47 protein-coding genes and 1 pseudogene (1 of these 48 running past the window's edge) are annotated in these 57671 nt (G+C 42.0%); 23 read left to right on the top strand and 25 right to left on the bottom strand.

Features of this window, described 5'->3' with window-relative positions:
- From cbiE to BMW53_RS20665, 6 genes and pseudogenes are all read left to right on the top strand, one after another.
- A protein-coding gene (gene cbiE, locus BMW53_RS14770) for a precorrin-6y C5,15-methyltransferase (decarboxylating) subunit CbiE (protein WP_038554197.1) crosses the window boundary here: on the top strand, positions 1-43 show its 3' end. The gene continues 1139 nt to the left of window position 1, outside the view; the window shows 43 of its 1182 coding nt (coding positions 1140-1182); its start codon lies beyond the left edge, outside the window; it ends in the stop codon at positions 41-43.
- 56 nt (positions 44-99) lie between these two features.
- Positions 100-1872: a precorrin-4 C(11)-methyltransferase gene (cobM, locus tag BMW53_RS14765; RefSeq protein ID WP_038554194.1), complete on the top strand. Its 1773-nt coding sequence runs from the start codon at positions 100-102 to the stop codon at positions 1870-1872.
- Positions 1869-3704 carry a cobalt-precorrin-5B (C(1))-methyltransferase CbiD gene (gene cbiD / locus BMW53_RS14760; RefSeq protein WP_051567490.1) on the top strand — a complete coding sequence of 612 codons (1836 nt, stop codon included), beginning with the start codon at positions 1869-1871 and terminating at the stop codon, positions 3702-3704. The genes cobM and cbiD overlap by 4 nt, the downstream gene beginning before the upstream one ends.
- Before the next feature lie 179 nt (positions 3705-3883).
- On the top strand, positions 3884-4042 hold the full coding sequence (locus BMW53_RS21515; RefSeq protein WP_139178187.1) for a DUF4372 domain-containing protein: 159 nt from the start codon (positions 3884-3886) through the stop codon (positions 4040-4042).
- Positions 4043-4499: 457 nt separating this feature from the next.
- Positions 4500-5996 (top strand): vWA domain-containing protein, encoded by a 1497-nt coding sequence (locus tag BMW53_RS14750; protein ID WP_074780871.1) that lies wholly within the window; start codon positions 4500-4502, stop codon positions 5994-5996.
- Positions 5997-6386: 390 nt separating this feature from the next.
- A pseudogene (locus BMW53_RS20665) lies at positions 6387-7064 on the top strand (type I restriction enzyme endonuclease domain-containing protein); the annotation flags it as partial.
- Between the two features lie 336 nt (positions 7065-7400).
- On the opposite strand, the gene BMW53_RS14740 reads toward BMW53_RS20665, so the two are convergent.
- The 6 genes from BMW53_RS14740 to guaB all read right to left on the bottom strand — a co-directional run bounded on the left by BMW53_RS14740 (position 7401) and on the right by guaB (position 15639).
- Positions 7401-8987: an OstA-like protein gene (locus BMW53_RS14740; RefSeq protein ID WP_051567487.1), complete on the bottom strand. Its 1587-nt coding sequence runs from the start codon at positions 8985-8987 to the stop codon at positions 7401-7403.
- Positions 8987-9949, bottom strand: a complete 963-nt coding sequence (locus tag BMW53_RS14735) for an AAA family ATPase (RefSeq protein ID WP_038554188.1) — start codon at positions 9947-9949, stop codon at positions 8987-8989. The genes BMW53_RS14740 and BMW53_RS14735 overlap by 1 nt, the downstream gene beginning before the upstream one ends.
- Before the next feature lie 20 nt (positions 9950-9969).
- Entirely contained in the window at positions 9970-11343 is a 1374-nt protein-coding gene (locus BMW53_RS14730) for a peptidylprolyl isomerase (protein WP_051567486.1), read from the bottom strand.
- Positions 11324-12187, bottom strand: coding sequence for a hypothetical protein (locus BMW53_RS14725; RefSeq protein ID WP_038554185.1), 864 nt, complete (start codon positions 12185-12187; stop codon positions 11324-11326). The genes BMW53_RS14730 and BMW53_RS14725 overlap by 20 nt, the downstream gene beginning before the upstream one ends.
- A complete protein-coding gene (locus tag BMW53_RS14720; protein WP_051567485.1) occupies positions 12180-14078 on the bottom strand; it encodes a peptidylprolyl isomerase in 1899 nt (632 codons plus the stop codon). Before BMW53_RS14720 ends, BMW53_RS14725 begins: the two co-directional genes overlap by 8 nt.
- A gap of 85 nt (positions 14079-14163) precedes the next feature.
- A complete protein-coding gene (gene guaB, locus BMW53_RS14715) occupies positions 14164-15639 on the bottom strand; it encodes an IMP dehydrogenase (protein WP_038554182.1) in 1476 nt (491 codons plus the stop codon).
- Between the two features lie 318 nt (positions 15640-15957).
- Here guaB and BMW53_RS14710 point away from each other — a divergent pair, with 318 nt between their 5' ends.
- The 5 genes from BMW53_RS14710 to BMW53_RS14690 all read left to right on the top strand — a co-directional run bounded on the left by BMW53_RS14710 (position 15958) and on the right by BMW53_RS14690 (position 22112).
- Positions 15958-17859, top strand: a complete 1902-nt coding sequence (locus BMW53_RS14710; RefSeq protein ID WP_038554179.1) for a RecQ family ATP-dependent DNA helicase — start codon at positions 15958-15960, stop codon at positions 17857-17859.
- Between the two features lie 1057 nt (positions 17860-18916).
- Entirely contained in the window at positions 18917-19522 is a 606-nt protein-coding gene (locus BMW53_RS14705; protein WP_038554177.1) for a DUF5063 domain-containing protein, read from the top strand.
- Positions 19523-20095, top strand: coding sequence for a 3'-5' exonuclease (locus tag BMW53_RS14700; RefSeq protein ID WP_038554175.1), 573 nt, complete (start codon positions 19523-19525; stop codon positions 20093-20095). It abuts the gene before it with no gap.
- A gap of 2 nt (positions 20096-20097) precedes the next feature.
- Positions 20098-21297, top strand: coding sequence for a class I SAM-dependent rRNA methyltransferase (locus BMW53_RS14695; RefSeq protein ID WP_038554172.1), 1200 nt, complete (start codon positions 20098-20100; stop codon positions 21295-21297).
- A 107-nt stretch (positions 21298-21404) separates the two neighbouring features.
- Entirely contained in the window at positions 21405-22112 is a 708-nt protein-coding gene (locus BMW53_RS14690) for a phosphoadenylyl-sulfate reductase (RefSeq protein ID WP_245749053.1), read from the top strand.
- A 297-nt stretch (positions 22113-22409) separates the two neighbouring features.
- On the opposite strand, the gene BMW53_RS14685 is transcribed toward BMW53_RS14690, so the two are convergent.
- The 5 genes from BMW53_RS14685 to BMW53_RS14665 all read right to left on the bottom strand — a co-directional run bounded on the left by BMW53_RS14685 (position 22410) and on the right by BMW53_RS14665 (position 29536).
- Positions 22410-23216, bottom strand: coding sequence for a hypothetical protein (locus BMW53_RS14685; protein WP_139178184.1), 807 nt, complete (start codon positions 23214-23216; stop codon positions 22410-22412).
- Between the two features lie 195 nt (positions 23217-23411).
- Positions 23412-23975 carry an FMN-binding protein gene (locus BMW53_RS14680; protein WP_038554150.1) on the bottom strand — a complete coding sequence of 188 codons (564 nt, stop codon included), beginning with the start codon at positions 23973-23975 and terminating at the stop codon, positions 23412-23414.
- 11 nt (positions 23976-23986) lie between these two features.
- Entirely contained in the window at positions 23987-25189 is a 1203-nt protein-coding gene (locus tag BMW53_RS14675) for a putative porin (protein ID WP_038554147.1), read from the bottom strand.
- Between the two features lie 717 nt (positions 25190-25906).
- Complete coding sequence (locus BMW53_RS14670; protein ID WP_038554144.1) at positions 25907-27529, bottom strand: alpha-L-fucosidase; 1623 nt, start codon at positions 27527-27529, stop codon at positions 25907-25909.
- Positions 27530-28066: 537 nt separating this feature from the next.
- On the bottom strand, positions 28067-29536 hold the full coding sequence (locus BMW53_RS14665) for a potassium/proton antiporter (RefSeq protein WP_038554129.1): 1470 nt from the start codon (positions 29534-29536) through the stop codon (positions 28067-28069).
- A 1037-nt stretch (positions 29537-30573) separates the two neighbouring features.
- Here BMW53_RS14665 and BMW53_RS14660 point away from each other — a divergent pair.
- A complete protein-coding gene (locus tag BMW53_RS14660) occupies positions 30574-31476 on the top strand; it encodes a phospholipase A (protein ID WP_051567484.1) in 903 nt (300 codons plus the stop codon).
- A gap of 359 nt (positions 31477-31835) precedes the next feature.
- Here BMW53_RS14660 and BMW53_RS14655 read toward each other — a convergent pair whose 3' ends face one another.
- The 10 genes from BMW53_RS14655 to BMW53_RS14610 all read right to left on the bottom strand — a co-directional run bounded on the left by BMW53_RS14655 (position 31836) and on the right by BMW53_RS14610 (position 40733).
- Positions 31836-32447 (bottom strand): trimeric intracellular cation channel family protein, encoded by a 612-nt coding sequence (locus BMW53_RS14655; protein WP_038554125.1) that lies wholly within the window; start codon positions 32445-32447, stop codon positions 31836-31838.
- A 22-nt stretch (positions 32448-32469) separates the two neighbouring features.
- Complete coding sequence (locus BMW53_RS14650; protein WP_038554122.1) at positions 32470-33036, bottom strand: pentapeptide repeat-containing protein; 567 nt, start codon at positions 33034-33036, stop codon at positions 32470-32472.
- Between the two features lie 318 nt (positions 33037-33354).
- Complete coding sequence (locus BMW53_RS14645; RefSeq protein ID WP_245749054.1) at positions 33355-34353, bottom strand: glycoside hydrolase family 53 protein; 999 nt, start codon at positions 34351-34353, stop codon at positions 33355-33357.
- Positions 34354-34444: 91 nt separating this feature from the next.
- The gene (locus tag BMW53_RS14640) at positions 34445-34891 is read right to left on the bottom strand and encodes a GreA/GreB family elongation factor (RefSeq protein ID WP_038554119.1); all 447 of its coding nucleotides are present in this window, start codon (positions 34889-34891) and stop codon (positions 34445-34447) included.
- Positions 34892-34949: 58 nt separating this feature from the next.
- On the bottom strand, positions 34950-36080 hold the full coding sequence (locus BMW53_RS14635; RefSeq protein WP_038554116.1) for a sensor histidine kinase: 1131 nt from the start codon (positions 36078-36080) through the stop codon (positions 34950-34952).
- Between the two features lie 198 nt (positions 36081-36278).
- The gene (locus BMW53_RS14630; protein WP_038554113.1) at positions 36279-36851 is read right to left on the bottom strand and encodes an acetate uptake transporter; all 573 of its coding nucleotides are present in this window, start codon (positions 36849-36851) and stop codon (positions 36279-36281) included.
- A gap of 139 nt (positions 36852-36990) precedes the next feature.
- A complete protein-coding gene (locus tag BMW53_RS14625) occupies positions 36991-37773 on the bottom strand; it encodes a polysaccharide deacetylase family protein (protein ID WP_051567482.1) in 783 nt (260 codons plus the stop codon).
- 88 nt (positions 37774-37861) lie between these two features.
- Complete coding sequence (locus BMW53_RS14620) at positions 37862-39274, bottom strand: NAD(P)(+) transhydrogenase (Re/Si-specific) subunit beta (protein WP_245749052.1); 1413 nt, start codon at positions 39272-39274, stop codon at positions 37862-37864.
- Between the two features lie 11 nt (positions 39275-39285).
- Positions 39286-39591 (bottom strand): NAD(P) transhydrogenase subunit alpha part 2, encoded by a 306-nt coding sequence (locus BMW53_RS14615; RefSeq protein ID WP_038554110.1) that lies wholly within the window; start codon positions 39589-39591, stop codon positions 39286-39288.
- Positions 39592-39602: 11 nt separating this feature from the next.
- Positions 39603-40733, bottom strand: coding sequence for a Re/Si-specific NAD(P)(+) transhydrogenase subunit alpha (locus tag BMW53_RS14610; protein ID WP_038554107.1), 1131 nt, complete (start codon positions 40731-40733; stop codon positions 39603-39605).
- A 372-nt stretch (positions 40734-41105) separates the two neighbouring features.
- Between BMW53_RS14610 and BMW53_RS14605 the strand changes: the two genes are divergently transcribed.
- From BMW53_RS14605 to BMW53_RS14585, 5 genes are all read left to right on the top strand, one after another.
- The gene (locus tag BMW53_RS14605) at positions 41106-42074 is read left to right on the top strand and encodes a sensor histidine kinase (protein ID WP_051567481.1); all 969 of its coding nucleotides are present in this window, start codon (positions 41106-41108) and stop codon (positions 42072-42074) included.
- Positions 42075-42078: 4 nt separating this feature from the next.
- Positions 42079-42723: a response regulator transcription factor gene (locus BMW53_RS14600; protein WP_245749051.1), complete on the top strand. Its 645-nt coding sequence runs from the start codon at positions 42079-42081 to the stop codon at positions 42721-42723.
- A gap of 107 nt (positions 42724-42830) precedes the next feature.
- Positions 42831-43637 (top strand): ATP-binding cassette domain-containing protein, encoded by an 807-nt coding sequence (locus BMW53_RS14595; protein WP_038554105.1) that lies wholly within the window; start codon positions 42831-42833, stop codon positions 43635-43637.
- 11 nt (positions 43638-43648) lie between these two features.
- Positions 43649-44350, top strand: a complete 702-nt coding sequence (locus BMW53_RS14590; protein ID WP_038554103.1) for a GTP-binding protein — start codon at positions 43649-43651, stop codon at positions 44348-44350.
- Between the two features lie 10 nt (positions 44351-44360).
- On the top strand, positions 44361-45020 hold the full coding sequence (locus BMW53_RS14585; protein WP_217642958.1) for a (Fe-S)-binding protein: 660 nt from the start codon (positions 44361-44363) through the stop codon (positions 45018-45020).
- 25 nt (positions 45021-45045) lie between these two features.
- Here BMW53_RS14585 and BMW53_RS14580 read toward each other — a convergent pair whose 3' ends face one another.
- Genes BMW53_RS14580 through mnmH form a run of 3 tightly spaced genes read right to left on the bottom strand, consistent with a single transcriptional unit; the run spans position 45046 to position 47369 of the window.
- On the bottom strand, positions 45046-45288 hold the full coding sequence (locus tag BMW53_RS14580; protein WP_038554101.1) for a VF530 family protein: 243 nt from the start codon (positions 45286-45288) through the stop codon (positions 45046-45048).
- A 1-nt stretch (position 45289) separates the two neighbouring features.
- Positions 45290-46336: a selenide, water dikinase SelD gene (gene selD / locus BMW53_RS14575; RefSeq protein WP_038554099.1), complete on the bottom strand. Its 1047-nt coding sequence runs from the start codon at positions 46334-46336 to the stop codon at positions 45290-45292.
- Positions 46293-47369 (bottom strand): tRNA 2-selenouridine(34) synthase MnmH, encoded by a 1077-nt coding sequence (gene mnmH, locus BMW53_RS14570; RefSeq protein ID WP_217642957.1) that lies wholly within the window; start codon positions 47367-47369, stop codon positions 46293-46295. The genes selD and mnmH overlap by 44 nt, the downstream gene beginning before the upstream one ends.
- Before the next feature lie 125 nt (positions 47370-47494).
- Between mnmH and BMW53_RS14565 the strand changes: the two genes are divergently transcribed.
- Positions 47495-48718 carry a transaldolase family protein gene (locus BMW53_RS14565; protein ID WP_038554095.1) on the top strand — a complete coding sequence of 408 codons (1224 nt, stop codon included), beginning with the start codon at positions 47495-47497 and terminating at the stop codon, positions 48716-48718.
- A 52-nt stretch (positions 48719-48770) separates the two neighbouring features.
- Here the strand turns inward: BMW53_RS14565 and BMW53_RS14560 are convergent, their stop codons facing one another.
- Positions 48771-49817, bottom strand: a complete 1047-nt coding sequence (locus BMW53_RS14560) for a M20 family metallo-hydrolase (protein ID WP_038554091.1) — start codon at positions 49815-49817, stop codon at positions 48771-48773.
- 469 nt (positions 49818-50286) lie between these two features.
- On the opposite strand from BMW53_RS14560, the gene BMW53_RS14550 reads away from it, so the two are divergent.
- The 5 genes from BMW53_RS14550 (at position 50287) to BMW53_RS14530 (ending at position 57405) form a co-directional block, all read left to right on the top strand.
- Positions 50287-51525, top strand: coding sequence for a M48 family metallopeptidase (locus tag BMW53_RS14550; RefSeq protein WP_038554085.1), 1239 nt, complete (start codon positions 50287-50289; stop codon positions 51523-51525).
- A 359-nt stretch (positions 51526-51884) separates the two neighbouring features.
- Positions 51885-52232: a DsrE family protein gene (locus tag BMW53_RS14545; RefSeq protein WP_051567479.1), complete on the top strand. Its 348-nt coding sequence runs from the start codon at positions 51885-51887 to the stop codon at positions 52230-52232.
- A gap of 361 nt (positions 52233-52593) precedes the next feature.
- The gene (locus tag BMW53_RS14540) at positions 52594-53841 is read left to right on the top strand and encodes a competence/damage-inducible protein A (RefSeq protein ID WP_038554082.1); all 1248 of its coding nucleotides are present in this window, start codon (positions 52594-52596) and stop codon (positions 53839-53841) included.
- A 104-nt stretch (positions 53842-53945) separates the two neighbouring features.
- Positions 53946-56417 carry an AsmA family protein gene (locus BMW53_RS14535; protein WP_038554079.1) on the top strand — a complete coding sequence of 824 codons (2472 nt, stop codon included), beginning with the start codon at positions 53946-53948 and terminating at the stop codon, positions 56415-56417.
- A gap of 184 nt (positions 56418-56601) precedes the next feature.
- On the top strand, positions 56602-57405 hold the full coding sequence (locus tag BMW53_RS14530; RefSeq protein WP_038554076.1) for an SDR family oxidoreductase: 804 nt from the start codon (positions 56602-56604) through the stop codon (positions 57403-57405).
- The last annotated feature ends 266 nt before the right edge of the window (positions 57406-57671 follow it).

The following is a 57671-nucleotide window of genomic DNA, read 5'->3' as shown; positions in this document are numbered from 1 at the left end:
CGAGCATAATCCGATAAGCATTTTAGCCATAAAAAAACAATAAGAACAAGCAGTATTTTATGCGATGAGTATGCAAATATCTGTAATAAATAAGAAACTATGATTTCAATAATAACACATTCAGAAACAGGAAAGGCACTGGCAGAGAAAATTCTGAGAAAAGAACCGGATGCCAAAATGATTCAAAAGCCAGTTGATTATAACAAACTGTGGCAAACAGGACATGCGCTGGTTTTTATTGGTGCGCTGGGGATTTGTGTCCGCGAAATTGCCCCTTTTCTGAAAAACAAAAAAACCGACCCTGCAGTCATAAATATTGATGCCAATGGCCAATTTGTGCAGCCGGTAGTTTCGGGGCATATTGGAGGCGCAAACGAACTGGCAAAAAAACTGGCCAACCTGCTCGGTGCTACTCCTGTACTTACCACTGTTAGCGACACATCGGAACTTTGGGCGCTGGATGTGTTACCCCGGCAGTTTAACTGGAAAATGGAATGTTCCGGCAATCACACTTCCTTAACGGGCCATTTTGTAAACCGTAAAAAAACAGCATTATTGCTGGAAACCCGCGACAAAGGCACTCTGTTTCTTGAATCCGGTTGTCCGGAATTTGTTGACGTATTTTATTCCAGAAAAGAGTTGAATACTGAAAATTATAACCTGATTCTGGCCATCACGCCGTTTTTACACGATTTTGGTGACAAGGCCATTTTTTATCGTCCGCCAATGGTATGTTTAGGATTGGGCTGTCAACGCGGATTGCCTTACGAAGAATTTCAGCAAACACTGGAAAAAAGTTTGAAAGAGCAAGGCATTTCTTCACTATCGGTGGCTTCGCTGGCTACGGCAGAACTGAAGAAAGACGAAGATGCGTTTCTTCAGTTAAGCCGCGAATGGGGAGTTTTATTGCACAGTATTAGCAGCGAAGTGCTGGCAAAATACAATGTTCCCAACCCTTCGGAAAAAGTGGAAGTTGTTACCGGAAGCGCCGGAGTAGCCGAAGCTGCTGCAATGCACCTCGCTGAAAATGGTTTGTTAATTCAAAAAACAAAATTGCAGGCAGGTAATAAGTTTTTCACCTACGCCGTGGCCATTGACGCCCAAAAAGAACGTAAAGGTTTTGTGGAATTTGTAGGCGCCGGACCGGGCGATCCGGAACTGGTGTCGGTAAAAGGGAAACGCCTTTTACAAACGGCAGATTATATTCTCTATGCGGGAAGCCTTGTTCCACGCGAACTTACAGAATACGCAAAATCAGGATGTGTGGTGGAAAGCTCAGCGGGGATGGATTTGTACACCCAGCTCGAAAGTATGAAACAGTATTACGACAAGGGTTTATCCGTTGTGCGTCTCCACACCGGAGACCCGTGTATTTACGGCGCTATTCAGGAACAAATGGCAATAATGGATAAATGGGGCTGGCATTATCATATTACGCCGGGAATCTCCTCTTTTCAGGCGGCAGCAGCGGCTTTGCGGTCTCAATTCACCATTCCCGAAGAAGTGCAAACCATTATCCTCACCCGTGGCGAAGGGCGCACACCCATGCCCGAAAAAGAACAACTGAATAAACTGGCGCAGTCGCAAAGTACCATGTGTATTTATTTAAGTGCTGCCATTGCCCAAAAAGTTCAGGCAGACTTATTAGCGCATTATCCGCCGGAAACACCGGTTGCAGTCTGTTATAAATTAACCTGGCAGGATGAAAAAATCTATCGCTGTACTTTGGAAACGCTGGCGCAAACCGTAAAAGAAAACAAGCTCACCATGACCACATTAATCGTTGTTGGAAAAGCCATTGACAACCGCTCGGGGGAATCGAAATTATACGACCGGAAGTTTGCACATGCTTTCCGGAAAGGATGCGAATGATTATGATTTTAGTTTTTGGCGGTACCACAGAGGGAAAAAAAACGGCAGAGATTCTCGATTTTATCGAAGAACCGTATTATTATTCAACAAAAAGCAAGGTAGAAACAGCTTTGAAAGGAAAACTCATTTCCGGGGTCATGGAACCGGCGGAGATGATTTCCTTTTGCCGTAAAAATGGAGTTCGACTTCTTATTGATGCCGCGCATCCGTTTGCTGTTCAGCTGCACAAAAATATTTACGAAGCAGCTCAACAACTTGAAATTCCTGTTTTGCGCTACGAACGAGAATATAACGAATCACAGCATCTTCAAAATGTTACTTTTTTTGATTCGTATGAGCAACTTACTGCGGCACTTTTAAAAAGCAATTTCCAACGAATTTTATCCTTAACAGGCGTTCAAACCATTCCGGTATTAAAAAATGTTTGGGAAAGCCGAACCTGTTTCTTTCGGATTTTAAATACAACACTTAGTCGGCAAAAAGCAGCACAATCAACAATTTCAACAGAATGGATTATTCCGATGAACCCATCGGATGATGTTGATGAATTATTACAACTGGCGAAACAGAAAAAAGCCCAGATTTTGTTGAGTAAGGAAAGCGGCGTTTCCGGTTTTATGGCAAGTAAAATTGCAGTTTCCGAACAGTTAAACATTCCTTTGTGGATTGTAAAACGCCCTGTATTGCCCAACTTCAATTTCAGTGTTCATTCGGAAAAACAATTGCTTCAGCAACTTTATATTTTGCGAAAAAGCATTTTAAGGAAAGACGGAGAATTACGTGCTGGTTTTACAAGCGGAACTTGCGTTACAGCAGCAGTTAAAGCCTGTTTTATCGCTTTGGCCGAAGGGGCCTTCCCGAAGTCGACAGAGGTGTCTTTGCCCCACGGAGAACAAACCCGTTTTTGGATTTTCCCCGAGTGGATTTCCGAAAAATCGGCTGCCTGTACGGTAATTAAAAATGGCGGCGACGACCCCGATGTTACACACGGGAAAGAAATTGGATGCGAACTAAAACTGACCCACCAAAATGGTATCCGTTTTTTGCAGGGAAAGGGCATTGGAAAAGTTACCTTGCCCGGATTGCAAGTGGCGGTTGGTGAACCTGCTATTAATCCCGTTCCGCGAAAAATGATAACAGAAGCGCTGGAAACACTGGCCGCAGAATATGAAATGGATACTGGTTTTGAGGTAAAACCATTTGTGCCGGAAGGAGAAGCGTTGGCCAAACAAACTTTTAACCCGCGGGTTGGTGTAGTGGGCGGTATTTCAATTATTGGAACCTCTGGCAAAGTGAAGCCGTATTCCAATGAAGCCTTTTTGTCGACTATTAAATACCAGATGTCTGTGGCATACAATTCCGGATGTGAGGAGGTTGTGCTGACTTCTGGCAAACGCAGCGAAAATCGGCTTCGCTCTGAATTCTCTTATTTGCCCGATACCGCTTTTATCCACTTTGGAAACCTGGTGGGCGACTCTGTAAAACTTGCTGTTCAGCAGGGAATAACGAAAATAAATCTGGCGCTTATGCTTGGAAAAGCTGTAAAATTAGCAGAAGGAAACCTGGATACGCACAGCAAAAATGTACAATTTAATCCTGCTTTTTTGGCTCAAATTGCATCTGAGTGTGGCTATTACGATGATATTGTTTCGCAGATTGGAAAATTACAAATAGCGAATGCTATTTTTCCTATTTTACCTGTGACTGAAAATTTGTTGTTTTATCAGGAAATAGCCAGGAAATGTTATCGGGTTTGCCATGTATTAATGCCTGATTACAATGTGTTTAGATTTGTTCTTTTGCTTGAAGGGACTCATGTTTTTGCGGAATAACCCGGAATCGATTGTGTTTGATTTTTTTACGTTCAATAAAGCTATTTTATAGCTGTTTTTTTCTTCTTTTGTTTTATCAATTAATCTCAATCACATCTGTCCTAAACAAAGCCAATTAGGCTTCCAAAAGGTGGAGCAATTATTTTTGTAGTTCCGAATTATAAAAATACAACTTGGCTATGAAGACAAATTTAACACTCTTTGCTCAGATAATTCAATCGTTGTGTCGTAACTCGTTTAAAACTTTGGTAAAAAATTACCACACAGATAAGCATAACAAGGGTTCTGGGCGACAATGGCAAACCGGCACGTTATCCCATTCGCTTGTCGAATTTTAAGAATAAACCGAAGTTTTATTCCAAAGAAAACGAGCTGGCAGCGAAAGAAAAGGAAACAGTGGAAAGAAAACTAAAGCGCGATAAAACACGAAATAGATATACACAAAATTGGTGTACTTGCCGTGATTTAAATAAATTATACGAAAGAAATCAAAGGGCGCAGCGCACAACAAAACCTAAAATAAGAAGAAAGAACCCGAAGAACAGGAAAAGATTTAACTGAAATTGAAAAGTTGATAATTTGTCCATTCGTCTTTCTTAATGAAGGATAACAGTAGTTCGGGCCGGTTAAAAGCTGCGATTGGCTATTAGTACTGCCAGTTTAATTCGTGTACGACGCAACCCAAACACCAACTAATGCATCATTATATAAAATCGACCAAGATGACATAAGCCAAATTGCAAGAATATTCCTCATTATTTAAAGTAACTGATAAAAAACAAAACTATTCTAAACATGAAAACAAATCTATTCACCGCCGCAGTTGTACTCTTGTTCTTATTTAATGCTTGCACTGAAGATGATGTAAGTGATGTTAAATACAATGAAATGTCCCTGGCTGCTTTTATGGATTCCGGTCAGGATAACTACCCGGACAACTATCCGGACAACTATCGCGAAAATTACAATGACTATGAAGAAAATCCTTTCATAAAAGTTAGCGATCAACCAGTTTCTACATTCTCGGTTGATGCCGATGGTGGTTCGTATGCGAATATGAGACGCTTCTTATATTTAGGCCAAACGCCACCTAAAGCGTCGGTGCGAATTGAAGAGTACCTCAATTATTTTACTTTCGATTATGCCGAGCCTCAAAATGGTGAAAATGTTTCTTTAAATTCTGAGCTGTCTAGCTGCCCCTGGAATACGGAACATTACCTTATGCGATTAGGAATGAAGGGAAAAACCATTCCTGAAAATGAGCTTCCAAATTCGAACTACGTTTTTTTAATCGATGTTTCCGGGTCGATGAATTCGCCTGAAAAATTAGGTATTCTTAAGTCGGGATTTAAAACCATGACAGATAACCTTAAGGATCAGGATAGAATTGCAATTGTAACCTATGCCGGTGAAGCCGGTGTGTTATTGCCTTCGACTTATTGCGATGAAAAAGAAAAAATTAAAGCAGCAATCGATAAACTTGGCGCTGGTGGTTCAACAGCAGGTGCAGCAGGAATAATTACCGCCTATGAGATTGCGGAAGAAAACTTTATTCCGGAAGGAAATAACCGGGTAATTCTTGGTTCGGATGGCGATTTTAATGTTGGCGCTTCGTCAACCGATGAGTTGGTTGAATTGATTGAAGAAAAACGCGAATCGGGTATTTATCTAACTGTTTTGGGGGTTGGAAGCGGAAATTTAAATGATTACATGATGGAGCAAATTGCCAATAAAGGAAATGGGAATTACGAATACATCGATAATGCCAAGCAAATACAAAAGGTATTTACCCATGAATTCGGTAAATTTTTCACTGTAGCTAAAGATTCAAAGATTCAGCTTACATTTAATGAAAATACGGTTGACTCGTACCGCCTTATTGGTTACGAAAACCGAAGCCTGGAGAATGAAGATTTTGAAAACGATTCAACAGATGCAGGTGAAATTGGTTCGTCGCAAACCATTACTGCTTTGTACGAACTTGTACTTGCAAATGCTTCGCCAAATGAAAAATTCGCGCAATTCGATTTTAGATACAAAAAGCCAAACGCAAGTGAAAGCCAGTTGATTATGCACGAAGTTAATGCTACGCCGACCAATATCTCCAATTCTTCAGAAAATATGCAATTTGCAGCAGGTGTAGGCGGATTTGGTTTGATGATGAAACAATCGGAATACCAAGGAGAAGTTTCCAAGCAAATGGTACTCGGATTACTGGGGAACTCGCTTACGTTTGATCCTTTCGGATACAGACAAGAATTTGTTGACTTGGTTTCCGCTTGGCAAGAATAGTTTTGTGTGTTTCCATACATGATGTAGTAAACTAAAGCATAAAAAAAGAGCCATTCAATAATGGCTCTTTCAATGTTAACCCCCAAACACACGGATGATCAGAACGATCACCCGATGTAAATATAATTATTTTTATATTGGAGCAAGGTATAAGGCCATCGATAATATCTATCAAATTGTTTCTTCTGATTTGGTTAAATGATTTCCCGCTTTTTATTCACAATCCCTTCAAAATAAAATCTATTTAACTAAATATACCAATCATGTATTTCTTCCTTCCTACTAAATACATTGTATTAGAATAATATACCATTAACCGAAACTATAAATATTTCTATGGCCAAAAAACAAAACGGAAAGCAAAAGAGTATGTAAGAAAACCTCTGGGATTCGGCCAATAAGTTGAGGGGAACCGTTGAATCAAGCGAGTATAAACACGTGGTTTTAGGACTCATTTTCCTGAAATTTGCCAGCGATAAATTTGAAGAGCGCCGCGCAGAACTGATGAGCGAAGGCAAAGAGAAATTTATTGAGATGGTGGAGTTCTACACCATGAGAAATGTGTTCTTTTTGCCCGAAACATCGCGGTGGACTTACATAATCGAGAACTCGAAACAAGACGATATTGCACAGATGAATGCCCGGGTGAAGAAGCTGAACAGTGAGGCGATATCCAGCGATGGGGTTGAAGAGATCTTCAAACTGGGGCAGGACGGACAAACGGAAGTGGATATTTTTGATGACGATTACCTGGCTAAAATCGATAAAATCAAACTGCCAAATACAAAAATCAAACTGCTGCGACAATTGCTTGCCAAAGCTATCGATGAATTTAAAAAGGTAAACAAGTTGAAAGGCATCGATTTTTCGCATAAAATGCAGTCGTTGGTCGAGCGTTACAATGAGCGAAAAGAGGCTGATGTATTACGCAGCGAAGTTCTGGAAGAGTTCACCGATGAAATTATTGACCTATACCATGCCTTAAAAAAGGAGAAGGAGTCGTTTGCGGAACTGGGAATTGAATTTGCCCCTGCAGTTCTGCGGCTATTAACTTTTCATGTAAGGTAATCCCGGGCAATTTTGCGGCAGGTAATTTTTTGATTCGGGCAGGCCCGTTCAAAACTGCATCTGGAAACTTAAGTTCGAATAATGATCTACGAAATTTTGAGGGAAAGTGATGTTCCGGTGTAACAAATTCTTCGCTGCGCTGCAGAATGACAGCATCCTGCAACTCAGGGATGTCATCTTTATGTATGCTAAAAATAGAGATAACATCCTTGCAGCAAAGCATTCTTTATCAATGATCAAATGTCCAATAATCAATTTCGAATAACCAATATCCAACGATCAAGGATCCTGTTTCCAGTGACCAATGACCAGTGACCAGTGACCAATGACCAGTGACTACTGACCAATGACTTCTTCCACCTCTTCCTCAACAACCTCTTTCTTCTCAGGTCGCCAGAAAATATCGTTTTTCGACAGCGGACGAAGTTTTATTTTCCATTCGAAACCAGGTAACGTTTTTTCGCCTTCATCAAGTTCTAAAATGGGTTTTAGCTGTCCTTCGGGTTGTTTTTGGAATGCAATGGCATCAATCTTTCCTTCTTTAAAACGTATGCTGATATTGCTGCTTTCTGCTCTGTTCAGGCCAATCACAGCTTCCTTATCGCGTGCATAATACAGGGTTTGCCCGTTGCCATCCACATCAATATTGCGTAGTTTGCCGTTTACAATGTAGCCGGTCATGTCCTTTCCTTTAATCTGGTCGTAGCGCCCCGAATCCTGTTTCGAAATGATAAAACTGTTTTTCATCATATGCATTTCGTTGGGGGCGGTAGTGTGCTGAATCATTTCAACATAATCGGCACTAAGCTGGTGCTGTTCGCTCCAGATAACCGGGTTGCTGTGCATTTGAACCAGCGAATCTTTGGTAAAATACATCAGCGAATCGCATAGCCCCTGTATGTCGGTACGGAAAAAGCGTACGCCGTAGTAGGCCATCACAATATTTTCGCCATCAACAGTGTCGGGGATACTTTTTAAGGTGTCGGCATGCAGGAACAGGCTGTCGGCTTCGCTGTACGAAATAAATACGGCCGAATCGGTGGCAATGGCTGTTTCTTTAGCGTCGTTGTAAATTACCTTGTTTCCCTGAATTATGGTACGGTTTTCAAAGTCTTCGATATGTACGTTTCCTTCGGCATAACCATCGCCATTTTCTTTGTTGTAGCTTATTTGTTGGGCGGTTAACAGTTGCGTTTCGTTAAATACGCTTGGTTTATCTTTCAGGTCGGCCTCGCCGGTTTGGGTGTTGTACCAACCATCTTCGGCATAAAGGGTATTCACCGAATCGCGGATGGTAGTTGGCCCCATAAAATAGATCACCTCGGTTTGCGTATTGTAGCGCAGGTCTTCGCTGTTGATCGTATATTTATCGGAGAAGCCAACAACGCTGTCGGTAAAATGTGCTTCGTTGTTGTCGAGGTAATATTTCCCCACATTGCTGGTAAGGGTGTTGGTGCTGTCAACAATTTTTCCGAAACAATCGTAGTAGCCAACGTTCAGGTTCATGTCGTAATCCAGCGTGTCGGTGTAAAGCGTTACCTCGTTATTCACCAGCTTTACATTGTTTATGGCCTGTGCAAAACTGCGGTCGCCATCGTAATAAATTTTTCGTGCATAAAGGTGCAGCGTGTCGCCCTTGTTAATATGTACATTGCCAAAAGCATCTACGCGGTTCGATTGATCGTAGGTATAAGCACTGTCGCAGTACAGCAGAATATCTTCATGACGGATGATTACGTCGTTGATCAGGCGCTGGGCATTGGCAACGTTTTCGCTTTGTTCCAATGTTTCAGCCTGAATGATTTCCACGCGTTTCTTTTCCTGCGAGAATCCTTTTGCGGCAATAAACAAAAGGAAAAGAAAGAAAATTGCAGGGGTAAATTTGCGCAACGAGGCGCTGGTATTAATACGGTAAAAAGACATTAAAGCAATTTGTCGATGATTTCGTCGATTGAAATATTTTCAGCTTCGGCTTTGTAGTTTTTAATAATGCGGTGCCGCAGAATAGAAGGCGCAACGGCTTTTACATCTTCAATATCGGGCGAATATTTACCACGCAAAGCAGCATGTGTTTTAGCGCCCAATACCAGGTACTGCGATGCACGTGGCCCCGCACCCCATTTCAGGTACTGGTTACTGATCTCGGCTGCATTTTCATTCTCCGGACGGGTTTTTGCCGCCAGCGTAACTGCATAACGCAACACATTGTCGTTTACCGGAATTTTACGAATCAGATCCTGGTAGAACAGAATTTCTTTTCCTGAAATAACCGGTTTTAACTGGGTGTTTTGTATGGTAGTTGTATTTTTTACGATGGTAATTTCGTCTTCCAGTTTTGGGTAGTCGAGCCACACCGAAAACATAAAACGGTCGAGCTGTGCCTCGGGCAGGGGATAGGTTCCTTCCTGCTCGATTGGGTTTTGCGTAGCCAGCACAAAAAACGGTTTGTCGAGCTCGAAATGTTGTCCGGCGGCAGTAACCGATTGTTCCTGCATGGCTTCCAACAGTGCCGATTGCGTTTTTGGCGGCGTACGGTTAATCTCGTCGGCCAGAATGATATTGGCAAACAAAGGCCCTTGTATGAATTTAAAGTTACGTTCGTTGTCAAGAATTTCAGTACCGATAATATCCGATGGCATCAAATCGGGCGTAAACTGAATACGGTTGTACTTAAGCCCCAGAATTTTTGCAATGGTAGTTACAAGCAGCGTTTTTGCCAGCCCGGGAACACCGATCAGCAAAACATGACCGCGGCTAAACAGCGAGATCAGTACCTGATCGATAATTGCATCCTGGCCATAGATAACGGTAGTAATTTCCTTTTTCAGGTCTTTAAATTTGGTCTGAAGTGCATCTAAGGCTTCAACGTCGTTTTTTAAATTCATAAACAAAATTTCGTGGGTTATTATTTAATCCAGTTGTCGAAATTAAAGTTACAGTTGGCGTAAGTTCTGTCGATACGGATGTAGGTTTGCGACTGGCGCTCGGCAATCCATTCTTCCAAAACCTGTTCTTTCTTTTTCGCCAGGTACAATTCGGCAAGCGTTTGGTAATCGTCCTGCAGATTGGCCTTATGCGAATCGATTTTTTTTAACAGCTTGATTATTTTATAAACCTGTTGCTGGTTTTTGGTATCAATGGTTTCAAACGGCTCTGAAATCTCGTTGATGTTCATTTTTGTAATGATTTTACTTACATCGGGATCAACCTCTTCAATCGAAAATTTCGACGACATGGTGTTGGCGTTAATGGCAATACCACCATTGTTACGCGTATTTTTGTCGTACGAGAACATTTGCGCTGCCTGATCAAACGCAATTTCATCTTTGCGAATGAGGTTGGCCAAACTGTCGAGGCGTTCGTAAGCTTCTTCTTTTGCGTCAACCGAAACTTTTGGTTTCATTAAAATATGGCGGGTATTTACTTTTCCGCCTTGTTTATCAACTAATTGAATGATGTGGTAGCCAAATGCACTTTTTACTACGTTTGATACTTTATCGTCTTTAAGGTTGAAGGCCGCTGTTGCGTAAGCCGGATCAAGTTGTGCCCGTCCTGAATAACCAATAACGCCACCATCTTTAGCCGAAGGACCTTCGGAGTAAATTACGGCCATTGCGGCAAAGCTCGAACCGTTTTCAATTCGTTTTTTAATCTCGCGCAGTTTGGCTTTCACCCGGTTTTCTTCTTCCAGTTCTATTTTGGGTTCCACAGTAATTTGTGCATACTCGTATTGCGTTGGTATGGTTGGAATTTCATCTTTGCTTAGGTTTCGGTAGTTGTAACGCACTTCCGATGGAGTAACGGTTACATTTTCCACAATCTTCGAGCGCATTTGCTGACTTAGTATCTGCTCGCGAATGGCTTCCTGCATGTCGGCTTTAATACTGGCAATTGATTTTCCGAAATAGGTTTCAACAGCGCTTTCGGTACCAAAGTGTTGCATATACATTTGCAACTGCGCATCCATTTGTTGGTTAACCTGGCTGGGTGTTACCGTAATCAAAGTGTCCAGTTCGGCCTCGGCAACCAGCAGTTTGTTAATCAGAAAATCTTCCAGTATCTCGCATTTCATGTCTCCTTCCGAAGTAATTCCCTGCGCCTGCTGGTTAATGTTCATGGTTTCGATGTCCGATTTCAAAATAACGTTACCACCAACCACGGCTACAATCTGGTCGATAACCTTATCCTGAGCATTTGCTCCGGTAAGTACCGCAAGCATTAGCATCGTTGTTACAAAAATTCTAGTCATCATATTTTCATTAATTCGTTTTCGTGTCATATATTCTGAATTTCTTTTTACGTACACCTTCCGTGTAAATATTTTCTTCAATTTCTTTTAAGAATTTGATCTTACGCTGATTCAGGATCAGATTTTTAATATTGTCCCGCACAAATTCAATCGGAGCCAGATCGTTACTTAGCTTATAATCATGAATGCTGACAATATAGTAATAATTTGAATCATTCATTTCATACAGCTGGTTCCGCTTCAGAAAGGCCTCGGGGTCTTCCACTTGTTGCGGGAAGTTTTTTTCCAGCATTTGGAAGCTGATCCATTCATCGGCCGATATGTTTGCTTTTTTTGCATACTGACTGCAATAGTCGCGCAATTCGTCAATTCCTTCGGGCGAAGTGTCGTCAATCAAGGCTTTTACCATGTTGGGATCGGCCAAATCGCCGGGTATCATCACAAACGTAGCTTTTACAATGCTGTTAGTCAGGTTAAAATTTGCCGGATTATTGTTGTAATATTCTTCAATCTGCTGGTCGGTAACAAGGGTGTCCATCCGTTGTTTTATCAACTCGTTTTTATACTTATAGATAATTAGCGAATTGCGGTATTCTTCAATTTCATTGCGAAGGTCTTTTTGCTCTTCGCTCAGATTTTCATCGGCTTTTTGAATGAGCAGTTCCTGTTTAATCCATTTGTCGATGTAATTCTGGCTCATCGAAATGCTGTCTTCCTTACTAACTCCTTTGGGCAGAATTTCGTTTACCACCGATCGGTAGAGCACTTTTTCTCCAACGCTGGCAAGCGGTTCATCGTTACTTTCCGACGAACACGAAGCAAAGGCAATTGCCAGTGCAACGATAAAACCATATTTAATTTTTCGTTTAAACACCCTCGATGGAATTTAGCAGTTTTTTATTCACTTTAACCTTGTACTTGCGGCGTAGTTCTTTAATCCATTGTTCTTCCAGGTAATCCTGGTAATCGGATATAAAAAGGCCGCGCGCTTCATCCAGTGTTTTTGGCTCCGGTTTAATTTTATCGCCGCGAACAAAAGTAGTGGCACTGTCAAAATTTTCCGGCTCTTTGCCATTCCAAACGTAATAGTCCACTACCGGATCTTGGGCTTCTTCCCAGGCTCCGCTTTCAATGGAAATCAGTTCTTCGCCATCGGTATTTATGTGTGCAAGCACTTCGTCGGCATTCAGGCCGGCACCAAACAGGTTTTCGGCCTCTTCGCGAACCGATACATCCTTACAGGTAATTATATGACCTTTAAAACGATCGCCCCAAAGGTGTTTATCCTTGTTTTTTTGGTAGAATGCTTCCAGCCCCGCGGTGTCTTGCGCGGCATAGTTCCATATTTTTTCCTGCGAAATATTAAACAGCAAAATGCCGTCGTGGTATTCGTTCATCAGGTAGCGGAACTCGGGGTATTTCTCTTCCAGTTTCGCGTCTTCCAGATTGGTAATTTCAGCTGTTACCCAATCGTCGTAAACCGAACGGTAAGCTCCTGTTTTTATATTTTTTCGTGTAATAAACGCTGTCAGTTCTTCTGCTCCAAAGTTTTTGTTGTCGATAGTAAAGAATGTCTCTTCCGGTAAAGCGGTATTGGCAGCAATAGATAGCTCAGCCAATTTGGCTTTGGCAGCTTTGTTTTCCGAGAAGTTGTATTCTTTCTTCAGTTTTTCAACAAATACTTTTTTCCCGGAAGCCAGTCGCGTAGCATCTTTTTTAATTTGACTTTCGATTAATGTGCGGGCTTCTTCGAAAGGAGGAACAGGGCGCGCATTTAATCGTTTTATAATGTGGTAACCATAGGGCGTTTCCACAGGTTCGGAAATATCGCCATCGTTTTTCAGTGCAAATGCCGGATCGGAAAATTCCTTTACAATTCTGCCTGCCGCAAACCGGGGCATTTCTCCGCCACGAACAGCAGAGCGTCGGTCCTGCGATTCACTTTTGGCCAAAGTTGCAAAATCAGCTCCGTCGAGCAGCAGCTGATAAATAGAGTCGATGGCCGTTTTGGCTTTGGCTTTTTCTTCGGGAGAGGCATTCCGTCCCACGTTTTTCATAATGTGGGCAACCTGCAGTTCTCCTTTGTTGGGGCGGGTGTCGTGCACTTTTATCAGGTGGTAACCAAAATCGGTGCGCACCGGCTCCGAAATTTCTCCAACGGGCGTGTTAAAGGCAGCATCTTCAAAAGGAGCTACCATGGTAAAAGCCGTAAAATAATTCAGATGGCCTTTGTTCGTTTGTGCCGACGGATCTTCAGAGTACTCCACAGCAGCATCCTCAAACGGTTTCCCTGCAATAATCTGCTTACGAATGTTGGTGATTTTATCGAGTACCTGTTGTTCTTGTTCTGCCGATGCATTTTTGTCAATACGCAGCAAAATATGGCTGGCATCTACCTCCAGTTGCATGCGGCGGTACAGCTCCTCAACCTGTTGCTCGTTAAAATCAATATCGGTAAGATAAGGCGCAGCAATTTCTTTCCGGTAGCCGGCCAGTTCATTAATAAAGGCCCGGCTGGTGTCCATCTTTAAGTTTTCAGCTTCAACAACTTTCAACTTAAAATTAATGAACAGTTCCAAGTATTCTTTAGGTGTTTTTCTGTCGGCATCAGCATACAGGTTGCTGTTATTCTTCTTGTAAATGAATTCAAATTCTTCTTTGCTAACTTCTTGTCCGTCAATAGTTAGTAGTGCTCTGGCAGGTTGAGCCAAAGCCTGTAACGTAATGACAACAAAAAAAATCAACGAAAAGAAAATTCTGTTCATTTTACACCATTGGTTTATAGTTGAACAACACTGCCTGAGCAAATTGTGATTGTTTTATGCCCTTTCGGGAAAAAGCAGCCCGCGCTTACTGGCGGCTGCTGTAGTTCGGTGCTTCGCGTGTAATGCTTACATCGTGCGGATGGCTTTCCTGAACACCTGCATTTGAAATACGGGTGAATTTAGCCTGTTGAAGCGCTTTAATATTTTGTGCTCCGCAATAGCCCATTCCGGCACGAATACCACCAAGCAATTGATAAAGCACTTCGTATAATGATCCTTTGAAAGGAACACGTGCAGCAATTCCCTCAGGAACCAATTTCTTAATGTCGTCTTCCATATCCTGGAAATAGCGGTCTTTCGAACCTTTTTGCATGGCTTCAACCGATCCCATTCCACGGTAAGCTTTAAATTTTCTTCCCTGGTAAAGAATGGTTTCACCGGGCGATTCTTCAACACCGGCAAATAGTCCACCAGCCATCATCGAGTCGGCTCCCGCAGCCAAACCTTTTACAAAGTCGCCCGAGTAGCGTAATCCGCCATCGCCAATTACAGGAACGCCTGAGCCTTGAATAGCTTTTGAAACATTGTAAATAGCCGATAGCTGTGGTACACCCACGCCTGCAATAACACGTGTGGTACAAATCGATCCAGGGCCAATTCCAACTTTTACCGCATCGGCATCGGCGCTAACCAGTAATTTTGCCGCGTCGGCAGTAGCAATGTTTCCGGCAACCACATCTTTCTCCGGATATTTTGATTTTATACGTTTCAGCATTTCAACAACACCTTTGGTATGGCCGTGGGCAGTATCCAAAACCAATGCGTCAACCTGTGCTTTCACCAGTGCATCTACACGATCCATGGTGTCGCCCGCAATACCAACACCGGCAGCTACACGCAAACGGCCTTTTTCGTCTTTACAGGCCAGCGGTTTGTCTTTTGCTTTGGTAATATCTTTATAGGTAACCAGCCCAATCAATTTATTTTCTTTATCAACAACCGGAAGTTTTTCAATTTTATGGCGTTGAAGAATTTCTGCAGCTTTATGTAAATCAGTTGATTCTAGCGTAGAAACCAGGTTTTCGCTGGTCATTACTTCCGAAATCGGACGGCTCATGTTCAACTCGAAACGAAGGTCGCGGTTGGTAACAATACCTACCAGGTGCCCGTGACCATCAACAACCGGAATACCACCAATTTTATACTTGGCCATAAAATCCAGTGCATCCTTTACTTTTTTCTCTGGTGTAATGGTAATCGGGTCGTAGATCATACCATTTTCGGCACGTTTTACAGTTGTTACCTGGTGCGCTTGCTCCTCAATACCCATATTTTTGTGAATCACACCAATACCACCTTCGCGGGCAATGGCAATCGCCATTTTACTTTCGGTAACTGTATCCATTGCTGCCGAAAGAATCGGAGTATTGATGATAATGTTACGGGTGAATTTCGAAGAAAGATCAACTTCGCGTGGTAACAATTCTGAATATGAGGGAATTAAAAGAACATCGTCGAAGGTTAGCCCTTCAAACTGTATTTTGTCTTCTAGAAACGACATGCCTAACTATTTTAATGTTTTTATTAAAGCGCAAAACTACAAAAAAATAGTGGACCAGAACTGATTTATTTACGCAGTGCTTACTTTTGAAGACTAAAAATTGTTAAAGGTTAAACTGATTTATTAACCCGAAAAATTCATAAAATTTTTCACACGAAGTGTTGACGATTGAAAATCTGCACGATACGTTCTCTGTTTAGAGGTTGTTTTATGATTTTCAATGTCAAGGCTAACCCTGACAAATAATTGTATATCAATTATTTCGTCAGCCTTGTAAATAATTAGTTTATTTTTTTGAATTAATTAGGTTAATTTGTAATGATGGAAGACTTCAGGCAGATACTTACCCGCTATTGGGGTTACCCCGAATTCCGGCCGCTGCAGCTCGAAATAATTGAGTCTGTTGCAGCGGGGAAGGATACCCTTGGTTTAATGCCAACCGGTGGCGGAAAATCCATAACTTTCCAGGTTTATTCGCTGGCACACGAGGGCATTTGTGTGGTGGTAACACCCTTGATTGCTTTAATGAAAGATCAGGTGGAAAACCTGAGCCGAAAAGGGATAAAAGCACTGGCGGTGCACAGCGGTATGTCGGCGCGCGAAATAAAACTTACGCTCGATAACGCCGTGTGGGGCAATTACAAGTTTTTATATGTATCGCCCGAACGCCTGAATTCAGAGCGTTTTGTAGAGCGCCTGGAGCAAATGAAAGTGAACCTGTTAACGGTTGACGAAGCACACTGTATTTCGCAGTGGGGCTACGATTTTCGCCCCAGTTACCTCAGCATTATTAAAGTGCGGGAGCTGCTGCCCAAAGTAAAAATACTGGCCTTAACAGCAACTGCAACGCCTAAGGTGGCCGACGATATTCAGGACAAGCTGGGTTTCAAAGAGAAGAATTTGTTAAAAATGTCTTTTCACCGCGAAAACCTGAGTTACTTGGTGCGTCATGTTGAGAATAAAACCGGTTATCTGCTCAATACACTGAAAAAAAGTAAAGGCTCGGGAGTGGTGTATGTGCGCAGCCGCAAAGCCACTCGTGAGATTGCTGAAGAACTAAGGCAAAACGGAATCTCAGCCAGTTATTACCATGCCGGTTTGGGAAATTTTGTGCGTAGTGCACGGCAAGACGACTGGCTGAGTGGAAGAACACGTGTAATTGTGGCTACCAATGCTTTTGGAATGGGAATCGATAAAGCCAACGTTCGCTTTGTAATTCACATTGATGCGCCCGATTCGCTGGAGGCTTATTACCAGGAGGCGGGCAGGGCAGGGCGCGACGGTAAGAAATCGGCAGCAGTACTATTATATAATAATGCCGATACCACCAAGCTGAAAAAACATATCTCAACTTCGTTTCCTGAAATTGATAATATTAAGCGTATTTACGATTCGTTGTGTAACTATTTCCAGATTGCCGTGGGGTACGGAAAAGGACAGGTGCGAGAATTCAGCTTACAGGGATTTGCACAGGCCTACAAATTTCAGCAGGCGATGGTTTACAATAGCCTAAAGATTTTGCAACGCCAGGAATACCTTGAATTTACCGAGCAGGTTGACAGTCCTTCGCGCGTTTATTTTCCGATTTCGCGCGATGAATTGTACAAATTTCAGGTGGCCAATGCCAAACTCGACGATTTTATAAAACTGCTTTTGCGCTCGTACACCGGTTTGTTTACGGGTTATGTATCGGTTGATGAAGAGTTGTTGTCGAAACGTTCGGGGCTTAATCGCGACCAGGTGTACAATTACCTGAAACACCTTCGCCAGTCGAAAGTGATTGATTACGTACCGAAAAGTCAAACGCCGTTTATTTACTTCACCAAAGAGCGTGTGCATATCGACCGCATAAAGATTTCGAAAGAAAACTACGATCTGCGTAAAAAAGACTACACCGAAAAAATTGAGTCGGTAATTCATTATGCCACCGATTCGGCCACATGTAGAAGCCAGATTCTTTTAAGCTATTTTGGTGAAACCGATACAGCAGCTTGTGGCACCTGCGATATTTGTAAAGCAAAAGAAGCACTGGCGCTAAGCGATTACGAATTTGGCACCGTTAGTAAACGTGTGCAAAAATTGCTTGCTGATCCATGTACTTACGAAAATCTCTTGTTCAAATTAAAAGGCGACCAACAAAAAATGCGCGAAATAGTAAAGTGGCTACTCGATAACAAAAAAATTATCTACCGCGTTGACGGGCTGCTGGAATGGAAGTAGCTGAAGTTTTAAGGCAAAAGTGAAAAGTGAAAAGGCAAAAGTTGTCATTCGCCGTTAGTCATTGGTCATTAGTCACTAGCGAGTTTTTTATTTCATGAGTTTTTATTAAAGCATTAAAGCATTAAAGCATTCACGCATTTCTTCCTTCAGTCCTTCAGTCCTTCGCAAGGCAAAAGTAAAAAGTGAAAAGGCAAAAGTTGTCATTCGCCATTAGTCATTTGCCATTAGTCACTGGTCATTGGTCACTAGCGAGTTTTTACTTCATGAGTTTTTATTAAAGCATTAAAGCATTAAAGCATTAAAGCATTCACGCATTTCTTCCTTCAGTCCTTCAGTCCTTCGCAAGGCAAAAGTAAAAAGTGAAAAGGCAAAAGTTGTCATTCGCCATTAGTCATTTGCCATTAGTCACTGGTCATTAGTCACTAGCGAGTTTTTACTTCATGAGTTTTTATTAAAGCATTTACGCATTAAAGCATTAAGGCATTTCTTCCTTCAGTCCTTCAGTCCTTCGCAAGGCAAAAGTAGAAGGTAAAAAGGAAAAAGTTGTCATTCGCCATTAGTCATTTGCCATTAGTCACTGGTCATTAGTCACTAGCGAGTTTTTACTACATGAGTTTTTATTAAAGCATTTACGCATTAAAGCATTTCTTGCTTCAGTCCTTCAATCCTTCGCAAGGCACAAGTAAAAAGTGAAAAGGCAAAAGTTGTCATTGGTCATTAGTCATTAGTCATTGGTCACTAGCGAGTTTTTACTTCACGAGTTTTTATTAAAGCATTAAAGCATTTTATCCTTCAATCCTTCGCAAAGCAAAAGTTGCAGTATCCAGTCTCAGTTCTCTATTGACTGATTCGCTTTCAATCTACTTCAATCTTGAAATCAATCTACATCAATCTTAAAATCAATCTACATCAATCATCTCAAAGAAAGCACTGTCCGCAATAATACTATCACGCCAACTTAAGCCTTTAATCTTTCCACTTCCATCATTCCACTCCTGTCTTAAAAATCTTTACTACTTTTGCAGCAGTTTAAATTATTGGGAAATCAGGTGTGAGTATGGATCAGGTCGTATATTCAAAAAATGTAGTTGAATTTGTAACAGTGGCTAACGAGTACTGTTCTACCATCGAGAATGTTTCGCATCTCACTGCAGAAGAAAATCTTGCAAAGCTGCAAAAGTTGCTGCCATTGCTCTATTTAAAGGCTTCGGTTGTTGAGAAGATTGAAATGGTAATGGACGAGGAACTGGAGAAATTTGTAAACGAACTCGACTACAATATGTTGCATCAGAAATGGTTGCAGTTGTTGGGCGAGAACGATGGTTTTTACGAGGTTTTCGATCCCAATATTCAGTTTGGAGAAGAAACCGTTCGTGCAAGTGTTTCCGAAAACCTGATGGATATTTACCAGGATTTAAAGGATTGTATCACCAATTACAGCATTGGTAACGAAGAAGTAATGAACGATGCAATTTCGGATTGTATTTACCATTTCGAGGAGTTTTGGGGGCAGCAGCTGGTAAATGTGATGCGTGCCGTGCACATGCTGGTTTACAGCGATGCCGATTTTTCAACTGATAGTAGTAATGACGAAGTGGTTCCCGGGAAAGGAAATCCTGAATGGCTGGATAAATTTTGGGGAACCGATCAAGACGAAGAGTAAATGTTTAAAGAAAAAATATCAAACGAAGAGTTGACGGAGCTGCCTTTAAAACGTTTTGAAGGCCAGATTATTTTAGTCGATTCATTGCAAATGGTAAAACATGCCATGGAAGAGCTCAACGGAGCAAGCATAATTGGCTTTGATACCGAGACAAAACCGTCGTTTAAAAAAGGCGTGGTAAACAAGGTGGCTTTGCTGCAATTGTCAACCAAAAATAAGGCTTTTTTATTCCGGATTAATCGCATTGGTTTGCCACGCGAGATTGTGGAATTACTGGCCAACGAAAAGGTAATAAAACCGGGTGTTGCCATCCGCGACGATATTAAAGGCCTGCAGGAATTTGTACCCTTTAACCCGGGTGGTTTTGTTGAGTTGCAGGATGAGGCCAAGGAAATGGGCATTCAGAATTTTAGCCTGAAAAAACTTACAGCAATTGCCTGTGGTTTTCGCATTTCGAAAGGACAGCAGCTGACCAACTGGGAAGCCAGCGAATTAACCGAAGCACAACAAAATTATGCAGCTACCGATGCGTGGGCTGCACTGGAAATTTTCGAAAACTTTTCAAAAAATTAGAGATGGCAAAAGAGTTTGTCAAAGTTGTATTAAAGTCGGGTAAAGACCAGTCATTGCTGCGTTTTCACCCGTGGGTATTCTCCGGAGCCATAAAAGAAATGTACGGTAAACCGGCTGAGGGCGACATGGTAAAAGTATATTCGAACCAGGATCGGTTTTTGGCAATGGGCCACTACCAGATCGGATCGATTGCCATTCGTATTGTGTCGTTTGAAGAGGTGGAACCGGATTACAATTTCTGGAAAAGCAAAATAGAAAGTGCGTGGAACCTGCGTAAAAAGATGGGGTTTGAAAATAACCCTGAAACAAATGTTTTTCGTTTGATTCACGCTGAAGGCGACGGAATGCCGGGCCTGATTGTTGATTTTTACAACGGTACAGCGGTAATGCAAACGCACTCCATTGGAATGCACCTTATACGCGAAGAGTTGGTGAAAGCTTTGCAGGAAGTGATGGGCGACCATCTGAAAGCCGTTTACAATAAAAGCGAAAAAACATTGCCGTTTAAAGCCCAGGTAAAATCGGAAGACGGTTATTTGTTTGGCGGCCCCGATGCTTCGGGCGCACACGAAGTGCTGGAACATGGCCTTCGTTTTAAGGTAGATTGGGAGAATGGTCAGAAAACGGGGTTCTTTGTCGATCAGCGCGAAAACCGTAAGCTGGTGCAGGAATTTTCGAAAGACCGTGATGTGCTGAACATGTTCTGTTACACCGGAGGTTTTTCGTTTTATGCCATGCAGGGAGGTGCCAAATCGGTGCACTCGGTTGATGCGTCGGCAACGGCCATTGAATTGACCGATGAGAATGTGGAGTTGAATTTTCCTGGAGACCAGCGCCATAAATCAACAGCGATTGATGGTTTTGAGTACCTGAAAGACATTAAAGATAAATACGACCTGATTATTCTTGATCCGCCGGCATTTGCCAAGCACCGCAAAGCACTGACGCAGGCTTTAAAAGGTTATAAACGAATTAATACACGTGCTTTCGAGCAAATTCGTAAAGGCGGAATTTTGTTTACCTTCTCCTGCTCGCAGGTGGTGTCGAAAGAGAAATTCAGGGAAGCCGTTTTTTCAGCAGCAGCCATATCCGGACGAAAAGTTCGTATCCTTCACCAAATGAGCCAGCCGGTTGATCATCCGGTTGATATTTACCACCCCGAGAGTGAATATTTGAAGGGATTGGTTTTGTATGTGGAGTAGGAGAGAACAAGATAAAAGGCAAACGTAAAAAGGCAAAAGGACTCAGAAGCGAATGAGTTATTGAGCAAATGAGGAAGAACTTTGTGGTAAAATATAATTACATGAAAATGCAAGAACTAACAAACAAGTATAACACACAACTGGAAGAAAAAACGATTGTAGAGAAATTACAATTTCTGGTTGAACAGCACCTGGGGAAAGTGGTTTTTACCACTAGCTTTGGATACGAAGATCAGGTGATTACCGATATTATCTTTAAGAACGACCTGCCCATAAACGTGGTTACTTTAGATACCGGCCGTTTGTTTCCGGAGACGTATAAAGTGTACCGCAGTACGCTCGAAAAATACAACAAGCCGATTAAAGCGTATTTCCCGCCAACCGAAGAAGTGGAAAAACTACTCGACGAAAAAGGACCTTTCAGCTTTTACGAGTCGCTGGAAAACCGCAAAGAGTGTTGTTGCATACGCAAGGTTATTCCATTAAAGCGTGCCTTGAAAGGAAACGAGATTTGGATTACCGGCTTACGTGCTTCGCAATCGGAAAATCGCAGCGACATGAAATTTTTTGAGTACGACGCCGGAAACGATATCGTAAAATTCAATCCGCTAATGGAGTGGAGCCTGGAAGAAACCATCGACTGGGTGAAAAAATATAACGTACCCTACAATGTACTGCACGATAAAGGATTTGTGAGCATTGGCTGTCAGCCTTGTACTCGCGCCATTCAGCCGGGCGAAGATTTCCGTGCCGGACGTTGGTGGTGGGAGCAGGGCTCAGGAAAAGAGTGCGGGCTGCATTCCGTAAAAAAATAGATCTTAAATCTATTCATATATAGGGCACGGAAAACTCCGTGCCTTTTTTATTGTCCTTATTTACGGTGATTGCACAGTGCTCGTCCTCCTTTTGAAAGGAGGTGCCCCGATTTTTCGATCGGGACGGAGGATTAGATTAGTTCGCTACCCCTGTAACGATTTGTAATGTACCAGGACAAAAGCAGCGGACAGGAAAGAATCGTGCCGGGACAAAATAGGTCATTGACCGCTGCAGGTTTAAACATCCAAAGAATGTCATTGGCAAGGAGGAACGACTGAAGCAATCTGTTCTATCATCTATAAAGCAACCTTAAACCACGAAGAAACTGCCGGGGATGAGCCGGTGGCTGTTGCCCGTTGCGACATCCCTTTCATCTGTCTACCACGACCACCGCCGCCGCCTGACATTCCTCCCATTCTGCCACCTGAGCCTTTTTCTCGTCCCGAGCTGCTCAAACCTGACATAGAACCGCTTCCGCGCATTGGAGATGATGTGGAATTACCGGTTTCCAAACCGGCAGAGAATGTTTGGTCATCGGCAACCGGAATCTCTTTTAATGGCATCTGCAATTCTAAAACCAGCTCATTGTACTCGTTTGTGGTAAAATTAACCTCGATGGAATACAGGTGTGGACTGGGGTAAAAAGTAAATTCTTTGCCGTTGGCATTCCATGTCACTTTTTTTAGCGCGTTGTTTATGGCTGCTGCCACATTTCCCTGTATTGCCAGATCAGGAGTTTGTATAGCCTGGAAGCTTTGTCGATTCATTTGATCGATTGAACGTTCAATTTTTAGTGCATATTTTTTTCCTTTTTTTCCTTGCGGATCGAAATACAGGTTCAGTCCGCTGCGCATAATTCGCTGATAACTGGTTCTGTCGCTCAATGTTGCTGTAAAAAAGAAGTTGGTATCGTTAACCGCCACACCATAACGAATACTATTCTTTTTATCAAAATGTGTGGTTGGAATGGCTGAAAACTCAGGAGATGGTTTCCCTGAAAAATCCTGACTTTGATATACCGGAAGTTTAGCGCATGACAACGAAAATAAGGTAAGTAAAATGTAGCCAATCATCTTTCCTGATTGCTTGTTAAGTAGATTCATGAATTGCAATTTTTGTTTAATAAAAACTCTGTTTTCAGAATTAGACACAGACCTGAATCTAAACTTGCGAACGTACTGCAATTGATTTGATTTTTTCAATAGAGGTACATCATGCCCTTAAATAAAAAAGTCCCGATTGATAGTGGCATCTGTCAACCGGGACTTAAAAAGTATGTAATGTATAACTTTTGCGTACTATAGCTGAAGCTTTTTCAGTAGTGCCGTTTTGTTTTCCACATCAGCGGTGATGGCATATACCGAGATGGTGGCACCTGAAATGGCATCGATGTTTTTATCTACTTTTAACGAATCGGAGCCGTTAAACCCAATGAACTGTTTTAACCAGCCCTTGGCGGTAATTTCGTAGCCGTGCGTGGCCTGGTAGTTATATACTTTTACTGCCTGCACAGTTTTATGCTCGTCGAATAAAATATAATAATCAAAGTATTCCGAATCGAGTGTTGGCGGTAAAGCGTTCGTTACCGAGCATCCTCCGGCGCGGCAGCTGTTTACCCGCCCGATGTAAATGTAACGGTAAGCATTTTCGTTGTTTTCAGTTATCCGGAAGTATTTGCCGTTTATTTCGTTGCAAGCCTGGGGGGTAATTTTCATCTCCTGAACTCCCGACAGCGTTTCGATACCCGATTTTTGCAGGGTTTTTTTCAGCGCTTTTGGCTGAAAATCCACCTCGTTTTGGGCAAAGGCCCAACAGGCACTAAATAATAAGGCAATCAATACTATTCCTGATCTGAATTTCATTTTTCTATAGTTTAAAACATTACACCAATTCCTGCACTAAACGTTTTTGCGTAAGTATTGGTAGCGGCATTTTTTACAAACTGTATATCGGTTTTTACAACGGCTCCTTTTGTTAATGCCAGCGTAAGTCCTGTGGTAATAGCTGTTTTCTCGTAAGCTGCGTTTTTAGCAATAGTGTTTTCTACCGAACTGTGGGTATTTAAAAACTCGTAACGTACAAACGGTGTAAGTTGCAATTCGGTGTCAACCGTACGGAAAACATTGTAAGCAGCTTCGGCGTAATACCCGATCATAGCGCTTCCAACATCATTCAGGCTACCGTCTTTGGCAGTAAAAGTATTGTACTCATCGGTGTTTGATAAGCCGGCATAGTATAACTGACCACGCAACTGAAGTCCTTTTACCGAATAACGGGCATCCAGTCCGAACATTGAAATACCAACTACCGACGAATCAGCCATTGCAACAGCGGCATCATCATCCTTGTCAATTCCGTTGTATAATTTGCTTTGTGTTTTTCCGAGGTAAGTCGATAAGCCCAGGTTCAAGCCCCTGATTCCGAAATACTCGATCTTTCCCGCAAAATTTGGTGCACTTACATACGATTCTGCTCCTTTTTGGCGGCCGCTGCGCATTCCTTTTGCGCCACTTAGTTTGGCCGAACCATCGTAACCGTTAAAGCCGTTCATTACGTAAGCCTGGTATTTTAACGATGCCGGCAACATTGTTCCGGTAACACCAAAACCAATTTCGCGCCAGGTAGTTGGTGTAATGGTATTGTCGACCAGCGGGCGTTCAACACCATTAAAAGTTGTAGGCTCGTGGTACTCGTTAATAATTCCCATTGGTACCAGCATCAATCCGCCTCTGAAATTAATGGCGTTGTTCAGTTTGTACTGCAAAAAAGCCTGCTCTACATAAACCTCTTTAACGTGTTCGTATTCAATTTCGGTAATAAACTGTGTTTTTTCGTTGAAGTTATACCCCAGCAACATTACAACACGGTGCACGTCTAGTTTGCCGTTGTTATAGGTGTCGCCCGATAAAGGTTGGTTATAATGTACTTCGCCGTAACCGCCAATCAGCAGTTTGCTGTCTTGAATTAAAAGATTATCGGCTGAATTCGTGTATTGGTTGGGATTGTTTTCATCTTCTTGTGCGAAAGCCAAAAGGCCTGCGCTTACAATTAAAAATGATAGCAATAGTTTCTTCATGATTCCTGGATAAAATTGTTAAATGTTTATGCTGCAAGGCTAGTTGGAAGCCCCAAGGTGTGAAATCCCAAAAAGTGGTGATTTTTTGAATGGGTAACTATTATTAGTGGTGATGATTGATGGCTATATCACCTGAAATTGGGATTGTGGGGAGGAATGACTGAAGCAAGCCGAATGAAAGGATTATTGATTAAGGATTAAGCTGCGAGCCACTAGCCGCCAGCTATTAGTTAATAGCATGATGAAGCAATGTTTTTAAAGATGCGCAAGTGGATTTTTTGCACCGTCCTTTAGGGCGGTGTTTTGGAAGGAAACAGCTTGTAGGCTTTAGCCTTTAATGAAAATATTAATGACTAAAGCCGCGGTGCAAGAAATTGTTTCAATTTCATCGCCCTAACGCGACGATGCTTTGAAGTATCGGGGTGTTGCCCCTAAAAAGAACAGGACCAAAGGTCCGTCACGTATAAGCGTTGTCCGGGAGGGCAACGATTGATTACGAACCGAATAAAAGGATTAAGGATTAAGGATTAAGGATGAATGGAGTTACAAGTTTTAAGCTTCCAGCTGCGCGTTACTAGATACGCGTTGCTGGTCACTGGTCATTGGTCACTGGTCATTGGTTGTGGCAACATTTATTGTTGGGACAAGGGCAGCGGGCAATAATGATTTGTGTGGAGAGGACAAACTATTCTCCGCTGCCCGGGATAAAACCGAAAACTACTGGATTTTAAAGGCTAGAGGAGCCACTAAGTCCAGATTTTCAGGAAGCGTAATGTGTAATCCGTCTTCATTAAAATGGTACGAAACTATTGTACCTCCCAGCAGCTCAACGGTGTCGAATGTTTGGTTAAAATACGCGCTTTCGGTTGACAACGATTTTATCAATACCTTTTGTTCGCTCTCGGGTAATTCCATAACTACAGCATAAAGTACATCTCCTTTTTTGGTAAAGCGCACATCGTTGGAGGTGTATGGCCCACCTTTTCCTTCGTTAAAACCCTGTGCATTTATCGGATTGGCATTTTCGGCTTTTGGCCCTTCGCCATAAATGCTCCAGGGGCGTGTTCCGAAAATACATTCGTTGTTAATATCCATCCAGCTGGCAATGTCTTCCACAATTTTTAGCTCTTTTTCATCGATGGAACCGTCGCCGCGAACAGGAATATTCAGCAAAAGATTACCATTCTTACTCACAATATCGATTAACATTTGCATTACAGTTTTTGCCGATTTGTAGTCGCTTCGGTTATATACGCCGCGGTCGTAGTGCCACCCTCCAATGCATGTGCACGATTGCCATGGTTTTTCCTGAATAGTATCGGGGGCACCGCGCTCAACATCCCAAACCATACATTCTTTTTGTTCATCGGTAAGTATTTTGCCAAAAAGAACAGCCTCCAGTTTGCCGTTGTGTTGTTTCATGTTGGAGTTGTAATAATGTGCGGCTATTTCCAGACCAACGTTGCTTACGGGCCATAAAGGCAGCGCCGTGTCGTCGAAATAAATTAAATCGGGATTAAACTGGTTAATCATATCAACAGTGCGGTTATAAAAATTCAAACAATATTCGCTAGACGGGGGAGTGGCGCCATTTTCCCAACCCCATTGTTTATGAATGCTTCCTATATTTTCGCTCTCCTGGCTTAAGGCGTGGTTTTGCGCATATAAATTTTGCGGATCGAGGCCTTCCCACCATTTGCCTTTGCCATCGGCTTTTGTTAGTTTTCCATCGTACGGAATACCTGCAAATTCGCCTTCTTTATCGGCCTGCTGAGCTGTTTCGTACCAGCGCCAGGCGTGCGCCGAATGGATGCTTACGCCAAAGGGCAGGTCATTATTTTTTGCCGCCCTGGCCCAACCGGCAAGTATATCTTTTTGCGGACCAACTGCAACTGAATTCCACTCCTGGTATTTACTGTTCCACATATCAAGATTGTCGTGATGGTTGCCCATTGCAAAAAAGTATTTGGCACCGGCTCTTTTATACAAGGCAACTAATTTTTCAGGATCCCACTTTTCTGCTTTCCATTCATTTATTACGTCTTTAAATCCAAATTCAGATGGATGGCCATATTTGTTTAAATGGTAGTTGTATTGCCAATGTCCTTCGGAATACATGTGCCGCGCATACCAGTCGCCGGCTTCGGGTTGACACTGAGGCCCCCAGTGCGCCCATATCCCAAATTTGGCATCGCTAAACCATTCGGGTGTTTCGTACTGTTTTAACGATTCCCAGCTGGGGCTAAACATGCCGGTCTGCATTTTTTCTTTTGCATTTTCCTTACAAGATATCGTTGAAATAATGCATATCAGAAGTGTAATAATTCCTTTTGTTTTCATGTCCGGTTTAATTTGAAATAGTTTGTTTTTATCACTTAAGTTTTATTGAATACGGTTATTTTTTTGCTTGTAGCTAAAGGTTTGCAAGTTAATTACACTTTTATCGCGAATAGCATTAATTCCGGTATTTCTTAGTAAGATGCTTAATATTGGCCATATACCCAATGGAGTGAAAGGATTATTGATTAAGGATGAAAGATAAATGAATCAGCAGGTTATAAGGCAATAGTTTTTATCCTGTGGAATGTGAGAGAAGCATGCTGTATAACCAACCACACCAAAAACGATTAAGTATAGTTAAAAATGCTACCCCAGAAGTTTTGATACTCTTTTATTTCGCTGGAAAACGAATTAGAAATAACTGATTGAATAGAGATTAATTTGTTAAACCCGGATTATGCGTTAGAACTTAGTAATGAAGGTTGAAGGAGCAAAACACAAGAACTTTTGGAGATGAGGCGAAGCACCGCTATGGTGCATTGAGAAAAGTTAGGAAAGCGACCTGTGTTGAAGCTGTTTCAAAATGTAATAGATTTTCTAATTCATATTTCGGGTTAAGCAGGCATTCACTTTTTCAATTCCTTCCTGGCTATCAGATAGAATAAGTAAAATATCATTAGGTTCAATTATGGTAGAACCGCTTGGTGTTAAATACTTGTCTTTTCTTTTAATCATCGCAATTATAGCTTCTTTCGGGAAGCTTATGTCCACAATCTTTTTGTTTACTGCATTATAATCGGGCAAAACAGTAATTTCTTTCATTGCCGTTTTAGTAATGTCCGAAATAAATTTGTCGGTTTCAGAAAGAGGTTTTTCTTCTTGGGGTAATGAAACACGCAGCCATTTTGCTAGAACAGATAACGTTGTGCCCTGAATTAAAACCGATGTAACAGAAATAAAGAATACGATATTAAAAATCATGTCTGCTTTTTCTATTCCGGCCAATAATGGATAGGTGGCAAATACAATTGGAACAGCACCACGTAGGCCAACCCAGGAAATATAAAAACGCCTGCTTAACTTCATCTTGAAAAACATCAGGCTGATAAAAACACTAATAGGACGCGCAACAAGAATTAAAAAAACAGAAATAAGCAGGCCAATACCAATATACGGAATCACACGCGTTGGAAAAACCAGCAACCCTAAGGTCAGGAACAATACGATTTGCATAAGCCAGGCCAGGCCGTCGTACATTTTCAGGATGGTTTTCTTATGTATCAGGTCTTGATTTCCTAAATAAACCGCACAAATATATATAGCAAGAAAACCATTGCCGCCGATAAAGTCGGTTACCGAAAATGTAACAAACATCAGCGCAATCACCAAAACGGGATACAGGCCTTCATAAACCAGTTTTATTTTATTTATAATTATCTTACTTAGAAACCCAAAAACAAAACCTGCAATACCGCCGAAAATCATTTGTTGCAGAAAAAGCGGAATAAGTGTAACAACACTTTGGTCTTGGTGAATTACCAAAGTTAGAAAGGCAAGTGTTAGCACATAAGCCATTGGGTCGTTACTTCCGCTTTCCAATTCTAAAGTTGGTCGGAGGTTTGTTTTTAAAGCAAGACTTTTTGAACGTAAAATGGAGAAAACTGCTGCTGCATCGGTTGATGAAACAATCGAGCCCAGCAACATACTTTCAGGGAGCGTGAAATCTGTAATCAACCATACAAAAGCGCCAAGCGATAATGCTGTTAGTAAAACGCCAAGAGTTGACAAAACAATACCTTCCCGGAGTACTGGTTTTACTGATTTCCAATTCGTATCAAGCCCGCCCGAAAACAAAATAAAATTAAGAGACACAATACCTATAAATTGGGCTACCTGAGGATTGTCAAAATTAATACCACCAATGCCATCAGAGCCTGCCAGCATCCCGATAACTAAAAACAGTAAAAGTGTTGGTATGCCAAATCGGTATGAGGTTTTGCCTGCAATAATGCTTATCAAAAGTAGAAGTGAACCAACTAATAGTATATTTTCAATTGTTAAATTCATTTATGTTTTTCTGATAAAAGTCCCCCCCAAATATACATTATCTTACTTGGAAAAATTTACCTGTTTTATCTGTATCGGTGTCTTTTTTTCATGAAACCTGTTAGTAGCCACTAGCCTCTAGTTACTAGCCGCGAGTTCTCATTTAAGCATTATCGCATTAAAGCATTTATGCATTTCTTCTTTCAGTCCTTCGTAAGGCAAAAGTAAAAAGTAAAAAGGCAAAAGTTGCTGCGAGTTGCGAGTTCTCATTAAAGCATTATCGCATTAAAGCATTTATGCATTTCTTCCTTCAATCCTTCGCAAGGCAAAAGTAAAAAGTAAAAAGTAAAAAGGCAAAAGTTGCTGCGAGTTGCGAGTTCTCATTTAAGCATTATTGCATTAAAGCATTTATGCATTCAGTCCCTCAATCCTTCAGTCCCTCAGTCCTTTTTTTTAAGCACTAACCACAAAGTTTCACAAAGGATGCACAAAGTTTCACAAAGTCGATCAACTATTAAAGCATTAAAGCATTTCCACATTAAAGCATTCGCAGCTCAATCCTTCAATCCTTCAGTCCCTCAGTCCTTCTGTCCTTCGTAAGGCAAAAGTAAAAAGTAAAAAGGCAAAAGTAGCTGCGAGTTACGAGTTCTCATTTAAGCATTACCGCATTAAAGTATTTATGCATTTCTTCTTTCAGTCCTTCGTAAGGCAAAAGTGAAAAGTAAAAGGGCAAAAGTTGCTGCGAGTTGCGAGTTCTCATTAAAGCATTATCGCATTAAAGCATTTATGCATTTCTTTCCTCTATCCCTCAATCCTTCAGTCCTTTTTTAAAAGCACTAACCACAAAGTTTCACAAAGGATGCACAAAGTTTCACAAAGTCGATCAACTATTAAAGCATTAAAGCATTTCCGCATTAAAGCATTCGCAGCTCAATCCTTCAACCCTTCAGTCCCTCAATCTCTCAGTCCTTCAACTGTTAAAAGATGTTAGCCAAACAGGTCTTACATAATGTAAGGCATTGGGTTATTGCCTATCTTCGTAGCGTAAAAGCCGAATAATGAAAATTACACTAACAATGTTGCTAATGGGCCTGATGTTTGCAGGCTACAACACTTTTGCGCAGGAACTTTTTGGGCAGGAGAAAAACACGTTGGCCGATCACTGGGATATTGGTGATAGTGAAAACGACGATAAAGATTTGTTTGTAATACGTACCTATAAACCGGTTTATGTATTGGTAGCCAAAGTGTCGGACAATGTAAACCGCATGCCCCACAGCGCTAATCCCGAAAGGAATATCGATGAATCCATTCCGCTGAATAAAACGGAGCAAATGTTTCAGCTGAGCCTGAAAACAAAGGTGTTTAACGATGTATTTGGCGATAAAGTTGGCGGCGATATTTGGGCCGCGTATACGCAGGTATCGTTCTGGCAGGTGTTTAACACCGACTTGTCGCGCCCTTTTCGCGAAACAAATTACGAGCCGGAAGTGATGTTTGTCCTTCCTGTTCGTTATCGCCTTTTTGGGTTGGATGGTGTTTTTCTGGTGGGGTATAATCATCAAAGCAATGGCCGTGCAAATCCGCTGTCGCGCAGCTGGAACCGTATTGTGGCACAAGTGGCGCTTGAGGGAAAAAATGCATCGGTGGTATTTAAACCGTGGTGGCGTTTGCCCGAATCGGATGAAAAGGATGATAACCCGGGAATTGAAAATTACCTGGGGCGCAGCGAGCTACTATTTGCGTGGGGAAAAGGAATTCATACGGTTAATTGTACCGCTCGTCATAGTTTACGTTTTGGTGATAATAACCGCGGCAGCCTTCGCCTGGCTTATTCCATAAAAATTATCGATAACCTTCGATTTCGGGCGCAGGTATTTTCGGGCTATGGCGAAAGTATGATCGATTATAACCACCGGCAAACAGTTGTTGGGTTTGGGCTGTCGCTGGTGGAGTGGTAGGGGAGTTCAAGGTTCAAGGCAAAAGGTAAAGGTAGAAAGTCAAAAGTTTTGATTTTCAAGCTACTAGCCGCTAGCTTCAAGCTTCAAGTTCAATTTTGCAATTTATCAGTTTTACAATTTCAAGCAATACAATCACTGAATTTAAGCATTTCTTCCCTTAATCCTGCAGTCCATCAGTCTTTCAATCCCTCAGGCCTTCGCAAGGCAAAAGTATAAAGTAAAAAGTAGCCACTAGCTTCTGGTTACTAGCTGCGAATTTAAATTTAAGCATTTTAGCATTAAAGCATTCACGCATTTCTTCCCTCAATCCCTCAATCTCTCAATCCTTCAGTCCTTCAGTCCTTCAGTCCATCACCCCATCAATCCGTATGCGTCAACCGGGGCAGTGCAATATTAAATCGAATGGCCAGTATCCGAATAGCGATAATGGACGATACGGTTGCTGTTTCGCAAATCACTTCTGAAACGCCCAGTCGGCTTAGCACGAGGTACACCAGCGCTCCGGCAATACAGGCGGTAGCATAAATCTCGCGGTGAAAGATCAGTGGCACTTCGTTACACAAAATATCGCGGATAACGCCTCCCACCACTGCCGTCGACAGGCCCATCAACACGGCCATAGCCGGATCGATATTAAAAAGCAAAGCCTTTTTTAGTCCCAGCAAGGTAAAGGTGGCAATTCCAATGGTATCGAAAAGAAAAAGGGTGCGCTTTAGTCTCATTACATGGCGGCGGAAAATGATGGTTACCACAACGGCCGCAATAATCATCCAGAAATAATTGTTGGTTCGCATCCATGCCACTGGGGTATCGCCCAGCATAAGGTCGCGCATAGTACCACCGCCAATGGCTGTAACAAAGCCGGTTACGGTTGCTCCAAAAAAGTCGAGGCGTTTGTCGGCCGCAGTCAGTGTGCCGCTAATTGCAAAAACAAATGTTCCGATGTAGTCAAACCAAAGTAAAAGATCCATACTGCAAAACAACAAAAAAAAATTAATCCACCTTAATGTTATACTTACTTAACAGTCCGGGAAGCATGTCGAGCGAGAAGTGAGCTCCGGCCAGCTGGTTTTGTTCCGGATTGAGAACCAGGTTGATCGAATTGCGCAGATCGGCCTTTTGCAGGTTGGAACGGCTAAAAATAGCTCCGGCCAAATCGCATTCCGAGAATATGGCTTTGCTAAGATCGGTTTCGCTAAAATCAACCTCGTGCATGGTGCAGCGGTTAAAATGTGTGCCTTTTATTTTTAACTGGTAAAACGAGGCGTAATTCAGCATGCATCCGTTAAAACTGAATTCAAGCAAAAAAGGATTGCATTCGTCGAACTGCAGCCCGATGAGTTTGCAGTTTTTGAAGCTCACATTTTTAAAGGCAACATTGGTAATTTTTGTGTTGCTGAAATCGCAGTTTTCAAACGAGCAGTCTTCGAAACTGTAACTACTAAGGTTGGCCGATGAAAAAATGCAATCGTTAAAATTACAGTTTTCGTAGTCGGCTTGTTCCAATCCTTTTTCGGAGAAATCCTGGTTTTTAAAAACTTTGTCGGTAATGTATGTCATTTGTATTTTTTAAGGCAAAAGTAGAAATTGAAAGGCAAAAGTAGTCATTGGTCATTGGTCATTGGTCATTCGCCATTAGTCATGCCGCGAGTTTTTATTAAAGTATTTTTGCATTGATGCATTGTAACATTCAAAAAACTTAACCACAAAGTTTCACAAAGAAAGCACAAAGCTACACAAAGTTCTTCCTCAATCCCTCAGTCCCTCAATAGACTAAAGGCAAAAGTATAAAAAGCCTCTAGCTGCGAGTTACAAGTCGCGAGTTTTTATTAAAGCATTTACGCATTAAATCATTCACGCATTTCTTCCTTCCGTCCTTCAATACCTTGTAAATCGGTCAAAAACTTCAATTACCGGTTGCACATTTCCATCGGCATCAAAAAAAGTACGGTAGCCAAAACCTTTGTTTTCCACGGCCGGTTCCCACCAAAAAACACCAACACCCAAACCATTCGGTACATTTAGTACCACGCGGTTAACTTCCTCCAAAAACTGACGTTGTCCTTCGGGCGACTCCACAAATGGTGCCGGTTTACCGATGTACTCGGCCGGGGCAAAGTTGTAGGCGGCTTCCACCACAATAATTTCTTTTTGGTAGGCACGTGCCATAAAATTTAGTGTTTCGCGCAAATCGAGAATGGAGCCGTGCCACCACGGGTAATACGATTGTCCCATTACATCAAAATCCACTCCGTACGAAAGAAGCTTATCGAACCAGTATTTGGTGAATTGCTTATCGCCGCCTTTGTCGATATGAATCATGATCTGCGGGCATGGATTGTTGCCGCAGCTGGCATAAAACCCATTAATTCCGGCTTGTATCAGTTCGGCCAGATTATCCCAGTTGTCGGGCAGTTTGCCATCGGGCCAAAGCATTCCGTTACTTATCTCGTTGCCCACCTGCACCATGTCGGGGAAAACTCCGGCTTCGCGAAAAGCGATCATGGTTTGTCGCGTGTATTCGTAAACCGAGTCAACCAGTGTTTCGTGCGAAAGTCCTTCCCATGCTTTGGGAATGAATTGCTTTGCAGGATCGGCCCAGGTATCGGAATAATGGTAGTCGAGCAGAAATTTAAAACCATGCTCTTTGGCCATTTTTGCCGTAGCAATGGTGTATTCCAAATTATTTGGTAATTGTGTTGGCGTGTGGAACAGCCGCAAACGTATCCAGTTGTATCCGTGGTTTTTGAATATTTCGATGCCTTTTTTCACTTCTCCGTTTTCCTTGAACTTAAAACCATTGTCTTCGGCTTGTTTTAAAAACGAGAGGTCGGCACCAACGGCATATTCCTGTGCATTTGTTGAAACGTTGAACAGTACAAATAATAAAAGAACAGTTAGAGTGCTTAATCTCGTTGGAGCCAGTTTTGATGATTGTATCGTTAAATATTTTTTCAGAAACTTAAAGTTAATTGATTTCTATAATTTCAATGGTTTTACCCATAAAACTAATCTTGTCGCCAACGCATTTATTGTGCAGCGCTTTTCCAATGGGCGAAGCCAGGGATATACAAAAACAGCTTTTGCCATCCACTTCAATTTTACCAAGGGCTGTTGCTATGAAATACAGGTTTTTGCCATCGGAAACGAGACTGCCAAATTCTACTTTGCCGAACCTCTTTTTAAGGTCGATGTTCTCCAGTTCGGTTTTTAGTCTTTCGGCTTTATGCAACTGAACACGGTTTTTCTCCACTTCCTGTTGCATTAAGGTGCGGCCGGTTTCGTATTTGTCGCCCACGCTGCTTTTGGTTTCGTTATCGCGCGACTCTTTAGCCAATGCAATAGCCATTTTTGCCGATTCGATCCGTTCATCGATCAGCGCCATAATTTTTGTATAAAGCTTATCTTTGGTCATTTTGTTTAAAACAACCAAAGATAAAAAGCTTAACTGTTATGTTATGCGTTGGATATAACTATTTAGGAAGTTGAATAAAAAAAGTTGTTCCACTTTCTTCGGAACTGGTAAAACCAACTTTGCCATTCAGGTATTTTTCACCCAAAAGTTTCATGCTGTAGGTACCAAGTCCGCGGCCTTTTCCCTTGGTGGAGAAAAAACGTTTGAACAGCTGAACTTTTGCTATGTCGGCTACAATGCTGTTGTTGTGTACCGATAGTTTCACGATAGTTTCACTTTCCTTGCAGTCCAGTGTTATTGTATCGTGCGGCACATTCATTTCAATGGCATTCTTAATCATATTACCCAGAATACGTCGTAGTAATACAAGATCGGATGTAAATGTGCAGTTGGTTGAATCCATGCTTATTTGAATAGGTTTGCCGTTATTCAATTCGTGTTTTGCATAGGTTCGCTGCAGGTCTGAAAGGAGGTTGTTACTGTTCACTTCACGAAGTTGCAATTGAAGTTCGCCTCTTTCTGCTGCCCCTAATTCACGCTGTGCCTGTATCTCTTCAATAAGGTTTTGCGAAGCGTATTCAATTGTTTGAGCGATGTCTTGTATTTGTTCAGGATCATCAACTTCTTTAAGAATAGCAGATAGTCCGGAAATAGCTCCTGCGCTGTTTAATATATCGTGAATAAAAACCCGTTCCAGCGATTTTCTTCTTTTATCGGCGCTTATATCGGTTACCGAAAATATTGTCAGTTTTTCTCCGTCGAGATCTAAAGGATTAGCTGTCACTTCAAGGTCCAGGGCATCATTTTCGAGTGTGAGTATCTGACATTCTTTTGTTGAACGTTTCCCTTTTTGCGCTTCCAGAATTGCATTTACAGCTCCGCATGATTTGCAGGCATTGCTGGTTCCGCATCCGGCAGCCGAATTGAATGCATTGGCGCAATTGAACGTTTCTCCCGGGCGTTTCCCTATAAGAGGATCATGATTAAGCTGTTTGCAAAAATCCTTGTAACTTTTGTTGGCATAAACTACCTGGCGGTGCTTGTTTAATATGATCACCATTTGTGAGATCGACTCCACAAAATTCACCAGTTGTTTATTTTCAAGGATTGTTTTGAATTGGCTTTCAAGCTGCCCGTTTGTATAACGCGTTGACGGAGCATAACTTGTTAGGGTTTGTTCTTCAAGCATGAGTACGTCCTTTCGATAAATGGTTTGTACAACAAATGTAATTAATGTGTTGAATAAATGAAAGTTTATTGCTGATTATTAGATAAATATTATAAATTATTTAGAAAATAATGACCGTAAGGTGTACATGATATGAAAAAAATAAAGGGCTGTATCGGTTACCGATCAGCCCTTTTCTATCGTATTGATACTAAGAAACTAGTTTGCTTTTTTTGCCCATGCAGTACCAAGTGGCAGAACTGTTTTTCCGGCAAGGTCGTTAATAATAATGGCGGCCATCATATACCAGGCCGACAAAGCGCAGAAAATAAGCTCGTAACCGGCAACAATATTCATTTTAGGGTTTCCAAAATGACCAATAACTAAAAGAATAAAACCCAATTCGAGCAAAATAAAAGTAATAGCCATTGCTTTGTGTACATAAAACGATGCTGCAAGCATAATACAGGTGTACAAAGCCCAGGCAACCAGGTACCAACCCACATCGGTGTGCGAGGCGGAGTAAATATTGAAATGGTTTAGTAGCCAGATAATTGCCAGCCCGATCCAAAACGAACCGTAAGCAACAAAGGCACTGAAACCAAAATTGTTGCCCACTTTTTGTTCCATAAATCCGGCAATCATTTGTGCCAGCCCGCCAAAAACAAGGCCCATGGCCAGTACGGGGCCAATGCCTAATAAGCCGATGTTGTGAATCTGAAGTAAAAGGGTAGTTAATCCGAAACCGGCCAGACCAACAACTGCCGGATTTCCAATTTTTTGAGTACTCATTTTGTAATGTTTAAATAGTTGAAATTTTGAGCCCGCGAAAATAGCACTAAACGTGTATCCTAAACTCTGGGTTAATGGAATGAAGCACTGTTTAATAATTTAATGACCTTGCGATTTTGAAGGTGAAAGGGGACTGTATTTAATCGCTGATAAAAAATGTTTCAAGGTCTGAAATTCGCAATGATCGGATGTTATGCTTTCTGCAAAGCTTAAAAGTTTCTTCCAGGTAGTCGGGGCTAATGGAATAGTTTGTCAGGCTCCTGTCAATGCGGTGCGCATGAAGAATGAGTACTTCATTCTTTTCTTTAGCACGAAGTAATCCGGTTTCGAAATTTTGCAAAGAAATATTGTAGTTGGTATCAATTCCCATTGAACTGGTTATCCGGTAGTTGTTTTTTGTAGCGAAAATGTCGTCGTAATAATCAATGGTTGTGTCTTTTATATTGTAAGTGGCTTTTCGCAGGTAGCCAAACTGATCCAATAGCAGCGTATCAATTTCAGGTAACGATTTCCCAAACGGATGGGCAAACGACCTGATTTCGAATCCGTAATCTGCAAGAATTTTTATAGCGGGTATTATCTCGGAGTTAATCAGTACATCCGGCGAATCTTTAAAGTCAACCACATTTCGGTGATTCAGTCCGTGGCAAGCAATTTCGTGCCCGTCAGCTTCCAGTTGTTTCAACCTGGCTACCTGGTCGGTGCTTAGGTTTTGCGGGCGGTTTATAAAGAAAGTAGCTTTTATATTGTACTGATTGAAAAGATCGCGCTGCTTGTACCATTCATCAATGTATTGGTCGTCGAACGAATATACGACCGCACCTTGTTGTTTTGATTTTTGGCAGGCCAACAATGCTGAGCATCCAATTAAAACAAGAACCAACTTTTGAAGTACTCTTCCTACTACACTTTTACGCTTCATCTTTTCCTTTTATCCGATATAAAGAAAACAAAAAATGCCACCTCTTCAAAAAAAAGAGGTGGCATTCATTTTTATATAACTGTAGTTATTACATGCTCTTAATTTCGTTAACCAGGCTGGTAATCGATTTTTTAGCATCGCCAAACAACATGCGTGTTTTGTCGTTAAAGAACAGGAAGTTTTCGATACCTGCGTAACCTTTACCCATACCACGTTTCATGATAATAATGTTTTTGGCAAGGTGTGCATCGATGATTGGCATTCCATAAATGGGGCTTCCCGGATCGTCGTAAGCTGCAGGGTTTACAACGTCGTTGGCACCAACCACAATTGCTACGTCAACATTTGGCATATCCGGATTAATGTCATCCATTTCTACCAATTGCTCGTAAGGTACATCGGCTTCTGCCAACAGAACATTCATGTGCCCTGGCATACGACCGGCAACCGGGTGAATGGCATATTTTACTTCAACGCCCTTGCTCTCCAGCAACGAATCCAGTTCGTGAGCAATGTGCTGTGCCTGTGCAACAGCCAGTCCATAACCAGGAATTATAACCACTTTTTGCGAGTAACTCAACAAAACAGCTGCGTCGCTCAGGGTAATTTCCTTAATACTTCCCTGAACATCAGCATGGCTTGCACCACCGCCACCAAATGCTCCAATTATCACGTTGATCAAAGATCGATTCATTGCTTTACACATTTGCAGCGTAAGAATGGTTCCGGCTGCACCTACCAAAATACCACCAAGAATCATGGCCTCATTCTGATAGATAAAACCGGCCATAGCAGCTGCAATACCCGTTAACGAGTTCAGTAGCGAAATTACAACAGGCATATCGGCGCCACCAATTGGCATAACAAAACTTACTCCGTATATAAGGCTTAATACCAGTAGTCCGTAAACAAGGTAAGAAACGGTTATCTGATCGAATCCGCCAAATAGTACCAGCAGAATGATGACAACAATCAGCAACATAAAGAACAGGTTCAGGTAGGTCATAAATTTGGCAAAAATATCACCCACTTTCCCATCCAGTTTACCATAGGCAACCATACTACCACTAAAGGCAATACTACCTACAACCAAGCCAAGTAAAGTGACCAAAAGTGCCTGACCCGGATTTTTTGTAAACTCGATTAAAGCCACAGCTGCTGATGCCGCACCACCGGTAGCATTAAAAAAGGATACCATTTGTGGCATGGCCGTCATTTTTACTTTTCGGGCCATTACGGTTCCAACTACTGCACCGGCGGCAATAATCAGGATTACTGCTGCTGCATTGGCCAAAGATATTCCTTCGCCGGCAGCATCTTTATTTAGTAGCAGGGTTGTGATCATTGGAAGAATCATACCCGAGGCAGCCCAGAAGTTTCCTTTACGAGCGGTGGCAGGATTACTCTCCAGTTTCAGACCGATGACGAACATAATGGCTGAAAGAAGATAACTGTATTCCAGAACAACTTGTCCCGGCATTAATGTATTGAGTATAATCATAGCGTTCATCGTTATTTTTTCTTCTTTTTAAACATTTCGAGCATGCGGTCGGTAACAACAAATCCTCCGGCCACGTTAAGCGTAGCCATAAACAGGGCAATTGCACCCAGTATCCACTCGAAAGTAGATGACGCGTGCCCAACAAGGATAATTCCTCCGATAATAATTACACCGCTAATTGCGTTGGCTCCCGACATAAGGGGAGTGTGCAATACCGACGGCACGTTTGAAATTACCTCGAATCCAAGAAATATCGATAACACTATAATGAATATCGCATCTTTATTTTCGGTTAAAAAAGTTAATATACTTTCCATAATTCATTCATTTATTTGGTTTCGATAACTGATTTAACTCGTTCGTTGTAAATCTCTTTTGCATGGGTAATGCAGGTTCCTTTTACAATATCGTCTTCAAAATTCAGGTTGAGCTCGCCTTCTTCTCCAATCATTAATTTCATGAAGTTCAATACGTTTTTGCCGAACATACGACTGGCATCAACCGGTTTTTGTGCCGGGTAATTTGATTGGCCGATTATTGAAACGCCTTTGTATTCAACAACCTCGTCGTTTTTGGTAAGTTCGCAGTTTCCGCCTGTTGAAGCAGCCAGGTCGATAATTACCGAACCGGGTTTCATGGCATCAACAGCTTCTTTCGGAATCAAGAGCGGTGCTTTGCGCCCCGGAATCTGCGCGGTACAAATTACCACATTCGATTTGGCCGCCACCTCATTGATTCTATCCTGTTGTTTCTTTTTATATTCTTCGGTTTGTTCCACGGCATATCCGCCGGCAGCTTTGTCTTCTGTTGCTCCTTCCACTTCAACAAATTTACCACCAAGGCTCATTACCTCTTCTTTTACCGCCGAACGCACATCGAAAACCTGTACCTGAGCACCCAGTTTGCGCGAGGTTGCAATGGCCTGTAATCCTGCAACTCCGGCCCCCAGAATAAGCACATTTGCCGGACGAATTGTACCGGCAGCTGTCATAAACATCGGGAAGAAAGTGGGCAGTTTTGCCGCAGCCTCCAACACCGCCATATAGCCCGAAACCGTTGCCATCGACGATAAAATGTCCATGGCTTGCGCACGTGTGGTACGCGGAATCAAATCGAGACTAAACGTTGTGATCCCTTTGTTGAGGAAAGTTTTTACCAGCGCCGTATCCCAAAGCGGGTTAAAAGCGCTAATCCAAACCTGAGAATCTTTAATTCGCTCAGTATCTCCTTCAGCGGGTGGCTGAATTTGCAGCAGAACTTCGGCTTTGGCAAACACATCGTTGCGCGAAACTGTTTTTGCTCCAACAGCTTCGTAGTCGGCGTCGGATGCAAATGCTTTTTCGCCGGCTCCCTGCTCAACCAATACCTCAACTTTCAAATCGGTAAAAGTTTGCACAGTTTCCGGAAGTAAAGCGACACGTGTTTCTTTACCGTGTTCCTTTAATAATCCAAGAATCATAAATTTTTATTTAGATAGTTATTCTGTAAATCTATAAAAATTAATTCACCGTGTTCGTACACGGAAAAGTTTATTGTTATGATTTATAACAGTTTTTTGGCTTGTGCTGTTCACATAACTTACTTATTTATTGTGCTGTTTGCCCGATACTACTTTGGATATGGAATACTTTAAGGCCATTTAATTGCCATTTAGGAATATTGAGTGAAAATAAGAATTAGCAGCTAAAACATGCCGGCTGCCGTACAAATTTCTTTTGCCTTTAAAACGGGGAAGGAACAGTACTGAATGTTTTCTACAAATTCTTATTGCAGTTGAGTTAAAAATTGAAAATTGTGTTGGCTTAAATTGGAATAAAAATAATTTTGTAAGATGGTTGTTCAGATTGCCTTAATATTAGCCGTTGTTGTACAGTTTATTGCTTTTGGTATTACAATCAGTTTAATTACCAAAACACGGTTTAATATTGCCTGGATTAGTATTTCTGTTGGATTTTTATTAATGGCACTGCGGCGGGTGATGGAGTTAATTGCAACATTTTCGTCGCAAGCCGAACAGAGTACTTCGCATGTAAGCAGTTGGATAGCCGTGGTAATTTCGATAGCAATGTTGTTGGCTGCAGTTTATATTCGTAAAATATTTTTACTACTTGATCATTTACAGAAGTTACGCGAGAAAAACGAAACTCGCCTTCTTTCGGCAGTTATTTCAACCGAAGAGAAAGAACGAAAACATTTTGCCAAGGAGCTGCACGATGGATTAGGGCCTGTTCTTTCAGCTGCAAAAATGGCTCTGTCGGCCATGGATAAAAAGGAGCTGGGTAAATTTAACAGTCAGATTGTTACCAAAACAGAACACTCGATTAATAATGCGATTGTTACCACCCGCGAAATTTCAAATCATTTAAATCCGCAGGTGCTTGAAAGGTATGGTATTGAAAAGGCCATAAATACTTTTTTAAAAAATATTATTTCGAAAGACTCGCCCGAATTTGTTTTGAAATCAAACATGGGAGAACTTCGTTTTAATCATCATTTTGAAGTGATTATATACCGGATTGCCTGCGAGCTAATTAATAACACCTTGAAATATGCAAATGCTAAAAAAGCGGTGCTAACCATTGCTGCAACAGCTGATGTTGTTCATTTTCAATACGAAGATGATGGAATAGGATTCGATCAGGAAAATACGGAATGGAAGGGCATGGGTTTAACAAATATCAAGTCAAGGGTTAAATCGTTGAACGGTACAATCGACATTAACAGTCAACCTCTTCATGGAGTAGCTGTTGACATTAAATTTCCGCAAGATAAAACGCAAATTCTTACAACTCAACCTTAAAACAATGAGCAAAGGCCTGAAAATATTTATTGTAGATGATCATTCGCTTTTTAGAGAAGGATTGCGGTTTTTACTTTCAACCTGGAGTAGGGTAGAAGAAATTTATGAGGCCCAAAACGGATTGGAATTATTAAAAGTAGTTGAAAATATACAGCCGGATATTGTTTTAATGGATATTGAAATGCCCGAGCTAAACGGAATTGATGCGACCCTGGAATTACAAAAACTGTTGCCCGAAGTAAAAGTTATAGCCCTTTCGATGTATGCCAACGATGATTTTTACACCGATATGATTCATGCCGGTGCCAAGGGGTTTTTATTAAAAGACTCGAAATTTGAAGATGTGCAACAGGCGATTAACGAAGTTTACGAAGGCCGGAATTATTTCTCGCCCGCGATTCTTACTTCCATAATTAATACGATTAGCGAGAAAAACTCAACGGGGCAGCAGAAAGAGATTTCGAAACGCGAAAGCGAGGTTTTATATAATATCTGCAAAGGCTTGTCGAATCAGGAAATAAGTGATTTGTTGAATATTAGTAAACGGACAGTTGACAAACACCGCGAAAATATTTTATTAAAAACACAATCGAAAAACACGGCTGAATTAGTAATTTTTGCCGTAAGAAATGGCTTTTTTAAAGTTTAAATTTTCTCGCACTACGTATAAAAGCGTATAGTAAAAATACGATTATTAACTGTTTTTTTCACCGTATCTGTTTCCGACTTTTGTTGGTGTAAAATTCGAACAGATATATGGAAATCATTGAAAGTATTACTATTAAAGGAGGCATTGATAAAAAGGGAATGCCTGAATTGTTGCAGGAAATTACCGTAACACGCGGCGAAATAATTGGAATTGTTGGACCAACCGGAAGTGGGAAAAGCCAGCTTATTTCAGATATCGAGCAAATTGCGCAGAAAGATACAAGTACCCAACGAAAAATACTGATTAATGAAAAGGTGCCCGGTGAAGCCGAGAGAAATGATCCGCGGAAGAAAATGGTGGCACAGCTCTCGCAAAACATGAATTTTTTTGCCGATATGGCGGTTTTCGATTTTCTAAGTCTTCATGCCAGGTGCCGCAACAAAACCGGGGTCGATATCGATGAAATTATTTTTCTGGCCAACCAGTTAACCGGAGAACCCATTCACAAAACCGATAATCTTACCATTTTAAGTGGCGGACAAACCCGTGCTTTAATGGTTGCCGATGTGGCGGTAATAAGTTCTTCGCCAATTGTTTTAATCGATGAGATTGAAAATGCCGGTATTAAAAAACACAGAGCATTGGAATTATTATCAGGCCAGGGCAAAATTATTTTGGTGGTAACACACGATCCGGTGTTAGCACTTAGTTCCGATAAACGAATTATAATGCAGTGTGGAGGAATGCGGGATTTAATTGAAAGTACAAGTCAGGAAAAACTTGTAGCTCAACAATTAAACCGGATCGATCACGAAATTCTGGCTTTGCGCGAAAAAGTTCGTCAGGGAAAAATGATTGAATACATTGAAACAGAACTATTAGGCAGCTGTTTCAATTCGGCCTGTTACCTATAGAAATCGAAAAAATGAAACTTACTATATTTGCAGGAACTCCGGGAGCCGGAAAAACTGCAGTGCTGCTTCATATGCTGAAAACCCTTATTCGGCAGGGAGTTCGCCCATCAATTGTAAAAATAGATTGTTTATATACCGACGACCATGAACGGTTTTCGCAATGTAATATTCCGGTTTTACTTGGTTTATCGAAAGATATGTGCCCCGATCATTTTTCGATTTATAATACCGAAGAAATGATAAGTTTTGCAGAAAAAAATAATTCCGATTATTTGATTGTTGAAACCGCCGGATTGTGTCATCGTTGTGCGCCTTACACCGAAAACTGCGTTGGAGTTTGTGTTACCGACGCCACTTCCGGCCCTAACAACCCAATGAAAACCGGTCCGTTTTTAAGCTGTGCCGATATTGTGGTGGTAACCAAAGGAGATATGATATCGCAAGCCGAGCGCGAAATTTTCAGAGAGCGGGTGCTGGAAAGTAATCCACAATGCAAAATTGTTGACGCCAACGGACTAAGCGGACAAGGTTGTGCAGAGCTGGCACAATTGATTGGCGATAACAAAAAGGAAGTTACCCGGCACGAGCAATTACGGCATAATGCCCCATTTTCGGTTTGTACACTTTGTGCAGGCGAAAAACGTGTGAATCGGAATTTTCACCGCGGATTATTGCGAAATATGAATGGATTTCAGGAATATGTTGGCGAATAAAAAGCAAAGCATGGAAGCACAAATTATTAAATACTTACCGGGCTACAATTGTGGAAACTGCACCTACCGAAACTGCGATGAGTTTGCACAGGCACTAGTAAAAAATGAAACTAAGCTTTCTGCTTGTACAGTGCTGCACCAGGAAAAATTCAGGAAAAATAAAGTCGAACTAAACCTTTTGCTGAATAGTAGGGACGAGGAATTTTGTAAAGAACATAAAATAAAGGGTGTTATTGATGAATATGAAGCCGATATGGTACTCGATCCGCTGGATGGAGAAAACTCCTGTCGCGAGGTGTTGCTTCATTTTTCGACCGAAGTGCTAAACGTGGGCGATATTATTGAGTACCGTCCTCTCGGATGCCCGGTGGTTCATTATGCAAAAATTCTGGAAAAGGAAAATAGTTTATTAACGGTTCATATTATTGGTCCTTGTAAGCGGATCGATGATAATTTAAGCTATAGGAGTCTGGGGCCATGTATGGTTATTGCTTTCGAAGGAAAAGTGGCCGGTACAAATGTGGCCGTTGGGCAAACGGTACGTTTTTTACCCAATCATTGTATGATGCAAAAAATACATTCCGGAGTAATTGTAAACCTCGAAGCCAACAAAATCCGAATTGAATGTATTGATTTAAAGGTATGGGCTCCGCCGGTAGTGGCCGTTTAAACTTATAATTTAAAGGGTACTCTGCTTATTTTTCTACCGTTTCAACATAAAGCTGTTCCACCTTTTCGCGTGCCCAGGGAGTTTTGCGTAAAAATTTCAGGCTCGATTTTAAGCTGGGATTATTCCGGAACGAATTGATGCGGATGATATCTCCTAACTCCTCCCATCCGTAGTAGCTTACCAGGTACACTAAAATGGCCTCAAGAGTTTTCCCATGCAACGGATTGTTGGGTTGCTTTTGAGGCGTTTTATTTGAATTTTTTTCCATATTAAACTACCGTTATAAGTTTATCCTGTTTTTCAGTTAATTGGCCGAATGGAGTAGCCCGGATATTGAATTTTGCCAAACACGCTTCCACTTCCGAAAGTGCTTCCGGCTCAACAGCCAGTAACAAACCACCGCTGGTTTGCGGATCGCAAAGAATGTTTTTAAAGTTCTCCTCTTTCATCGAAACGTTATGTCCGTAGCTTTCCCAGTTGCGCAATGTTCCGCCCGGAATGCAGTTTTGTTCCAGGTAAGGTTGAAGCATTGGCAGCGTTGGTATTTTATCGTGTTCAATGTGAGCCGAAAGCTTGCTGCCTTCGCACATTTCGGTAAGGTGGCCCAGCAAACCGAAACCGGTAACGTCGGTCATGGCTTTTACGCCATCGATTTTTGCCAGTTCAAAACCGGGTGTATTTAACCGGCACATCAACTCGGGAGCCGTTTGTTCGTGCTCGCTGGCCAAAACACCTTTTTTCTGCGCGGTGGTTAAAATACCCACTCCCAGCGGTTTTGTAAGAAGTAACTTACAACCTTTGGTCGCAGTGTCGTTTTGTTTGATGTTTTTTAAATCCACCTGTCCGGTAACAGCAAGGCCAAAAATTGGTTCCGGGCTGTCGATACTGTGTCCGCCGGCTAAACTTATTCCAACTTCTTTACAAACCTGACGGCCACCTTCAACAACTTCTCGGGCAATTTCGGGCGCCAGTTTATTTATCGGCCAACCCAGAATCGCAATGGCCAATATTGGTTTTCCGCCCATGGCAAAAACATCGCTGATGGCGTTGGTGGCAGAGATACGGCCAAAAGTAAACGGATCGTCAACAATGGGCATAAAAAAGTCGGTGGTACTGATAATGGCAGTGCCGTTTCCTAAATCCAGAACGGCGGCATCGTCGCGACTATCGTTGCCTACCAAAAGATTGGGCTGAAGTCCCATATCAAGTTTCGTTTCAAGAATGGTACTTAAAACTTTGGGCGATATTTTGCAACCGCAACCGGCTCCGTGGCTATACTGTGTGAGCTTTATATTTTTTATTTCTGATGGATTCATAACATTCAATAATTGCTTTACTAATAATTTTTGGAGAAATGGAGTCCCACATCAGGGTAAAAACCTCCTGGTGATCCCTGTTGCGTAGGCCTCTCAGGTAATATTTATCGTAATACAAAAGGCAGATTGTGGCCACATCGTAGAGTTCGTTTCTTTCAAGGTGTTCCAGCGCATTTTTAGTATTTAATCCTCCCAGTCGTTTTTTTATGCGAAGAATGGAGTCTTTCAGCATGGCTTTATCAGCAGCCGAATAATCACGAACTAAAAACTGTGCTCTTTCTTCCAGCGCAATATCAAGAAAAATCACCGGATGACTGCGCATGTTTTCAAAAAAGTTCATGGGAATATTTACTTGGCCAATGCGGTGACTTTCGTCTTCAATCCAAATGGTTTTGCTGTAATCCAGGTCTTTCCATTCCCAAAACAGGTTGTTTTCAAACTGCTCTATCGTTGGCTGACTGCCGTTTCCCAATCGCCCGAAAGCCGATCCTTTGTGATTGGCCAGTCCTTCCAAATCGATAATTTGTTCACCCTGTTCTTTCAGCGCATATAAAATATGTGTTTTTCCGCTGCCGGTATAACCGCCCAGAATACAAATATTCGCTTCTGTTTTAAACGATTCTAAAGCATGGTTACGGAAGGCTTTGTAACCGCCGGTAATTACATAAACTTTCGAAAATCCATTGTCGGAAAGGTGTTGGGCAAACGATCTCGAGCGCATTCCGCCACGCCAGCAATGCACGGCAATTACACCATTCGGGGCCAGCTTTTGCGATTCCGAAATAAACCAATTTAACTTTGGAGTTACGTACTTATAACCCAGTTCAATGGCTTGCTCTTTTGATTGCTGAACATAAACCGTTCCCACAGCAGCCCGCTCATCGTTCGAAAACAACGGAATGCTAAAAGCTCCCGGTATGTGTCCTTTTTCGTACTCGCCCGGCGAGCGAACATCAACAAGCGGAACCGTGGTGTTTAGCTGTAAATATTCTGAAATACTGATCTCCTGTAACATGCTGACAAAGTTATTCATTCGGGCAATATTTCATAAATACAACGCACATAATGTTTAAAAGTAGTTGGTAAGTATTGATTTGGCGGGTATAACCCTAAAATCAAATTAACGTAATGATGGTATAATTACAAAGCTAAACCATTATGGATGAAAGGTTAAAGGAAAAGATCAAACAATTTGTTTTACAAGAGGTAAATGAAACTAAAGTAAGTGCCGTTTCTGATTCTTTTTGGCAGGGATTAAAAAACACGGGTACAGAACTTTGGCTCGACACCGGCGATATGGAGGAGGCCGAAAAAAACTGGTCGGCCGAAATGACGGCTTTAACTACCAACAACACGCTGGTAAACAAGGAAATTCAAAAAGGAATTTACGACGAATTTATTGAGCAGGCCGTTGAAATTGTGAAAGACCTGCCAATAGAAGAGCAAATTGTTGAGATCGCGTTTATTCTAAATGCCAGGCACGGTATTCGGCTGGCCAAAAAGTTTAGTGGCTTTGTAAGTGTTGAACTTCACACCAATACCGCTTACGATTTCGATTCCATTGTTGATTATGCATTACGCTACTTCTCCATTTGCCCCGATCAGTTTATTATAAAAGTACCTTATACGGCAACCGGATTGCTGGGAGCGCGAAAACTGCGCGAACTGGGCGTGAAGATTAGTTTTACGCTTGAGTTTTCGGCCCGGCAAAATGCAATGGTGGCTGCCATTACAAAACCCAATTACTGCAATGTGTTTCTGGGGCGAATTGGTGCTTACATAAAAGATAACGAACTGGGAAGCGGCAGCGGAGCAGGCGAGCGAACCGTGATTTCCGCACAGCATATTGTTTCTGAATTGACCAAAAATAATGAAACACCTACCCAGTTAATTGCCGCAAGTTTGCGCCATTACTCGCAGTTGGATGCGCTGGCCGGAACCGATGTGTTTACCATGCCCACAAAAGTGGCTGCCGATGGAAAAATAAATATGGACGGCAACTTTCAATCAAAACTAAACGAAGTTTATCCGGTGGATTTGACTGATGAGGCGGCCAACTATTTCCCCGAAAAATTGTGGGAGGTAAGTGAAAAAGAACTGCAACTGGCAAAAAGTCTGGATGCCCAACTTCCTAAAAATGAAAATGAGCTGATCGACCGGGTGCATGAAGCAGGTTGTGGCGATATGTTTCCGTACCTCAGCGAAAAAGATTATAAACTGATTTACGATGATGGAAAAATACCCAATCATCAGCGATGGGCACAACGCATTGCCAGCGGCGAACTGGCTATCGATACTTTGTTAAACCTGGCCGGACTGGCAAGTTTTACAGCCGATCAGGCTGCGCTTGACGATCGTATCAGAAAAATAATAGGTGGCTGATTAGTGCTTGCTAGAAAACTCAGCCATTTCTTTGTCTTCTTGCAAAGACTAATTACAGCTTTAGTTCTTCCAGTAGCTCGATGTAGCGTTCAATTCCTGCAATAATTTCGCTTTTGTGAATGTATTCGTCTGCGGTGTGCGAACGTGCCGAATCGCCCGGTCCCATTTTTACAGATAGGAAAGGAATAATGGCCTGATCGGAGGTGGTTGGCGAGCCGTAAATATTTATGCCTTTTTCCTTAACCAATTTTGCAAACGGATGATGTGCCGAAATGCCCGATGAGTTTAATCGAACGCTACGTGGCTTAACTTTCGAATCAATCAATTGGTTGATAATTTCGGCGGCTTGTTTGTTGGTGTAGTGTTCGTTGGTGCGCACATCAACCACAAAATGGCAAATATCGGGAACAACGTTGTGTTGTGTTCCGGCCTCTATTTGGGTAACCGAAAGTTTTACTTTTCCGAGTACTTCCGAAACCTTATCGAACTCGAAATTACGCAGCTTTTCAATGTCATCCATTGCTTTGTATAAGGCATTTTCGCCTTCCTCGCGGGCCGCATGCCCTGATTTTCCATGGGCGTAACAGTCCAGCACCAATAAGCCTTTTTCTGCAATGGCGAGTTCCATTTGGGTGGGTTCGCCAATTATGGCAAAAGTTATGGGGCTAATCTCAGGCAGAACGATCTCCATTCCGCGCCGGCCCGAAATTTCCTCTTCGGCAGTTGCCGCATAAACAAGGTTGTAGGGCAGGTCTTCGCGTTCGTAAAAATGAATAAAAGTTGCCAGAAGCGAAACCAGTGGGCCACCGGCGTCGTTGCTTCCCAGTCCGTACAATACATCGCCTTCTTCAATGGGCGAAAACGGATCTTTAGTGTAGCCTTTTGCCGGACGAACCGTATCGATATGCGAGTCGAGTAAAATGGTTGGCTTTTCGTCCGAGTAATATTTATTGAAGGCCCAGGTGTTGTTCTCTTTTGTTTTAAACGGAATACCTTCTTTTTCCAAAAAAGCACGCATAACGGCGGCCGCATTTTCCTCCTCTTTACTAAACGACTGCGTAGCGATCAGCGTTTTTAACAGCTCGATGTATTTCTCCATAGTTTACCTATTGTAACGCTGCAAAAATGGGAAAAAAAACATAAAGTTGCTCAATATCTGCACAACAGTTATTTAAATAAGTGCTGCCCCATTTCAGGTATTTCTGAAATTTAGGAATTTTGTGGAGCGCCTTGTGTAACTTGTTGAAATATAGCGCCCTGTTGGGTTTTGGGCCTCCCTGTAGGTTGTTCACCCTCCCTGTCGGGTTTTTGGCCTTCCCTGTTGAACAGGACGGGAAAAAAGAGTACAGGACGAGCAAAAAAGTTAACAGGGCGGGTAAAAATGTAACAGGGACACTAAAAAAACAACAGGGACGCCTAAAAGTGTAACAGGGCGCCTAAAAAGTTAACAGGATTAGAGATAAGGGCGCAGGAGGGGCTATTTAAGAGAAATAGGTAAGGCCGAGCCTGTTTCGGAAACTCTTAATCTTCTGTTATATTTGTGCCTCACAAATTGAAACAAAGCAGCTATGCACGAAATACTTTTCTGGATCATTATCGGAATTCTTGTTGTTGATTTTATTTTCGAGAAATACCTGTCGTACCTGAATACCACGACCATGAGCGACACCATTCCCGAAGAGGTAAAGGGAATTTACGACGAAGAGAAATACAAAAAGCAGCAGGCTTATCAGCGCGAAAATCATCGCTTCGGAATATTAACCAGCAGTTTTAGTATGGTAATTACACTGGCTATGTTTTTGTTGTATGGCTTTGCCCTGGTTGATGGCTGGGCGTGGAGTTTTACCGGAAATGCAATTCTGGCAGCGCTTATTTTCTTTGGAATTATAATGTTCGCGTCCGATATTATAGGCACTCCTTTTGAAATTTACGACACTTTTAAAATCGAGGAGAAATACGGTTTTAACAAAACCACACCAAAAATATTTGTTCTTGATAAGGTAAAAGGATGGTTGGTAAGTGCTGTTATAGGAGGTGGTTTACTGGCACTGGTAATTTTTATTTATCAGCTCACCGGAAATATGTTTTGGGTGTATGCCTGGCTTGTAGTTTCGGCATTTTCCATTTTTATGGCCATGTTTTATTCGAACCTCATTGTGCCGCTGTTTAACAAACAAACGCCGCTTGAAGAAGGCGAGTTGCGCGATGCCATCAGTGCTTTTGCGCATAAAGTGGGATTTAAACTGGATAATATTTTTGTGATCGACGGATCGAAACGCTCGACAAAAGCCAATGCTTATTTTACCGGTTTGGGCGCTAAAAAACGAATCGTGCTTTACGATACCTTGATTAACGATTTGGAAACTGAAGAGCTGGTAGCGGTTTTGGCCCACGAAATTGGCCACAATAAAAAGAAACACGTGGTGCAGGGGCTGTTGATCGGATTGGTACAAACGGCCATTGTTTTGTTTGTTTTTGGTTTGCTCATCGACAGCCCGGTTTTAAGTGCAGCTTTGGGAGTTGAAGAGCCAAATTTTCACATCGGCATGGTGGCTTTTGGGGTGTTGTATTCGCCTATTTCGTTTTTTACCGGCATTTTTATGAATATGCTTTCGCGGAAAAACGAGTATCAGGCCGACCGTTTTGCTGCCGAGAATTATAAGCCGGAAGCGCTGGCATCGGCATTAAAGAAGCTGTCGATCAATAACCTGAGTAATTTAACACCACATAAAACCTTTGTGTTTTTTCATTATTCACACCCAACTTTATTGCAGCGCCTGGCGTTTCTAAAATCGTTCGAGAAGTAGGACGAAAATTCTCGCAAAGGCGCTAAGACGCGAAGATAAAGGTTCATGTTTCTCTCGGAGATTGCCTCGAAAATTTATTAAAGCATTATAGCATTGCAGCATTAAAGCATTTCCGCATTAAAGCATTTGAAAACTTAACCACCAAGTTTCACCAAGGAGCCACGGAGTTGCGCAAAGTTCCTGCCTATTAAAGCATTGCAGCATTTGCGCATTGTAGCATTTACGCATTAAAGCATTTCCGCATTCAAGATTGAACCTCCAAGTTTCACAAAGCAGAAAAGTAGAAGTTTGCAATAAAGCCAATTTATTTCATTGGAATAATTTTTCATTTACTTTTGTGCAAACAAAACAAAATTCAAATGAATTCTTTCAAAAATACACTCATTCAAATCACGCAGAACGGAATGGGATCAGGCAATGAAGAACTGGGACAGCTACTGGCAAAAAACTACCTGACATTGCTTTGCGAAGAAACAGAAGTTCCTCAAGTGATTACCTTTTACAATGAAGGTGTAAAACTTATCTGCTCCGGTTCTGAAGCACTTGAGCCTTTAAAGCTGCTCGCGGAAAAAGGCGTAAAACTGGTGGCTTGCAAAACTTGTCTAAACCATTTTCAATTGCTTGAAAAAGTTGAAGTAGGTATAACAGCAACAATGGTTGACATTATGCATTTTCAGAAAGTGGCGGAAAAGGTGGTGAACCTTTAGGTTAGTGCTGAATATTTTAACGCAGTAACACGTTACAAGCAGAAACTTTGCGAAGCTTTGTGCCTCCTTTGTGTAACTTAGTGTTTAACTCTTCAGTATCGATAAATCGTTAAATTGCACTCGCGGCTTGTAACCCGAAGCAATATGCTTTTTTACTTTTACTCCCGGCGCTTCGATCGGGATTTGGCTGTCGCCGATTTTCAATTCGTCTGGTAAGACCGTCCTCAACCTTTTACTTTTGCCTTTTTACTTTTTACTTTTACTTTTTACCTTTCCACATTGTCCTTTTGCCTTTTATAATGTTAAATTTGTTTGTCGGAAAACAGCACACAACTTTTGGCTGTACATTTAAACTAAAAGAATGAAAGCAGAAATTATTACCATAGGAGATGAAATACTGATAGGACAAATTGTGGATACCAACTCGGCCTGGATGGGCGAGCAGTTTAACCTGAACGGTATTGAAATTTACCAGATTACTTCGGTTCACGACGATCACGATCATATTATGCGTGCCATAAAAAATGCAGAAGCGCATGCCGACCTGGTGGTGATTACCGGTGGCCTTGGCCCAACAAAAGACGACATAACCAAACACACACTTTGCGAGTATTTCAATACCAAACTGGTTTTTCATGAGCCAACGCTCAATGCTATAACCGAGCGCTTTAAACACCGGGGCGTTGACATGAATAAACTGAACCGCGATCAGGCAATGTTACCTGAATCGTGCACTATTTTACCTAATAAAATGGGAACAGCTCCGGGCATGTGGTTTGAGAAAAACGACACCATTTTTGTGTCGATGCCGGGCGTGCCTTTTGAAATGAAATACCTGGTAGAGTTTGAGCTGCTGCCACGCCTTCGCCAAACCAAACGAACAAAGGCAATTTTTCATAAAACCGTATTAACGCAAGGCGTTCCGGAGTCGATGCTGGCCGAACGAATTGCGGCCTGGGAAGAAGCTTTACCTGCGCACATTAAACTGGCGTATTTACCCAATCCAATGGCCGTGAGGCTGCGGCTTTCCGCAATTGGAGATCGTGTTCAGGTGTTGAAAAGCGAGGTGGAGAGTGAAATTGAAAAGCTACAAAAGATAATTCCGGAGGCCATTTTTGGTTACGATACCGAAACCATGTCGGAAGTAATTGGTAGGGAATTGGTGAAGCAAAACAAAAAACTGGCTGTTGCCGAAAGTTGCACCGGCGGTTATATTTCGCATCTTATCACTTCTGTTTCCGGAAGTTCGGCCTACTACAACGGTTCGGTAACCTCGTACTCCAACGAAATAAAGGAAAAGTTGCTGGGCGTTAGCCGCGAAAATCTGGAAAAATACGGTGCGGTAAGCGAACAGGTGGCACGCGAAATGGTAGAAGGTGTAAAGCGTGTGATGAAAGCAGACTATGCGGTAGCAACCACCGGAATTGCAGGTCCTACAGGAGGAACAGAAGAAAAGCCGGTGGGAACAGTCTGGATTGCTGTTTCGGGGCCGGAGAAAACGCTAGTGAAAAAGTACACTTTTATTGGCGATCAGCGCGACCGGAATATTGTGCGCTCGGGACAAACGGCGCTGCAATTGCTGCGGCGAATGGTGCTTGGCGAGCTATAATTTTCTGCTTCGGTCTTCCGCCTTCAATCTTCACGCTTTTTTAACAACTTCTAACGTTTTGAAACGTTCTAAAGATGTATTTTTGAATCAGAAAACAGAAAAATATGAAACGAATTATTGTAATTATACTCATTGTAATTGTAGTGCTTTTGGGAGCAATTTTGGCCATTCCGGTGTTCTTCAAACAGAACATTTTAAATACTGCAAAAACCACACTCAATAAACAAATGAATGCAGAGGTGGAGTTTGCCGACCTGAAACTTTCGCTTATCAAAAATTTCCCCAAAGTTACGGTAGAGCTTCAGGAGGTGATGATTAAAGGTAAAGGAGAGTTTGCGCAAGACACATTGCTGAATGTACCGCGTTTTGCGGCAACCATGAATTTATCGTCGCTATTTAGCTCCAACCGCAGCATTGAGGAGGTGATTCTTGAAAAACCGTTACTGAACCTGGTGGTTGCTGAATCAGGAAACGTGAACTGGGATGTTGCTCCGGCATCTGCTTCGGCAGAAAAGGAAAATGCAACAGTGGCTGATGGCGAAGAGTTTCAATTGGCGCTGGAAAATATTGACGTGAACGATGCGCGTCTGGTTTACAACGATAAGTTGGCAAAAATGCGTGCTGATCTGGAAGACATCAACCTGGATATTTCGGGCGAAATGTTTGGCAATACCACGCAGCTGAACATTGGGGGAGTGGTTCGCAATCTTACTTATTCGATGGAGGGGGTTAACTATGTTTCGAATACTTCGCTGGATTTGAAAACTTTGCTTGATGTTGATTTTGAATCGATGCTGTTTACCATTGCGGAAAGTGAGTTGCTGGTAAACCGGCTGCCACTTGAATTGAGCGGCGATTTCAGCGTGCCCAACGACACTACTTTTCTGAATCTTCAGTTAAAAACAAAAGCTTCGGATTTCGAGAATTTTTTGGCGTTGGTTCCGAAAGACTATGAGGAATATTTAAAAGACATTACCACCACCGGCTCGGCAACGATTTCAGGAGGTGTTTCAGGATATTACATCGATGAGGATTACCCGAAGATCGACCTGCAGGTAAAAGTTGATAATGGCAATTTTGAGTATGCCGAAATGCCGGAGGAAATCAAAAACATGAGTGCCGAAATGCTGATCGGGAAACCTCAGGGCGATCTTGATTTGCTGAAAATAAACATCAATAAAGCACACGCCGAAATTCGTAATAACCCGGTTGATCTGACTTTGAAGATTTCGAATCTCGTTAGCGATCCCTTATTCGATGGGGCATTTGTAGGCAAAGTAAATCTCGATCATTTAAAAGATGCGCTGCCAATGGACAGCGTAAATATTTCGGGAATTATTGATGCGAATTTGTTTGCACAAGGTCGTTACTCGGATGTTGAAACCGAAGCTTACGATAAGATTAAATCGGATGGTGTTGTGCTGTTAAGCAACTTTGTTTACGCCTCGCCCGACCTCACCCAGCAAGTGGTAATTCCATCGGGACGGCTGGATTTTTCGCCGCAGCATATTAACCTTGGAAATTTCATGCTTAAAGTTGGTGAAAGTGATTTCCGTTTATCGGGAAAAGTGAGCAATTACCTGAATTATGTGCTGAAAGATGGCGAGCTAAAAGGTAACATGCAGCTCAATTCAAACTATGTTAACTTAAACGAGTTGCTTCGTTTGCAGGTAATGGAAGAGGATGCTCCTGCTGAAACAGACGACGAAGCCGTACTGGCTTTTGATGTGCCCGAAAATATCGATATCACCTTCCGTTCAACTATTAACCGTGCCGTTTTTAACCGCATTCCGATTACTGCTATAAAGGGTGAAGTTCGGGCAGTAGATAAAAAACTGATTCTCGACGGATTGGACATGAATATGCTGGATGGAAAAATGATGCTGAACGGATCGTATGAAAATACCGCTCAAAATCAGCCTTTATTTGACTTTGGATTTGATATTGCCGGATTTGATATTCCTACCATGTACCATACAGTTGCGGGATTCCGGAATCTGATTCCCGGAGCGGGGAACAGCACCGGAAAACTCAGTACAAGCCTGGGTCTGAAAGGCCGGTTGAGCCCACAGTTAAAATTAATTGCTGCAACAACCAACGGAAAAGGATCATTCAGCACCAATAATGTAGAAATTAAAGATTCGCCCTTGTTTAACCAACTGAGCGGCATTCTGAAAAAAGAAAAACTAGGGAATGTAACCATCGGTGATTTTACCGCCAATTTAACTGTTGAAAACGGCAGTTTGTTGCTGCGTCCGTTTACTACAAAAGTAATTGGGCAGGAAACAAAAATTCAAGGAAGTTTGAATGCCGAAAGTTTACTCGATATGCGACTGGATTTTAATGTTCAGCGCGAAATGTTTGGCCCTGATATTCAGAAAATACTGGCTGTATTACCCGGAAACGAAAAAATTACCATGTTGCCGGCCGGTGTTGTGCTGAAAGGACCTGTTGGCGATGCAAAGGTAAACCTCGATTTAAGCGCCACACAAAAAGCCGTTACCGATGCCACAAAAGACGATCTGAAAAATTCGCTGAACAAGTTGGGAGACGGACTTAAGAAATTATTCAAATAAAGGGTTACTGTTGATTTTGATGAGGCTGATCGCAGGCTGTATTTATCGTAATACATTTTTTATTTATATTTACAAAGGTTGTTGTATAATAGTAAAACATCAGGCATTTAGAAACATAAAAATGCATACTTTTGCAGCACAAATTAACTGGGATACCAGACAGCATTATCAATTAAGATATTAAATGAGAGACAAAGTAGTTGTAATTACCGGAGCTTCGTCAGGAATAGGAAAAGCATTGGCCGAAAAGTATGCCGCAGAAGGGTTTAACCTGGTGTTGGCGGCACGTAGAATTGAGCGTTTAGAGGCGCTGAAAGAAAAACTATCGAATGTGGAAGTACTTCCGGTAAAAACCGATGTCTCGAACGAAGAGGACTGTAAACATTTGATTGATATGGCCATTGAGCACTTCGGGAAAATCAATATTCTAATTAATAATGCCGGAATTTCGATGCGGGCTGTTTTGGAAGACGTTGAAACGGAAGTATTACGAAAAGTAATGGACGTGAACTACTGGGGCACCGTTTATTGCACCAAATATGCGCTACCGTATTTGCTGGAGCAGAAAGGTTCTGTTGTTGGTGTAATCTCAACAGGTGGTTATATTGGTTTGCCCGGTCGTACCGGTTATTCCTCATCTAAATTTGCTGTTCGGGGATTCCTGGATACACTGCGTGTTGAAAACCTGCGGGCCGGACTGCACGTTTTGGTTGTGGCACCCGGGTTCACAGCTTCCGATATTCGTGAAAGTGCACTGGTTGCCGATGGAAGCCAGCAGGGAAAAACACCACGCGACGAAAATAAAATGATGTCGGCCGAACGTTGTGCAGCTATAATGTACCGCGCCATTAAAAATCGCCGGCGTAAAATGATCGTTTCTTTCTGGGATGGAAAAGTGATTGTTTTAGTGGCTAAACTCTGGGCCTGGATAGTTGATCAGATTATTTATACCGTTTTTAAAAACGAACCCGATTCGCCCTTGAAATAGACGCTGGCTGCGAGTTAGGGCATTCAGTAGCCAAATAGAAGGATGTCATCTTTATTCATTTAAAAATCATTGTTGTCCGGGAAACCGGATCTAGTTTAAATTCATATCTCTAACTTCTTGATATTCAAGTCAGGTATTTTTATTTTTCAAAAGTAAGCCCCCTGTACTTCTGGGAATAGCGAATGTTGGTATTTGTATTTGTCTTGCTTTATCAATATGAGCCAGCTTTTCTCTGGGTTTTCCAGGAAGGCATATATGTTGATGTA

It is taken from the genome of Draconibacterium orientale (assembly GCF_900111425.1).
GTDB classification, from domain to species: domain Bacteria; phylum Bacteroidota; class Bacteroidia; order Bacteroidales; family Prolixibacteraceae; genus Draconibacterium; species Draconibacterium orientale.
This window is presented reverse-complemented; position numbering and strand designations above follow the sequence as displayed.

Coding starts and splice junctions, on each gene's coding strand:
- BMW53_RS14540 (WP_038554082.1), top strand. CDS start 52,594: ATGAAAGCAGAAATTATTACCATAGGAGATGAAATACTGATAGGACAA.
- BMW53_RS14650 (WP_038554122.1), bottom strand. CDS start 33,036: ATGACATACATTACCGACAAAGTTTTTAAAAACCAGGATTTCTCCGAA.
- BMW53_RS14750 (WP_074780871.1), top strand. CDS start 4,500: ATGAAAACAAATCTATTCACCGCCGCAGTTGTACTCTTGTTCTTATTT.
- cbiD (WP_051567490.1), top strand. CDS start 1,869: ATGATTATGATTTTAGTTTTTGGCGGTACCACAGAGGGAAAAAAAACG.
- BMW53_RS14610 (WP_038554107.1), bottom strand. CDS start 40,733: ATGATTCTTGGATTATTAAAGGAACACGGTAAAGAAACACGTGTCGCT.
- BMW53_RS14640 (WP_038554119.1), bottom strand. CDS start 34,891: ATGACCAAAGATAAGCTTTATACAAAAATTATGGCGCTGATCGATGAA.
- BMW53_RS14550 (WP_038554085.1), top strand. CDS start 50,287: ATGCACGAAATACTTTTCTGGATCATTATCGGAATTCTTGTTGTTGAT.
- selD (WP_038554099.1), bottom strand. CDS start 46,336: ATGAATCCATCAGAAATAAAAAATATAAAGCTCACACAGTATAGCCAC.
- BMW53_RS14655 (WP_038554125.1), bottom strand. CDS start 32,447: ATGGATCTTTTACTTTGGTTTGACTACATCGGAACATTTGTTTTTGCA.
- BMW53_RS14600 (WP_245749051.1), top strand. CDS start 42,079: ATGAGCAAAGGCCTGAAAATATTTATTGTAGATGATCATTCGCTTTTT.
- BMW53_RS14735 (WP_038554188.1), bottom strand. CDS start 9,949: ATGAATTTAAAAAACGACGTTGAAGCCTTAGATGCACTTCAGACCAAA.
- BMW53_RS14705 (WP_038554177.1), top strand. CDS start 18,917: ATGGATCAGGTCGTATATTCAAAAAATGTAGTTGAATTTGTAACAGTG.
- guaB (WP_038554182.1), bottom strand. CDS start 15,639: ATGTCGTTTCTAGAAGACAAAATACAGTTTGAAGGGCTAACCTTCGAC.
- mnmH (WP_217642957.1), bottom strand. CDS start 47,369: ATGAATAACTTTGTCAGCATGTTACAGGAGATCAGTATTTCAGAATAT.
- BMW53_RS14680 (WP_038554150.1), bottom strand. CDS start 23,975: ATGAAATTCAGATCAGGAATAGTATTGATTGCCTTATTATTTAGTGCC.
- BMW53_RS14590 (WP_038554103.1), top strand. CDS start 43,649: ATGAAACTTACTATATTTGCAGGAACTCCGGGAGCCGGAAAAACTGCA.
- BMW53_RS14535 (WP_038554079.1), top strand. CDS start 53,946: ATGAAACGAATTATTGTAATTATACTCATTGTAATTGTAGTGCTTTTG.
- BMW53_RS14730 (WP_051567486.1), bottom strand. CDS start 11,343: ATGACACGAAAACGAATTAATGAAAATATGATGACTAGAATTTTTGTA.
- BMW53_RS14585 (WP_217642958.1), top strand. CDS start 44,361: ATGGAAGCACAAATTATTAAATACTTACCGGGCTACAATTGTGGAAAC.
- BMW53_RS21515 (WP_139178187.1), top strand. CDS start 3,884: ATGAAGACAAATTTAACACTCTTTGCTCAGATAATTCAATCGTTGTGT.
- BMW53_RS14580 (WP_038554101.1), bottom strand. CDS start 45,288: ATGGAAAAAAATTCAAATAAAACGCCTCAAAAGCAACCCAACAATCCG.
- cobM (WP_038554194.1), top strand. CDS start 100: ATGATTTCAATAATAACACATTCAGAAACAGGAAAGGCACTGGCAGAG.
- BMW53_RS14530 (WP_038554076.1), top strand. CDS start 56,602: ATGAGAGACAAAGTAGTTGTAATTACCGGAGCTTCGTCAGGAATAGGA.
- BMW53_RS14595 (WP_038554105.1), top strand. CDS start 42,831: ATGGAAATCATTGAAAGTATTACTATTAAAGGAGGCATTGATAAAAAG.
- BMW53_RS14720 (WP_051567485.1), bottom strand. CDS start 14,078: ATGAACAGAATTTTCTTTTCGTTGATTTTTTTTGTTGTCATTACGTTA.
- BMW53_RS14620 (WP_245749052.1), bottom strand. CDS start 39,274: ATGATTATACTCAATACATTAATGCCGGGACAAGTTGTTCTGGAATAC.
- BMW53_RS14700 (WP_038554175.1), top strand. CDS start 19,523: ATGTTTAAAGAAAAAATATCAAACGAAGAGTTGACGGAGCTGCCTTTA.
- BMW53_RS14635 (WP_038554116.1), bottom strand. CDS start 36,080: ATGCTTGAAGAACAAACCCTAACAAGTTATGCTCCGTCAACGCGTTAT.
- BMW53_RS14710 (WP_038554179.1), top strand. CDS start 15,958: ATGATGGAAGACTTCAGGCAGATACTTACCCGCTATTGGGGTTACCCC.
- BMW53_RS14675 (WP_038554147.1), bottom strand. CDS start 25,189: ATGAAGAAACTATTGCTATCATTTTTAATTGTAAGCGCAGGCCTTTTG.
- BMW53_RS14615 (WP_038554110.1), bottom strand. CDS start 39,591: ATGGAAAGTATATTAACTTTTTTAACCGAAAATAAAGATGCGATATTC.
- BMW53_RS14545 (WP_051567479.1), top strand. CDS start 51,885: ATGAATTCTTTCAAAAATACACTCATTCAAATCACGCAGAACGGAATG.
- BMW53_RS14565 (WP_038554095.1), top strand. CDS start 47,495: ATGGATGAAAGGTTAAAGGAAAAGATCAAACAATTTGTTTTACAAGAG.
- BMW53_RS14685 (WP_139178184.1), bottom strand. CDS start 23,216: ATGAATCTACTTAACAAGCAATCAGGAAAGATGATTGGCTACATTTTA.
- BMW53_RS14690 (WP_245749053.1), top strand. CDS start 21,405: ATGCAAGAACTAACAAACAAGTATAACACACAACTGGAAGAAAAAACG.
- BMW53_RS14740 (WP_051567487.1), bottom strand. CDS start 8,987: ATGTCTTTTTACCGTATTAATACCAGCGCCTCGTTGCGCAAATTTACC.
- BMW53_RS14670 (WP_038554144.1), bottom strand. CDS start 27,529: ATGAAAACAAAAGGAATTATTACACTTCTGATATGCATTATTTCAACG.
- BMW53_RS14630 (WP_038554113.1), bottom strand. CDS start 36,851: ATGAGTACTCAAAAAATTGGAAATCCGGCAGTTGTTGGTCTGGCCGGT.
- BMW53_RS14695 (WP_038554172.1), top strand. CDS start 20,098: ATGGCAAAAGAGTTTGTCAAAGTTGTATTAAAGTCGGGTAAAGACCAG.
- BMW53_RS14665 (WP_038554129.1), bottom strand. CDS start 29,536: ATGAATTTAACAATTGAAAATATACTATTAGTTGGTTCACTTCTACTT.
- BMW53_RS14625 (WP_051567482.1), bottom strand. CDS start 37,773: ATGAAGCGTAAAAGTGTAGTAGGAAGAGTACTTCAAAAGTTGGTTCTT.
- BMW53_RS14660 (WP_051567484.1), top strand. CDS start 30,574: ATGAAAATTACACTAACAATGTTGCTAATGGGCCTGATGTTTGCAGGC.
- BMW53_RS14560 (WP_038554091.1), bottom strand. CDS start 49,817: ATGGAGAAATACATCGAGCTGTTAAAAACGCTGATCGCTACGCAGTCG.
- BMW53_RS14605 (WP_051567481.1), top strand. CDS start 41,106: ATGGTTGTTCAGATTGCCTTAATATTAGCCGTTGTTGTACAGTTTATT.